56 protein-coding genes (2 of these 56 cut by a window edge) are annotated in these 57,671 nt (G+C 33.6%); 23 read left to right on the top strand and 33 right to left on the bottom strand.

The window, feature by feature from the left end; genetic code table 11:
- The 20 genes from AAFU52_RS04205 to AAFU52_RS04110 form a co-directional block, all read right to left on the bottom strand.
- On the bottom strand, nt 1-576 hold the 5' portion of the coding sequence (locus AAFU52_RS04205) for a 3-oxoacyl-ACP synthase (protein WP_024771986.1). The gene continues 45 nt to the left of window position 1, outside the view; the window shows 576 of its 621 coding nt (coding positions 1-576); the start codon lies at nt 574-576; its stop codon lies off the left edge, out of view.
- A gap of 7 nt (nt 577-583) precedes the next feature.
- Nucleotides 584-1,648, bottom strand: a complete 1,065-nt coding sequence (locus AAFU52_RS04200) for a methyltransferase (RefSeq protein WP_024771987.1) — start codon at nt 1,646-1,648, stop codon at nt 584-586.
- 16 nt (nt 1,649-1,664) lie between these two features.
- The gene (locus AAFU52_RS04195; RefSeq protein ID WP_438425631.1) at nt 1,665-2,810 is read right to left on the bottom strand and encodes a beta-ketoacyl synthase N-terminal-like domain-containing protein; all 1,146 of its coding nucleotides are present in this window, start codon (nt 2,808-2,810) and stop codon (nt 1,665-1,667) included.
- Nucleotides 2,803-3,264 (bottom strand): acyl-CoA thioesterase, encoded by a 462-nt coding sequence (locus tag AAFU52_RS04190; RefSeq protein ID WP_438425630.1) that lies wholly within the window; start codon nt 3,262-3,264, stop codon nt 2,803-2,805. The genes AAFU52_RS04195 and AAFU52_RS04190 overlap by 8 nt, the downstream gene beginning before the upstream one ends.
- Nucleotides 3,242-4,513 carry an ABC transporter permease gene (locus tag AAFU52_RS04185; protein WP_438425629.1) on the bottom strand — a complete coding sequence of 424 codons (1,272 nt, stop codon included), beginning with the start codon at nt 4,511-4,513 and terminating at the stop codon, nt 3,242-3,244. Before AAFU52_RS04185 ends, AAFU52_RS04190 begins: the two co-directional genes overlap by 23 nt.
- Nucleotides 4,506-5,246 (bottom strand): ABC transporter ATP-binding protein, encoded by a 741-nt coding sequence (locus tag AAFU52_RS04180; RefSeq protein WP_438425628.1) that lies wholly within the window; start codon nt 5,244-5,246, stop codon nt 4,506-4,508. Before AAFU52_RS04180 ends, AAFU52_RS04185 begins: the two co-directional genes overlap by 8 nt.
- Nucleotides 5,247-5,260: 14 nt before the next feature.
- Nucleotides 5,261-6,256 (bottom strand): BtrH N-terminal domain-containing protein, encoded by a 996-nt coding sequence (locus AAFU52_RS04175; protein WP_438425627.1) that lies wholly within the window; start codon nt 6,254-6,256, stop codon nt 5,261-5,263.
- On the bottom strand, nt 6,246-6,653 hold the full coding sequence (locus AAFU52_RS04170) for a hypothetical protein (protein WP_024771993.1): 408 nt from the start codon (nt 6,651-6,653) through the stop codon (nt 6,246-6,248). The genes AAFU52_RS04175 and AAFU52_RS04170 overlap by 11 nt, the downstream gene beginning before the upstream one ends.
- A gap of 7 nt (nt 6,654-6,660) precedes the next feature.
- Nucleotides 6,661-7,116: an ABC transporter permease gene (locus tag AAFU52_RS04165; RefSeq protein ID WP_024771994.1), complete on the bottom strand. Its 456-nt coding sequence runs from the start codon at nt 7,114-7,116 to the stop codon at nt 6,661-6,663.
- On the bottom strand, nt 7,116-7,547 hold the full coding sequence (locus tag AAFU52_RS04160; protein WP_024771995.1) for a hypothetical protein: 432 nt from the start codon (nt 7,545-7,547) through the stop codon (nt 7,116-7,118). Before AAFU52_RS04160 ends, AAFU52_RS04165 begins: the two co-directional genes overlap by 1 nt.
- Nucleotide 7,548: 1 nt before the next feature.
- A complete protein-coding gene (locus tag AAFU52_RS04155) occupies nt 7,549-8,682 on the bottom strand; it encodes a beta-ketoacyl-ACP synthase III (protein WP_024771996.1) in 1,134 nt (377 codons plus the stop codon).
- Nucleotides 8,682-9,611: a hypothetical protein gene (locus AAFU52_RS04150; protein ID WP_024771997.1), complete on the bottom strand. Its 930-nt coding sequence runs from the start codon at nt 9,609-9,611 to the stop codon at nt 8,682-8,684. Before AAFU52_RS04150 ends, AAFU52_RS04155 begins: the two co-directional genes overlap by 1 nt.
- A gap of 1 nt (nt 9,612) precedes the next feature.
- Nucleotides 9,613-10,497 carry an LpxL/LpxP family acyltransferase gene (locus tag AAFU52_RS04145; RefSeq protein ID WP_024771998.1) on the bottom strand — a complete coding sequence of 295 codons (885 nt, stop codon included), beginning with the start codon at nt 10,495-10,497 and terminating at the stop codon, nt 9,613-9,615.
- Between the two features lie 6 nt (nt 10,498-10,503).
- Entirely contained in the window at nt 10,504-10,752 is a 249-nt protein-coding gene (locus AAFU52_RS04140) for a phosphopantetheine-binding protein (RefSeq protein WP_024771999.1), read from the bottom strand.
- Between the two features lie 3 nt (nt 10,753-10,755).
- Nucleotides 10,756-11,979: a beta-ketoacyl-[acyl-carrier-protein] synthase family protein gene (locus AAFU52_RS04135; protein ID WP_024772000.1), complete on the bottom strand. Its 1,224-nt coding sequence runs from the start codon at nt 11,977-11,979 to the stop codon at nt 10,756-10,758.
- A 15-nt stretch (nt 11,980-11,994) separates the two neighbouring features.
- Complete coding sequence (gene fabG, locus AAFU52_RS04130) at nt 11,995-12,726, bottom strand: 3-oxoacyl-ACP reductase FabG (protein WP_024772001.1); 732 nt, start codon at nt 12,724-12,726, stop codon at nt 11,995-11,997.
- Nucleotides 12,727-12,801: 75 nt separating this feature from the next.
- Nucleotides 12,802-13,929 carry a WG repeat-containing protein gene (locus tag AAFU52_RS04125; RefSeq protein ID WP_024772002.1) on the bottom strand — a complete coding sequence of 376 codons (1,128 nt, stop codon included), beginning with the start codon at nt 13,927-13,929 and terminating at the stop codon, nt 12,802-12,804.
- Nucleotides 13,929-14,057, bottom strand: coding sequence for a hypothetical protein (locus tag AAFU52_RS04120; protein ID WP_262482458.1), 129 nt, complete (start codon nt 14,055-14,057; stop codon nt 13,929-13,931). Before AAFU52_RS04120 ends, AAFU52_RS04125 begins: the two co-directional genes overlap by 1 nt.
- 38 nt (nt 14,058-14,095) lie before the next feature.
- A complete protein-coding gene (locus tag AAFU52_RS04115; RefSeq protein ID WP_241461438.1) occupies nt 14,096-15,226 on the bottom strand; it encodes a WG repeat-containing protein in 1,131 nt (376 codons plus the stop codon).
- Between the two features lie 5 nt (nt 15,227-15,231).
- Nucleotides 15,232-16,767, bottom strand: a complete 1,536-nt coding sequence (locus AAFU52_RS04110; protein ID WP_024772004.1) for an HAL/PAL/TAL family ammonia-lyase — start codon at nt 16,765-16,767, stop codon at nt 15,232-15,234.
- A gap of 111 nt (nt 16,768-16,878) precedes the next feature.
- Between AAFU52_RS04110 and AAFU52_RS04105 the strand changes: the two genes are divergently transcribed.
- A complete protein-coding gene (locus AAFU52_RS04105; RefSeq protein ID WP_438425626.1) occupies nt 16,879-18,114 on the top strand; it encodes an NAD(P)/FAD-dependent oxidoreductase in 1,236 nt (411 codons plus the stop codon).
- A 28-nt stretch (nt 18,115-18,142) separates the two neighbouring features.
- Here AAFU52_RS04105 and AAFU52_RS04100 read toward each other — a convergent pair whose 3' ends face one another.
- The 3 genes from AAFU52_RS04100 to AAFU52_RS04090 form a co-directional block, all read right to left on the bottom strand.
- Entirely contained in the window at nt 18,143-18,892 is a 750-nt protein-coding gene (locus AAFU52_RS04100; protein ID WP_035092955.1) for a LytR/AlgR family response regulator transcription factor, read from the bottom strand.
- A gap of 7 nt (nt 18,893-18,899) precedes the next feature.
- The gene (locus tag AAFU52_RS04095) at nt 18,900-21,959 is read right to left on the bottom strand and encodes a sensor histidine kinase (RefSeq protein ID WP_438425625.1); all 3,060 of its coding nucleotides are present in this window, start codon (nt 21,957-21,959) and stop codon (nt 18,900-18,902) included.
- Nucleotides 21,960-22,116: 157 nt separating this feature from the next.
- Nucleotides 22,117-22,692, bottom strand: a complete 576-nt coding sequence (locus tag AAFU52_RS04090; protein WP_024772008.1) for a hypothetical protein — start codon at nt 22,690-22,692, stop codon at nt 22,117-22,119.
- Nucleotides 22,693-23,295: 603 nt separating this feature from the next.
- Between AAFU52_RS04090 and AAFU52_RS04085 the strand changes: the two genes are divergently transcribed.
- The 3 genes from AAFU52_RS04085 to AAFU52_RS04075 all read left to right on the top strand — a co-directional run bounded on the left by AAFU52_RS04085 (nt 23,296) and on the right by AAFU52_RS04075 (nt 26,097).
- Nucleotides 23,296-24,138 (top strand): N-acetylmuramidase domain-containing protein, encoded by an 843-nt coding sequence (locus tag AAFU52_RS04085; RefSeq protein WP_438425624.1) that lies wholly within the window; start codon nt 23,296-23,298, stop codon nt 24,136-24,138.
- A gap of 72 nt (nt 24,139-24,210) precedes the next feature.
- Nucleotides 24,211-24,678, top strand: a complete 468-nt coding sequence (locus tag AAFU52_RS04080) for an RNA methyltransferase (protein ID WP_024772733.1) — start codon at nt 24,211-24,213, stop codon at nt 24,676-24,678.
- 75 nt (nt 24,679-24,753) lie between these two features.
- Entirely contained in the window at nt 24,754-26,097 is a 1,344-nt protein-coding gene (locus AAFU52_RS04075; RefSeq protein ID WP_024772732.1) for an alanine/glycine:cation symporter family protein, read from the top strand.
- Between the two features lie 38 nt (nt 26,098-26,135).
- Here the strand turns inward: AAFU52_RS04075 and AAFU52_RS04070 are convergent, their stop codons facing one another.
- The gene (locus AAFU52_RS04070) at nt 26,136-28,214 is read right to left on the bottom strand and encodes an OmpA family protein (RefSeq protein ID WP_438425623.1); all 2,079 of its coding nucleotides are present in this window, start codon (nt 28,212-28,214) and stop codon (nt 26,136-26,138) included.
- A 169-nt stretch (nt 28,215-28,383) separates the two neighbouring features.
- On the opposite strand from AAFU52_RS04070, the gene era reads away from it, so the two are divergent.
- From era to der, 3 genes are all read left to right on the top strand, one after another.
- Nucleotides 28,384-29,265, top strand: a complete 882-nt coding sequence (gene era, locus AAFU52_RS04065; protein ID WP_024772730.1) for a GTPase Era — start codon at nt 28,384-28,386, stop codon at nt 29,263-29,265.
- A gap of 167 nt (nt 29,266-29,432) precedes the next feature.
- Complete coding sequence (locus AAFU52_RS04060) at nt 29,433-30,965, top strand: choice-of-anchor I family protein (protein ID WP_438425622.1); 1,533 nt, start codon at nt 29,433-29,435, stop codon at nt 30,963-30,965.
- 305 nt (nt 30,966-31,270) lie between these two features.
- A complete protein-coding gene (der, locus tag AAFU52_RS04055; protein ID WP_024772728.1) occupies nt 31,271-32,578 on the top strand; it encodes a ribosome biogenesis GTPase Der in 1,308 nt (435 codons plus the stop codon).
- A gap of 153 nt (nt 32,579-32,731) precedes the next feature.
- Here the strand turns inward: der and AAFU52_RS04050 are convergent, their stop codons facing one another.
- The 6 genes from AAFU52_RS04050 to AAFU52_RS04025 are packed head-to-tail and all read right to left on the bottom strand — an operon-like array spanning nt 32,732 to nt 37,018.
- Nucleotides 32,732-33,529, bottom strand: coding sequence for a TPM domain-containing protein (locus AAFU52_RS04050; RefSeq protein WP_438425621.1), 798 nt, complete (start codon nt 33,527-33,529; stop codon nt 32,732-32,734).
- A complete protein-coding gene (locus tag AAFU52_RS04045) occupies nt 33,530-33,967 on the bottom strand; it encodes a TPM domain-containing protein (RefSeq protein ID WP_438425620.1) in 438 nt (145 codons plus the stop codon). It abuts the gene before it with no gap.
- Nucleotides 33,967-34,569 carry a LemA family protein gene (locus AAFU52_RS04040; RefSeq protein ID WP_438425619.1) on the bottom strand — a complete coding sequence of 201 codons (603 nt, stop codon included), beginning with the start codon at nt 34,567-34,569 and terminating at the stop codon, nt 33,967-33,969. Before AAFU52_RS04040 ends, AAFU52_RS04045 begins: the two co-directional genes overlap by 1 nt.
- A gap of 26 nt (nt 34,570-34,595) precedes the next feature.
- Nucleotides 34,596-34,925 (bottom strand): MerR family transcriptional regulator, encoded by a 330-nt coding sequence (locus tag AAFU52_RS04035; protein WP_024772724.1) that lies wholly within the window; start codon nt 34,923-34,925, stop codon nt 34,596-34,598.
- Nucleotides 34,926-34,927: 2 nt separating this feature from the next.
- Nucleotides 34,928-36,034 carry a CapA family protein gene (locus AAFU52_RS04030; protein ID WP_438425618.1) on the bottom strand — a complete coding sequence of 369 codons (1,107 nt, stop codon included), beginning with the start codon at nt 36,032-36,034 and terminating at the stop codon, nt 34,928-34,930.
- 6 nt (nt 36,035-36,040) lie between these two features.
- Nucleotides 36,041-37,018 carry a M23 family metallopeptidase gene (locus AAFU52_RS04025; RefSeq protein WP_024772722.1) on the bottom strand — a complete coding sequence of 326 codons (978 nt, stop codon included), beginning with the start codon at nt 37,016-37,018 and terminating at the stop codon, nt 36,041-36,043.
- Between the two features lie 206 nt (nt 37,019-37,224).
- Between AAFU52_RS04025 and alaS the strand changes: the two genes are divergently transcribed.
- Nucleotides 37,225-39,858, top strand: coding sequence for an alanine--tRNA ligase (gene alaS, locus AAFU52_RS04020; RefSeq protein WP_438425617.1), 2,634 nt, complete (start codon nt 37,225-37,227; stop codon nt 39,856-39,858).
- Between the two features lie 54 nt (nt 39,859-39,912).
- Nucleotides 39,913-40,863 carry a GSCFA domain-containing protein gene (locus AAFU52_RS04015; RefSeq protein ID WP_438425616.1) on the top strand — a complete coding sequence of 317 codons (951 nt, stop codon included), beginning with the start codon at nt 39,913-39,915 and terminating at the stop codon, nt 40,861-40,863.
- Between the two features lie 67 nt (nt 40,864-40,930).
- Here AAFU52_RS04015 and AAFU52_RS04010 read toward each other — a convergent pair whose 3' ends face one another.
- Nucleotides 40,931-42,103, bottom strand: coding sequence for a DUF3103 family protein (locus AAFU52_RS04010; RefSeq protein ID WP_438425615.1), 1,173 nt, complete (start codon nt 42,101-42,103; stop codon nt 40,931-40,933).
- 319 nt (nt 42,104-42,422) lie between these two features.
- On the bottom strand, nt 42,423-44,183 hold the full coding sequence (locus tag AAFU52_RS04005) for an aromatic amino acid hydroxylase (protein ID WP_438425614.1): 1,761 nt from the start codon (nt 44,181-44,183) through the stop codon (nt 42,423-42,425).
- Between the two features lie 117 nt (nt 44,184-44,300).
- Between AAFU52_RS04005 and AAFU52_RS04000 the strand changes: the two genes are divergently transcribed.
- Nucleotides 44,301-45,983, top strand: coding sequence for a T9SS type A sorting domain-containing protein (locus AAFU52_RS04000; protein ID WP_438425613.1), 1,683 nt, complete (start codon nt 44,301-44,303; stop codon nt 45,981-45,983).
- A 25-nt stretch (nt 45,984-46,008) separates the two neighbouring features.
- Here the strand turns inward: AAFU52_RS04000 and AAFU52_RS03995 are convergent, their stop codons facing one another.
- Nucleotides 46,009-46,446: an META domain-containing protein gene (locus AAFU52_RS03995; protein WP_084050582.1), complete on the bottom strand. Its 438-nt coding sequence runs from the start codon at nt 46,444-46,446 to the stop codon at nt 46,009-46,011.
- A 247-nt stretch (nt 46,447-46,693) separates the two neighbouring features.
- Between AAFU52_RS03995 and AAFU52_RS03990 the strand changes: the two genes are divergently transcribed.
- The 13 genes from AAFU52_RS03990 to paaZ form a co-directional block, all read left to right on the top strand.
- On the top strand, nt 46,694-47,263 hold the full coding sequence (locus AAFU52_RS03990) for a TetR/AcrR family transcriptional regulator (RefSeq protein ID WP_024772715.1): 570 nt from the start codon (nt 46,694-46,696) through the stop codon (nt 47,261-47,263).
- A gap of 102 nt (nt 47,264-47,365) precedes the next feature.
- Nucleotides 47,366-48,439 carry a 1,2-phenylacetyl-CoA epoxidase subunit PaaE gene (gene paaE / locus AAFU52_RS03985; RefSeq protein WP_438425612.1) on the top strand — a complete coding sequence of 358 codons (1,074 nt, stop codon included), beginning with the start codon at nt 47,366-47,368 and terminating at the stop codon, nt 48,437-48,439.
- Between the two features lie 12 nt (nt 48,440-48,451).
- Nucleotides 48,452-49,432 (top strand): 1,2-phenylacetyl-CoA epoxidase subunit PaaA, encoded by a 981-nt coding sequence (paaA, locus tag AAFU52_RS03980; RefSeq protein WP_024772713.1) that lies wholly within the window; start codon nt 48,452-48,454, stop codon nt 49,430-49,432.
- 33 nt (nt 49,433-49,465) lie between these two features.
- The gene (gene paaB / locus AAFU52_RS03975) at nt 49,466-49,750 is read left to right on the top strand and encodes a 1,2-phenylacetyl-CoA epoxidase subunit PaaB (protein ID WP_438425610.1); all 285 of its coding nucleotides are present in this window, start codon (nt 49,466-49,468) and stop codon (nt 49,748-49,750) included.
- A 99-nt stretch (nt 49,751-49,849) separates the two neighbouring features.
- On the top strand, nt 49,850-50,605 hold the full coding sequence (paaC, locus tag AAFU52_RS03970) for a 1,2-phenylacetyl-CoA epoxidase subunit PaaC (protein WP_438425608.1): 756 nt from the start codon (nt 49,850-49,852) through the stop codon (nt 50,603-50,605).
- 93 nt (nt 50,606-50,698) lie between these two features.
- The gene (gene paaD / locus AAFU52_RS03965) at nt 50,699-51,202 is read left to right on the top strand and encodes a 1,2-phenylacetyl-CoA epoxidase subunit PaaD (RefSeq protein ID WP_024772710.1); all 504 of its coding nucleotides are present in this window, start codon (nt 50,699-50,701) and stop codon (nt 51,200-51,202) included.
- A complete protein-coding gene (locus AAFU52_RS03960) occupies nt 51,202-51,570 on the top strand; it encodes a VOC family protein (RefSeq protein WP_035093485.1) in 369 nt (122 codons plus the stop codon). Before paaD ends, AAFU52_RS03960 begins: the two co-directional genes overlap by 1 nt.
- 2 nt (nt 51,571-51,572) lie before the next feature.
- Nucleotides 51,573-52,352 (top strand): enoyl-CoA hydratase-related protein, encoded by a 780-nt coding sequence (locus AAFU52_RS03955; RefSeq protein WP_438425604.1) that lies wholly within the window; start codon nt 51,573-51,575, stop codon nt 52,350-52,352.
- Nucleotides 52,353-52,404: 52 nt separating this feature from the next.
- Nucleotides 52,405-52,770, top strand: coding sequence for a four helix bundle protein (locus tag AAFU52_RS03950; RefSeq protein ID WP_106792019.1), 366 nt, complete (start codon nt 52,405-52,407; stop codon nt 52,768-52,770).
- A gap of 73 nt (nt 52,771-52,843) precedes the next feature.
- Nucleotides 52,844-54,022 carry a 3-hydroxyacyl-CoA dehydrogenase NAD-binding domain-containing protein gene (locus AAFU52_RS03945; RefSeq protein WP_438425601.1) on the top strand — a complete coding sequence of 393 codons (1,179 nt, stop codon included), beginning with the start codon at nt 52,844-52,846 and terminating at the stop codon, nt 54,020-54,022.
- Between the two features lie 9 nt (nt 54,023-54,031).
- The gene (locus tag AAFU52_RS03940; protein ID WP_174412250.1) at nt 54,032-54,442 is read left to right on the top strand and encodes a PaaI family thioesterase; all 411 of its coding nucleotides are present in this window, start codon (nt 54,032-54,034) and stop codon (nt 54,440-54,442) included.
- A gap of 210 nt (nt 54,443-54,652) precedes the next feature.
- Complete coding sequence (gene pcaF / locus AAFU52_RS03935; protein ID WP_024772704.1) at nt 54,653-55,864, top strand: 3-oxoadipyl-CoA thiolase; 1,212 nt, start codon at nt 54,653-54,655, stop codon at nt 55,862-55,864.
- A 3-nt stretch (nt 55,865-55,867) separates the two neighbouring features.
- Nucleotides 55,868-57,671: the 5' portion of a phenylacetic acid degradation bifunctional protein PaaZ gene (paaZ, locus tag AAFU52_RS03930; RefSeq protein WP_438425599.1), read on the top strand. Its footprint extends 698 nt past the window's final position; 1,804 of the gene's 2,502 nt are visible here — the first part of the coding sequence; it begins with the start codon at nt 55,868-55,870; its stop codon lies beyond the right edge, outside the window.

Here is a 57,671-nt window from a genome sequence, read left to right as displayed (position 1 = left end):
GGTTCCTTCTTTAGAAACCAAGTATAAAAATGCGTCATATGCCACCCCATCAAATTCTACCCAGCCACAAAGGGCTTCATCAGCTTTATTTGCTAATAAAAGACTATTTGTATAGTCTGATAAATATTCAGCATTAAAGCTGTCAAAGATAAAAAAACTATTTTCAGAATGAAGTTTATATTTTATACTAATCTCACCAATACAAATATTGGGTAATGTATAAACAAAAACGGCAGGACTTGGATAGTAATTGTCTTTATTTTGGATAGATTCCTGATGTTTTTCATCGGTATCTAAACTGGATGATTTATTTGAAAATACAATAGCAATGTTATTTTCGTCTTCTATATTTAATTTTTCTTTTTGTAGGATAAGATCTGATGCCAAAAATGCAAGTTTACTTAACCCATCCATTTTAAAGAATTTAGGATATTTAATATCAAAACTTCTATAAGCTGCTTTAATAAATTCTAAAAAATCTAAAGCACCTTTATCGTCATATATAACAGATCCGTTTAAAGAGACTTTATTATCTTTTATGTGACAGAATGATTTTATATAAAATCCAGACTCCATAAATCGATTACTTTTTTTTGCAGACAAACATGGTATGGTATTCTCCCACAACCAAATCTTCTTTTATTATTAATCCTGCCTGATCAATTAATTTTGTAAAAACAGTAGCAGGATACATTTTACTATTTCCATTTGCCAATACTGTAAAGTATAATGATGTAGCTTCTAGGATAAACTTGGCATTATCAAATTTTTGTCTGTCTGTAAAAGTTTCCATGATTAATAACTCAGTCGTATCATCCATAGAATTAACACAGGTTTTTAAAACTTTAAGGATTTCTTTTTCAGAAAAACAATCTAGAAATTGACTCATCCAAATCGTATCTACTCCATCATTAGGAATTTGTGGGTTTTCTGATAACCAATCTATTTCATGACCAGAAACTCGTTTTTCAAACCCTTTGTTTTTTACATTAGCTAGTGCTTTGTTTAATTGACCGGGTAAGTCGATCATTTTTATAGAAACTGTTTCACTAAATTCGCAACTACTTATAGCAAATTTACCCGTGTTGGCTCCAATATCAAATATAGTTTTTGGGTTAGTTCTAAAAACAATTTTTAAAGCATCTTGAAATACGTCATCAGAATAATGGTGATCAAATTCAAACCAGGATTTTTGTATTTCGGGATCTAATTGTGATAAGCCTTCATATATGGTATCCCAATTTCCTAATTCTTTTAAGCCTTCGGGTTTTCCTTCTTTAATAGAATCGTTTAAATGATATAACCCTTTATAGCAGACGTCATTTGTGAAATTAATATTAACATCAACCGTTTTATTATACGTCAAAAAATAACCAATTGTAGTAATCTCATATTTGTCATCACTATTTTTACTAACAATATTTGAGCTTTCGGCGATTTCTAATAAAACACCAATGCCATATATGCTAATAGATAATTCTTTAGAAATATCTTCTATAGAAATTCCTCCGTTTTTTCTTCTATCAAAAATAAGATTTAGAACTCCCAGTTTTCTTAGTGAAACTGTGGCTTGAAAAACAAAAGGTGCAAAAGCTATTTTTTGAGCTTCCTGAATTGCGTCTATAGCTTTTATTGTTTGGATTGGCATGTCTTTATAGAATAAATTATTTTACTTTTTGAAATATAACTGCGGTATTACAACCTCCGAATCCGGAGGCGGTTTTTAGAAAAATATGTAATTGTTTTGGGGTGGTTTTTGTGATAATATTTAAAGGTTTTGATGTCCCCGGTTCTTTAAAACCTAATGAGGTGTATAGAGTATTCTTTTCTAATGAATACATCCCAACAATAGTCTCAACTAATCCTGAAGCTCCTAATGTATGTCCAAAATAGCCTTTTAAACTATTTAATGGTACTTTGTTTAAATTAAGTCTGTCAAATGCAATCGATTCTGTTTCATCATTAAACAGTGTTGCTGTTCCATGGGCCGAAATGTAATCAATATCGTTATGGGTGACATTCCCTTCTTTGAAAGCAGATTGTACACTTCGAAATAAACCTTCACCAGTTCGGGAAGGTCCCGAAATATGATTAGCATCGTTACAAGAACCTTCACCCAAAATAGCAACCGCTTCTTTTGGTAGCCCTTTTTTATTATTAGTAACTAAAATACTGGCAGCTACTTCTCCTATATTAACCCCTGTTCTATTTTTATCATAAGGTTTACAGGGTTCGTTACTTAACGCTTGAAATGAATTAAAACCAGTTATTATAAATTCACTTACCATATCTCCGCTAACAATAAAAACATCATCATAGGTACCATGGTTAATGTAGCGTTTTGCAATTGCAATAGATAAAATTCCAGAAACACATGCATTAGAAACAACAATAGCATCATTTTTAAATCCTAATGTTTCTTGGACCACTTTTCCTAAGGAGCTTAAATAAGCTCGTTCTTTTAGGAATTCATTGTTTTTATTTAAGGCATCAATATTACCTTTGGTAGTAGATATAATAAGTCCAACACGATTTGTTAAGGGTATTTTAGATGCTTTAATAACTTTGCTTAACGAAGAAATCATCATCTGTTCTAAACGTGTGAACTGCCCTTCATTATTTAATTGTTTAAAATCGGTATATAAATCTTCTGTATTTATTATTGAAGAATAAAATGGATCAGGCAACAGATCTTTATTATCGATAAGTCGTAAGCCCGAATTCTCGTTATGAATATTCTGTACAACAGTTTGGCTGTCAAAGCCAAGCGATGATATTATATTATTATATGAAGCGTAAATCTTACTCATCCAATTTTATAAGGCCTTCTTTTTGTTTCCATTTGATGAAGAAAGATGGAATTGTTAGTGATAAATCACCACTTCCTGTATCTCCAACAAATACCTGTACGGTTTCTCCTGTGCAGACTAATTTATGATTTTGGTTATAAATTTCATATCTAAAAATCATTTTAGCAGCTGGACTATCTACATAAATTGTTTTTATGGTAGCAATATCTCCATATCGTAAAGGTAGCTTGTGTTCTGTACTAGATTTTACGATTGGCGTAGCATAACCAAATTTTTTTTGATCTAAATAAGAAATACCATGATGTCTTCCAAAAGCTTCCCTACCATCTTCAAAATATTGAATATAATTACCATGCCAGACAATTCCTAAGGGGTCAGTTTCTACAAAACGTACTCTAACCTGGCTGGTGAAACTTATCTCTTTGTTATTTTTAGACTGCATTTTTCTTTTCATTATAAACAATAGAAATTAAAGCTGTTATTATAAAAAATAATAAAAGTAATATTATTTCTGGAACAAGTTCTATAAAGCTGGCATTTCGCAAAAATACATCATAGAAGGCATTTAAGCCCCAATTCATTGGTGAAATATTTGATAACAGTTGCATGAATTTTGGCATTACAAAAACAGGTACCCAAACACCTCCCAAAGCAGCTAGAATAACCACAAAGGTTGCCCCAAATGGAGCAGATTGTTCTTGCGTTTTTGCAACCGTTCCTAACAATAATCCTAATCCTATCGCGGCTAAACCTGCAAAAAAAGCAACAATAAACAGATTAAATATTCTTCCCGACACGTCTAATGTTGGTAAACCTAATTTAGGAAATAAAAACACTCCTATTGCTAGCATTAAAGTAAATTGTATGAGACAAACAGCCAAATAGACGACTGTTTTCCCCCCTAATACTATTGCATAGGATACAGGGTTTGTTCTTAATCGTACAAAAGTTCCTTGATTTTTTTCTTTTACAATATTTATAGATAAAGGTACTATAATAAAAAAGATGGCAAATAAAGTCCAGGCTGGTACATTGTGCTGCGCCGAATTGGGTATGATCTCTTTGTCTCCTTGTTTTGGGACTATTTCTTTAAAACTGATGAAATTATCAGTTTCAAAAATAACCTCGGTATCATCTTCTGATACTTGTTCATGAAATGCCTTGTATATAGATTGTGTTTCTATTTTAGAAATCATCTTATCGATACCATTTTTTACAGAACTTTTAAAGGTAAGTTGAGTTGCAGGATCAAAATATAATCTAACCTCTTTGCTTAAAATAGTTTCTTCTGGTTGAACTTCTTTTTCTTCTTCTTCCAAACCAAATTTTGATAAAATCCCTTCTACATTCTGATTGACTTTTTTGTCTAAATCCGATGATAATTTTTCTGGAATGATGATCGCTAATTGATAATTTCCTTTAAATACCAGGTCTCTGGCTTCTTGTTCTTTATCTTTTTGAATGACCTCAAAAGTATTGGACGCTGTTAAGCTACTAATTATAGTCTCAGAAACACGACCATTATCATTATTTACAAGAAGTATAGGAATCTTGGTATCGCTAATCGTTTTAAAGCTACTGTCTTGAATTATTGTTATCGTGATGATTAGTACGATAGGCATTATGAATAAAATTGCAATGCCTCCAATATCCCTAGTGAGTAATAAAAATTCTTTATATGTAGAAGCCCATAATTTATGCATGATCTCTTAAGGCTTTCCCGGTTAAGGCTAAAAATACATCTTCAAGGTTATTTGCATTTTTTTGATTAGAAATTAATTCTTGTGGTTGTCCTTGAGATATTATTTTTCCATGATCTATGATAGCTACTCTGGTACAAAAATCTTCAGCTTCATTTAAATGATGTGATGTATAAATAATAGTAGTTCCTTTTTTATTTAAGAGTTGCAAGTATTTAATAATTACATTTTTAGATTGTACATCCACCCCAACAGTTGGTTCGTCTAAGAATAATACTTTGGGCTCGTGCAATATACTAGCGATTAAATTAATACGACGTTTCATCCCTCCAGAAAACGTACTCACTTTTTTATTAGCAAACTTAGACAGACCTAATGTTTCAATTGCCTGGCTTATTTTGGATTTTAATAACTGTCCTTTTAAACCATACATACTACCAAAATAGGTAAGGTTTTCATTCGCAGTTAATGCCGGATATAAAGCATATTCTTGTGGTACAATACCAATGAGTTGTTTTAATTGATTGGGATTTTTATAGGTTAAACCATCTATAGTAAATGATCCTGATGTAGGTTTTATTAAAGAACATAACAACGAAATTAATGTAGTCTTTCCTGCGCCATTTGGACCAAGTAGTCCAAAAATTTCTTTTTCATCGATAAACAAATCTAAATCTGATACAGAATATGCTTCTGCACCTTTATATTTTTTAGATAATTGTTCAATTTTAATCATGCTTTATTTTACTATTAAATAGCTTTCTTTAGTTTTTTAAAGAAAACTTCTTCTCGATTTGCTATATCATCTAATTGCGAAGCAACATCGTTATATGCATCATTTTTTGCACTTCGGTTTTTGTATATACGAGAAGCATCTAAAGCAAAATCTCTCCACGAATCACCAATTGCAGTCATTTCTGTAGATAACTCGATTAATGTATCATTCTTTAATACTTTACCTGCCTCCTGTAAGAATGCAGCATAGATATATCTAAATCCACCACCTCCGGTTCCTATTTCTTCTTGCATCCTAACTACTTGTCCTAAATAATGATTGGCCACTTTTGTGCCTTTCTTCTTCGGCCATTTACGAATTAATTTAGCAACTGTTCGAATTCCTTTAACTCCAACGATAGGTACAGGTGCAAGCATTTCTCTACAGGTTTGTTTAATTCCTCGAACTATGGCTTTTTCTAAATTCAACTCTTTAGGAAAATCGATAGGATAATACATATGCCCTTTAGGAGCGAAAGCACCTTTGGCAAAACGTACTTTTTCCAGTTCTTTTGCTGTTAAAGTTGTGACGGTCTCCATTACGGGGTCGCTAATTAAGTACGAATCTTCTTTTTTTCCGTAAACAACTAAGTTATGAGCATTAAAATGAAAACGGTATTCGTCGGGAAAATATACTAGATTATATACCCCAACTTGAAGCCCTACAGGGTTGTTTTTGTTAAGGTTTTCGTCTAAACGTGCCTTAGCATTTTGAGGGTTTTTAAATTTTTCTCGTTTTATTTTTATTCCAACTCTTTTTGCAAATCGTTTAAAAATAAAGCCAGGCATTGCTCTATATGTAAGAGCAGGAGCATGGTTTACCATTAAAAACGGTATGTAGCAAAACAATAGGCCTGATCCGATACCAAAGACCATAGGTTCACTAACATTGAAGCCATTATGCTTCATTAAATTAGACACAACACCATTTTCGCAGTGTGCAGATTGATGGTGTGTAAAATTAATTTCCATGTTCAATGTGTTTTAATTGATCTACGGTGATTTCGAAAATGTCAGCGTATTTTTGTAATATTTTTTGTGATAGTTTATGAAACACTTTTGGTTTAAAGTGCCTTTTAACCCGCCATTTCCATAGACCAACATAACTAGCTAAAATAGTAATGTCCATTTTATGTAGTTCCATATAATATTCTATGGGGCTTGTCTGATTATTTAAAACTTTAATTTTTGCTTTTTCTACACGCTCGTTTATTTCCTGTAGCGCATTGTTTAATGCAATGGTCTTAGGAGTCCATCCACTGCTGCCTGCAGTTGTATACTCTCCATTTTCATTAACGGCATAGCATAATTCTTTAAATTTTGCAGACTTTAAGCTGCCTTTATCTTGTGGAATGTCACTTTTTTTCATAGTACACCTATTTCATTTCCTGAATAAATAAATTCATTTCACAAGATAATAATTCTTTATCTGCTTCATGGATAGTGCACTCTAATGTACACATGCTGTATTGTTCGGTGTCAAATCGGGATTTTAAAACAGCCTTAGAAACTATTGTCTCCCCTATACTGGGGCAGCTATGCACTACGACTTTTTTTATTGCACTAATAAAACCAATAAGTTTTGTGCCTTCACCTTCGAGGTCATCTTCTTCAAAATAACTTTTGCCAACGATTGAAGAGCAGGTTTGAGCAGCATTTTCTACCATACCAATTTCACTGAAAATAGTATCGTTAACAAAAATACAATCTGGTTTTATATCAAAAGAGGTTGCTACATGTTCATCATCAATAGATAGCACTTTGTCTACCATTAAAAATGGTGCTCGATGTGGCAGGAATTTAGCGATATCTAATGTTTTGACTTTATCCATTAACTAGCAATAACTGTTTTCATTTGTCCAGAAGCGATCACTTCTTTTTTGGCGTTAAATACTTCAATTTTAACCATAGTAACTCCCATAAATTCATGTAAGATTTCGGCTTCGGTAGTTATAGTCTCATTTAATTTGGGAAGATAAAAAACTTCTACTTTTTTTATTGATCCTATATAGCCTGTGGGAGCGGGTTCGTCTCTAAGAAAATAATCATAACCTGTGTGTAATGCTACAGTTTGTGCCATATTTTCTATAATTCCTGGTTCTAAAAATAGATTGTCTTTTAGAAAAAGGTTGTTTTCTGTGATTTTGAAAGAGGACGCAACACTTGTCTCAGAAAAACCTAACAAAGTATCTACCATTTCGAAAGGCTCTTTTTGAGGTATTAAGTGTTTAATATTTGTAATAGGAAAATTTGTATTTTTCATTTTAGCAAACAGTTAAAAGTGCCACCGAATATGAAAAACGGGAGCTTTCTGGTACAGAAAGTAAAATTTTATTTCCTTTTTTTAATTTTCCAGTATTCACTAATTCTTCTAGCATAATATAAATAGAACCAGCACCAACATTTCCTACCTTACTTAAATTGATAAACCAATTTTCCCAAGGTATTTCTACACCGTTATCTTTCATAGCTTCATATAAGGCGTCTTTAAAATAGTATGAAGAAATGTGTGGTAAATAATACGTGATGTCTTCTGGGTTAATATCATGTTTGTCAAATACTTTAACTAAGGTTTCTACAGCCTTTGTTAGAATGTTTTCTGATAGTAATTTAACATCTTGCTTTATCGCGAATAATGATTTTTGTGCCCATTCTTCTGATGGGTATTCGCTCCATGGTTTGAGTTCTCCATTGTCTAGTTTATCTCCTCCTGCATACATGCATGCTTCTATTTCATGAGCATAAGAATACGCATCCATCCATTCAATTTTTAAAGGAAGATGACCATTAGGTTTATCTTCTAAAAGAAAAGCTCCGGCACCATCAGATAACATCCAGCGTAAGAAATCCTTATTAAAAGCTAGGATTGGTGTTTCTTCTAACTTTTTTAAATGCTCTATTTCATTTTTAAAAACATCTGATTTCATCCACGAAGATGCACGCTCAGATCCTGTGCAAACTGCATTAGTATTTTGCCCTGATTTGATTGCAAGGTAACCAAATTTTAAAGCACTCATACCAGAACAACAGGCTCCCGAAGGGGAATTAATTTCTACATTTCCATTTTTTAAAAACCCGTGAACCATAGCGGCATGTGATGGTAATATTTGATCAGGACTACCTGTACCACAAGATAATAATTCAATGTTTTCTGTAGTAAAACTTTCATCACACAAAAGCTCTACAGCTTCTTTAGTAAGCTGAGCATTATTATGTGTTATATTTCCATCATTATCAATCGCATAATATCTGGTTTTTATTTGATTATTTCGTAAAACAATTCTTCGGCCTTTTGATACTTTTCCATCTAGAATGCCCAATCTCTCTTCCATCTGATCATTATCGATCGGGTCGTTAGGTAAAAACTTTGATATTCTGGTAATGTATACGTCTTTCATTAATTATTTTTTGTATCAACAGATGAATAATATTTTTTTTCTCTGCTAATTTTTTTATACATAAAAATATAAGCAGTCAAAAATACAATAAAAACTAGTGGTGCTATAATCCAAATAGCAAATAACAAGTAATAATTAAAAAAAATAAGGAGATTTTCACGTCCAGTCTTACTTGTTTTTCCTTTTTTGTAAGCTAAGTTGGCTAGTTTTGAAAATATAATATTGCCTCGCTTATCTACAATAACTAGAAACGGTTTGATTTTTACCGCACCTAATTGTACCAATTTTTTTTGTAATCCTGAAAAATTACTAGCAAGTAATGCATCCTTTATGGAAGGAGTGAATTTTGCTACATTCTTTATGTCTTTATCAGAAACCCCTGGTTTAGGGAAAAAACCTAAAAATCGACTTTTTTTTCCTTTAAACATCCAGTGCTTTATGGTTAATACACTTATGTGATTAATGTGTCTATCTACTAAGGCAATATTCCCTACTAGTTTTGCATTACAAGATGCTAAAAGAATTTTCATTTTTTCTTGCGCTTGAATCCACAAATTTCTACATCCGATTACTGTAATCACAGGTGTGTTATCCAATATTTTTTTAGCACTTTCTGACTTTAAAAAAGAATTGGTAGGGATAGAAGGTGTTAGATACCAGATTTGATAGCCAAGTATCACTAAATCGTATTTTTGATTTGTTATTTCTGAAGGAATTGGTTTGATTTTTTCTGGTATCTGAAGAAATGCTTCTGGGAAAACACCAAAAAAAGCTTTTTTATTCCATGGAAAAGGATAAGGTTTTTCCATTTCAATTCTATGATGTGTTACCTTTATTTCTTCAGAAGAAGCCATAGGAGAAACTATGTTTTTAACAATTTCTGACAATTGTCCGGACTGCGAATAATGGATTACTAAAACATGTTTCATTTTATTTGTTGTTTCCATTCCAAAAGTCGAAATAGTTAAACCATTGTAATGGATATTTATCTAACATCCATTTTACACTTTCTGTATATTCTTTTAGTAGTTCTTTGGCATCTCTATGTTTTGCTTTGGCCTTTCTTGCATAAAGGTGGTAATGAGTATTTGTTTCTTTCATTACATATACAAAAAGTACAGGTACTTTTAATCTAGAGGCTAACATAAAAGGCCCAGAAGGAAACTTGGCTTCTTGTCCTAATAAATCTTGTGTTAAATATTTAGAACCTTCTAGATAACGATCTCCTGTAATACATACGATTTCATTTCTAGCCAAAGCGGCGTTAATTTGAAAAATATGAGAAAGATCTTCTTTGATGAAAATAAATTTAATATTAGATTTTGAAGTAACGCTATCAAGGTAATTCTTAATTGCAGTATGCTCTATGTCTGTGGTTAAAAGACTAATTGCGGCATTTTCCTCAAGCTCACCAAAAAAATGCTCAGCAATCTCAAAATTACCAAGATGAGCACTAATAAGAATACCTCCTTTTTTTTCCTTTAAGGTTTCATTTATTAGTTCTACACCATCAAACTCGTACGTAAATTTATTTCTAAGACCCGATGATATGGCAACTTTGTCTATAATAGTCTGGCCAAAAACATAATAGCTTTGGAATATCTTTAAAAAACTTTTAAATCTAGGGTATTTAAGTCTCTTGTTTAAATAGTAATATATAGATCTACTACTAGATAAGGCAAAAAAACAAAAATATATAGCAACAAAGTATAAAATAAAATAGGCAGAGCCTAAGCCAACTTTTTTAATAAAGAAAACAAATATTTTATACCCAAGTACTGTACCTCTGGACTTTCCTTTCCATTCAGTAGTCATATATGTTTATAGCGATTTTATTTTATTTTCTATAAGGTCATAAAAATTTTGAAGTGTTACAACATTGATAAAATCTTCGCCTATTAATTTTACACCAAAATTGGATTCTACAGCTACTACAAGATCGACAAAATCTAAGCTATCTAGCTCAAGAGTTTCTTTTAAGTTTGCTTCTGGTGAAATATTTTCCCCTTCTACTTCAAACTCATCAATAAGAAAGTCGTTTATCTTTTCAATAATAACTTCTTTATCCATATTCTATTTATTAAATTTTTTTATTATTAACGCGGAATTTGTTCCCCCAAATCCAAAAGAATTAGACAAAAATACATCAATTTTTTTATCTAGGGTTTTATTAACCAAATTTAGTTTAGCAGCATCTTCATCTGGATGCTCCAAATTTATATTTGGTGCAATAAAAGAATGTTGCATCATGAGCATAGAATAGATCACTTCACTAGCTCCTGCCATCCAGCATTCATGGCCTGTCATAGATTTTGTAGAACTCACATGAGGTCCGTTTTCTCCAAAAACATTAAAGATAGCTTTTGCTTCATTAGCATCTCCAACAGGAGTTGAGGTTGCATGAGCATTTACATAATCTATGGCCGATGTTTGGATATTTGCTTGTTGGAGCGCTTTTTTCATAGCTCTGGATGGACCATCAACATTAGGAGTAGAAATATGTTCACCGTTTGAAGAAAATCCATATCCTATAATTTCTCCCAGAATTGTTGCTCCTCTTTTGATTGCAGATTCATAACTCTCTACAATAAGAGTAGCAGATCCACCACTGGGTACCAATCCATCTCGATTAGTATCAAATGGGCGAGAAGCTTTTTCTGGATGTTCTGTATTTGTAGAGAATACTCCTAAGCCATCAAAACTTCCCATGGCAAGCTGGTTTATTTCTTGAGCTCCTCCACAAACAATACAATCTTGTAATCCTGTTTTTATAAACTGATATGCCATTCCGATAGCATGGGACCCACTGGCACAAGCTGCGCTAATCGTAAAGTTGATCCCTCTAAGTTTAAAAATTGTAGAAAGATTCATAGTTACAGAAGAGTTCATCCCTCTAAAAATAGCTCCAGAACCTACTAATGTGGTGTCTTTTTTTTCTCTGATCTTTTCTACAGATTCAATAACCGACTGTGCGGTACTATCATTGCCATAAAGTATGCCCACCTCGTTTTGATCAAGGAAAGATTGATCTATATTTGCATTTTTTAAAGCTTCGAGTGTTGCTATATATGCATATGTTCCTTCTTGCCCTAAACTAATACGTTGTCTTCGGGAAAGTAATTTATTTAATTCTGGTTCTGCTACCATTCCTGTTAAACAAGAACGATATCCAAACTCTTTTCTTTTTTCATCAAAAACAATTCCAGATGTTCCGTTGTATAATGATGTTTTTACTTCTTCTAGGTTTTTACCAATACAAGAATATATACCCATTCCTGTGATTACAACTCTTCTCATATATTCTAAATTAATTTACGAGTAAATTCCACCATTTATATTAATCACTTCACCAGTAATGTATGAAGCTTTCTTGGAGGCTAAAAACGACACGATATGCGCTACTTCTTCAGCTTCTCCAAATCTATTGGCTGGAATTAATTTTTTAAGTTCTTTTTCGTCCAACTCATTGGTCATGTCAGTTTTAATAAACCCCGGAGCAACAGCATTTACTGTGATATTTCTTTTTGCTATTTCTTGTGCCAGAGCTTTAGTAGCACCAATTATAGCACCTTTGGCAGCAGAATAGTTAGTTTGCCCAGCTGTTCCTTTAACTCCAGATACAGAAGCAATATTTATGACTCTACCGTATCTGTTTCGTAGTAATTTTTGAATTAAATGATTTGTTACATTATAAAAACCATCAAGAGAAGTATTAATAACATTTTGCCAATCATTCTGGGTCATCCACATAAATAAGTTGTCCTTCGTGATTCCTGCATTATTTACGATGACTTCAATAATAGCATCTTTATTATTCTCTTGCCAGGTGTCTAACTTAGTTTTTACCTGATCAGCATCAACTACATTAAATTGAATAATTTCTGCAGTTCCGCCATTAGTTTCTATTTCTGTAAGAGTTTGCTTTGCAGCAGTTTCGTTACTATTGTAATTAATTAATATATGATAGTCGGTATCTTTAGCGAGTTGTATGCAAATTGCTTTTCCAATTCCTCTTGAGCCACCTGTTATTAAAGCACACTTCATTTATTTTAGATATCGTTTTTTGGGTAAGATGTAATAGTTATTTCAATCGATTAAGGATTAAGATTAATAGTTTTATTAATTAAATAACTCTAAGTTTTCAAACCACATGTTTTTAAGTATTTCTCCTTTAGTGTTTAGAAAACACCAAGATTTTTTTTGTTTAACTCTTGCTAAGCCATTTACAAACCCTTTTTGCGCATTTTTTTTGAAAATAGAAAAACCACCAGCTGTAATTTCATATTTCTCTTCTATGACAAGTTCTCCTTTTGTATTTATAAATCCCCAAAGTTTTTTAGATTTAACAGGTGCTAACCCATCTTTACTAAATATTTCTGCGTCTCTAAATTTAAAAGGAATTACAGTTTCGCCACTAGTATTAATATATCCCCATTTACCATCTTTAAGCACAGGTGCTAACCCGTTATTAAAAGCTCTTACCTTATCGTAGGTGGGTTCAACTATCCATTCTCCATTTTTATTGATAAAACCAATTTTATCATTTTTTTTAGCGTAAGTGTATTCTCCATTTACAGAGAAATCCCAGATTTTTTGAGCTCCTGATATTTCTTTAAACTCTCCGTTAATAATCAATCCATGTCTAAGACCTTGGGTAGCTACAATTGTGTTATGATATACATTACTAACGCCATCATATGTTGTTTTTACAAAATAACTACCAGAAGGATCTATTAATCCCCATTTTTCATCTTCTCTTACTTTGGCATATCCATTTTCAAAATTGAACGCTTTCGAAAATTTTGGAGTTACTGTAGTCTCTCCTTTTGTGTTGATAAAGCCTATTTTATCCCCTTTTCTTAGGATAGCAAAACCGTCTTTAAAATCATAAATTTTATCAGAATCAATATTGGTAAGAGTTTTCTCCCCTTTGGTGTTGATATAAAACCATTCTTTGTTTTTCAAAACAACTGCTATACCAGAATTGAAAGCTTTAACTTTATCGAAACCAGGCTCTATAGCCCATTCTCCCTTTCTATTTATAAATCCCCAAAGTTTACCTTTTCTTGCGGCAGCTAGATCTTCAGAAAAGTTTTTTGCAACGTCAAATGTTGCAGGTATTTTCCAATCACCTGATTTTGTAAGATAACCAAATTTACCTTCGAATTTTGCTAATGCTAGTTCTTGGGCAGATCCTGCCAGCAAACAAAAAGAAAATACAAAAATTAAAAAATGTTTAGTTTTCATCACGCTTCTATGGTTTCATTATTTATAATAAAATCTTTTACTTGATTCACATAGGGGTACATAACAACATCTTCTGTAAATATAGGAACTATATTTCGTATGGCATCATACATTTTTATTGGTGTCATTATGTTTATCTCTATTAGCAATAATTTCTTATCTATATTTATTTACTGAACAGTTCTGCATTAACATACCATCGATCTCCCAAAACGTCTCCTTTTTTATTAAGGAATCCCCATTTTTTTTTGTATTTAACTCTTACAGCACCATTAACAAATCCTTTAGCCAAAAAATCCTTTAATCTTTTAGCATTAATGAGTATGGTTGGGGCAAGATCATATTTAGCAGGTATTACAAGGTTTCCTTTAGTATCTATAAACCCCCATTTCCCTACTTGAACCTTAGCTAATCCGTTATTTCCAAAGAAACCCGCATTAAGATAAGTGAATGGTATTGGCTCTTCTCCTTTCTCATTCACATATCCCCATTTAAAACCATTATTTACTGGAGCAAATCCTTTATAAAATGGTTTGACAGTTCTATATTTTGGTTCTATAATCCATTCTCCTTTTGTGTTGATAAATCCGTATTTCCCTCCTTTTTTTGCAAAAGCTAAATCGGAATGATCATAAAAACTTCCAATTTCTTTGACTTTTGGTACAGGTATAAAAGAGTTATCAATTATAATTCCCCAACCGTTTTTCATTTTTGCAGAAACTCCTTTGGCACTATAATGTCCTAATACTTTATATTGTAAGGGGATAATTATTTCCCCTTTTTTATCAATCATTCCCCAATGCTTCCCATTATTCACTCTGGCATACCCATTTACAAAAGTACGTATTATGTTATATTCGGGCTCTATAATCAATTTGCCGGCACTATCTAATAATCCTATTTTTTTGCCTTTTTGAAAAAACGCTACTCCGTCATCATTAAAGTCATAATATTTATCTGGAACGGGACAATCCAAAACTTCATTAGAGCTGTTAATATAACTCCATTCATTTTTTTGAAGAACCAATGCCCATCCAGAGTAAAAATCTTTTACTCTATCGTACTTTGGTTCTATAATCCATTCTCCTTTGGTATTTATAAATCCCCATTTCCCGTTTTTAAGAACTCCTGCATAACCATTATGAAAACTTCTAGCTTCTTTAAATTGAGGTTGAATCGTATATTCGCCCATGAGGTTAATATAACCCCATAATCTATTTTCTCTAACTAAAGCGAGCTCTTGACCGTATAGAAATATGGTTTGAATAAAAGCAAGAATGATTAAAAGTATTCTCATTTTCATTATGCTTCTTTGGCTTCATTATTTATAATAAAATCTTTTACTTGATTCACATAGGGGTACATAACAACATCTTCTGTAAAGATAGGAACTATATTTCGTATGGCATCATACATCTTTTTTGTATTCGTGGAAACCTGATCTTTCACCTCTAAATACTCTATTGCCTGAACAACGGTTATTAGTTCTATAGCAACAACTTCAAAAGCATTTTCTATAACTTTTTTTGTGATCAAGGCAGCATTTGTTCCCATGCTTACAATATCTTGATTGTCATTGTTGTTAGGGATACTATGCACATACATAGGATTTGATAGCATTTGGTTTTCTGCAGTAGTAGATGTCGCTGTAAATTGAACTCCTTGCATTCCAAAGTTTAAACCTAGTTTGGCAAGGTTTACAAAAGGAGGAAGTATGTCGTTTAATTTAGAGTTTAATAAGTAATTTAATTGACGTTCTGCTAGCATTGATAATTTGGTAACTACAATTTTTAATTTATCCATTTCTAAAGAAACATAATCCCCATGAAAATTACCTCCATGGTATACGTGTTTTTTCTTAACATCTATAATAGGATTGTCATTAGCAGAGTTAACTTCTTCTATTAGAATTTTTTCAATATTGTTTAAGGTATCTAAGACCGGACCCAATATTTGAGGAACACAACGCAATGAATAATATTCTTGAACCTTCTCTTTAAATACAGTTACTTCAGTTTGATCGGTATATAAATACTCTTCTCTTTTTCTGATTAAAGAACTACTTTCTAAATGCTCCCGCATCTGTTTAGCAATTTGTTGTTGTCCAACATGTTTTTTTGCATGGTTTAATTCTTGTGATAAATGATCATCATATGCTTCTACAATTTCATTTATTGCACATGAAGCAGTAATCATCCAGTTTAATAACCTTCTTGTGTAAATAGTATTCACTAGTCCCACTCCAGTCATTACAGATGTTCCGTTCATTAAGCCAAGTCCTTCTCGTAAAGCAATCGTAATGGGACTGATATTTTCTTGTTCAAAAACTTCTTTAGTGTTTTTTTGTTCTCCTTCATGAAATACTTCTCCTTCGCCAATAAGAGTTAAGGCTAAATGTGCTAATTGAACCAAATCTCCACTAGCACCAACACCACCATGTTCATAAATAAGAGGAGTAATATCTTTATTGATCAAAGAAGTCATAACATCTATAACAGACTTATGAACACCAGAATATCCTAGGCACAGGGTGTTTAAACGCGCTAACATAGCTGCTTTTACATACATGGGAGGAATTGGATTTCCTGTTCCCGAAGCATGACTTCTTATTAAATTGTATTGTAGTTGATTTCTCTCTTTATCGTTTATTTTGTATTGCGCCATTGGCCCAAAACCAGTATTTACACCATAAATGATTTTATTTTCAGAAAATTCTTTTAAAAAATTAAAACTTTCTTCTACAGTTGCTAGAACACTTTCGTCTATTGCAATCGATTCTTCTTTAAATATAATGTCAAAAAAGTCCTGTATTTCTATTTTCCCTTTTAGTGTTAGCATCTATATTTTGCTCAAAATTTTAATGAATAATATTTTAATAACCAAAAATAAAACAGTTATTTTGGTTTGCAAATTTATAATAATTAAGGAATTAATAAGTACAATAGTGCTATGAATGATGAAAATATTGATGTTTTAGTAGTGGGAGCAGGACCTTCGGGATGTGTTGCAGCTTCTTATTTGCATAATAATGGTTATAATGTGAAAGTAGTTGAGAAGAGTCTTTTTCCAAGATTTGTGATCGGAGAAAGTCTTTTGCCAAGATGTATGGATCATTTTGAAGAAGTAGGACTGTTGGATTGTTTAAAAGCATGTGAGTTCGAAGTAAAATCAGGAGCACGATTTATTAAAGGATCACAAGTGTGTAATTTTGATTTTAGTAAGAAGCACACAGAAGGTTGGGATTGGACATGGCAGGTACCTCGTGCAGATTTTGATTCAGCCCTTACAAAAGAACTTATTAATAGAGGGGTAGATATCAGTTTTGAAGAAGAAGTTGTTGCGGTAGATTTTGAGGGAGAAATTTCAAAAACTACTGTAAAAGATAAAGACGGGAAACATCGTGTTATTACTGCAAAATATGTTATAGATTCTAGCGGTTATGGAAGAGTGTTACCCAGGCTTTTAGATTTAGAACAACCTTCAGAATTGCCAAAACACTCTTCGATTTTTACTCATGTTAAGGATATTAATAGACCCGAAGGGAATGAAGGAACACTGATCACATTTGATGTAATAGATACAGAAACCTGGTTATGGGTAATTCCTTTTTCTAATGGAGTTACTAGTATAGGATATGTAGGACCAACTGAATTTCTGGATTCATTTGAAGGTAATGCTACAGAAAGATTGACACAAATGTTACAACGTTCAGACTATTTTTATAAGCGTTTTGAAAACGTTGATTTTATGTTTGATCCTATATCAATTAAGAATTTTTCAAAATCTGTAAAACAATTATACGGGAAAGGATACGTGCTAACAGGAAATAGTGCAGAATTCTTAGATCCTGTGTTTTCTTCTGGAGTTACATTTGCTACCGAATCTGCATTATTAGCAGCAAAACTTGTTGCCAAAGAATTACAAAACAAACCGGTAGATTGGGAGCAAGAATACACGAAATATATCAAGAGCGGAGTTAATGTTTTTGCATCTTATGTAAAAGAATGGTATACGGGAAATCTTCAAAAATTATTTTTCCATCGACCAGAAAACCCACAAATCAAGAGGCAAATATGTGCAGTTTTAGCTGGTTATGTATGGGATGAAACAAATCCTTTTGTTACCAAACATAACAGATTGATTAAAACGGTTGCGCACATGATAGATATAGAAAACGAAGTTTAATGAGATAATTTTTAGATTCTATAGGTCTTTACCTATGTAAACGATCTAGGATTTCCATTACTTCTATTTTTTTTCGTACCGAAACGGGGATGTTTTCTCCGTTTTTTAGCATAAGATATCCTCCATCGGTTTTGATAAAAGCACTAATACATTGTAGATTAACCAGGTGACTTTGATGTACTCGTAGAAATTGATAATTCTTGAGCATGTCAGAAAAATATTTCAATGTTTTAGTTACAAAAATTTTCTGTCCGTCCTGAAGATAGAAAATAGTGTTATTACTATCAGATTCACAACGTATAATATCGTCCAGATTTACGATGATAATTTTATCAAGAGTATGAAGTGAGATTTTATCAGGTTTTTGTTCTGGTGCAGATAACGTGTCTTTTAGAATGTTAAGACGTTCTTTGTTAGGTTGGATCTGTTCTTTGGCACGGGCAATAGCTTGAGCTAGCTCTTCATTTGAATATGGTTTTAAGACATAATCAATAGCTGCAAATTTAAAAGCTCTGATGGCAAACTCATCACTGGCGGTAACAAAAATGATCTTTGATTTTAGCTCGGGAAATATTTCTAGTATATCAAATCCGGTACCATCACCTAACATAATATCTAAAAAGAGAATATCGGGTTGCGTGTTGCGTAATGATTTTGCTGCCTCAACTACACTTTGGGCAGTATCAACTACTTTTATTTCTGGATGATTCACTTTTAGATCACTTTTTAAAAGCTGAAGTGCATCTGGCATGTCTTCTACGATAATTGCTGTAAGCATAATTGTTTTAATAGTCGGTTTCTAATGGTATTTTAAATGTAATCTCGGTTCCTGCTACAGAATTACCGTTTAAGAGAATTTCTTTTATATGTAAAGAATCCTTTCCCGAAATTGATTCAAGCCGTTCTCGGGTCACTGTAAGTGCCATAGATTGATGATCTGTCTTAGTTTTGTTTTTTTGTGATTGAAAAATACCTTGCCCATTATCTAATATAGTGCAATGTAAAAAATCTTCAGTAGTATGAAATAGTACTTTTAATTCACCATCACGACTACCTTTTAAGATGCCATGTCTAACAGCATTTTCTACAAAGGGTTGAATTAGCATTGGTGGAATTAGGATTTCTTCGGGATCAAAATCAGAATCTATAGAAATATCATAGATAAATGGTTTGCTACCCATTAATTGTTCTATCTCTATATAATGCTTTAAAGTTTGTATTTCCTGACCCAGAGTTATATGATCTTTTCTAGAATTATATAATGTTTCTCTTAACAAAGTAGCAAATGTATTTATCGTAGTATTCATACGATTAGGATTATTAGTTCCCATTGCTTTTATGCCATTAAGTGCATTAAATATAAAATGAGGATTCATTTGTAAACGTAGTGCTTTTTGTTCTAATGATAGTAAATGATTTTGCATTTGTAAGCGATTACGTTCTTCCTTATTTTTTCGTTTTACTCTTCTAATGTAAGATAAAGCATATCCTCCTAAAATTAGTACAATTATTGCTAAGACTGCTAATTGAAACCAGGCTTTTTCATAAATAGGACTATCAATAAAAAATTGAAACATAATAGGATCACTTTCTTCCCATCTGTAGTTTCTGGATTGCGCAGAGAAGTAATGAGGTCCATAAGCTAGTCCTGCAAGATTTTGTTTGTTATCTGATGACCAGGGGCTCCATTCAGAATTGTTTAGTCTCCAGCGATACTCTACATCATTAGGGTGATCAAGATCAATAGTTTTGTAACTAAACGATAATTCTGTTTGATTTGGTGTTAGTTTTAAAACATTGTTGCTATTTGCCCAGGCGCCTAATTGAATAGAATCTACACTACGATAGGCAACTTCTACATCTTCAAAATATAAACTGGGTTTAATTGTAGCTTTGGTAGTCCCTGTAGGTTGATATTTGGTTAGCCCGTATATTGCACCAAACCAGAGATTTCCCTCATTGTCTTTGGTGACAGCATTAAGGCAGGTTTCAATTCCTAAAAAACCATCATTTCTTCCAAAATGAAAAATATCTACAATATCATTTGATTGGTTTAATTCAATTCTGTCAACTCCTCGTTCACTTCCTGCCCATAGATTGTTTTTGTCATCAAATATCATTTGATAAATATTGTCTGAATAAGGTTTTTTTCTACCTTTTAATTTTTTGAAGGCGATATTTCCATCAAGATTAGACCACCAGATTCCTCTTCCTGCTGTCCCAAGGTATAGTATGTTTTTGTGAAAAAGTAACGAGCTAATTGCTGTCTTTTGGTTTAGAACATTGCCTAAGTGTGTAACTTTATTTCTCTCGATATATCCTAGATGCCCATTTTGAGTAGCATACCAGATTTTGCCGAGAGAATCTTTTTTCATGTCTCTAATTTGCACATCTTGAATACCATTCTTTCTGGTAAATTTCTTCAGAGATGTTATACGTTTCTTTTTTGGATCGTATATAAATTTTGAAATACCTGCCGAATAAGATGCGACCCAAATAGTTTTGTCTACAACTTCTACAGTTCTTATCCAGTCTGATAGCAAACCTTTATCGGTATCAATGATATGATTTTCGCTAACCGTTATTGCAATAGTGTCGGTTGTAATAATTGGGTCCGAATTTAATTCTTTACCATCGATAGTATCTACAGCGATGCTATCAATTTGTTTAATCTCTTTAAACAGAATTCCTTTACCTTCGGTACCTGCCCAAATATTTCCAGAATTATCACTGGTTATGGTTTTAATCTTAACTTCAGATAAGCGTTCTTCCTGTGGGATATGATGAATTCCCAGAGAATCGATCTGTACCAGCCCTACTTCAGAATTAGATGCCCAGATACTATTTTTTGTGTTATGAACAGCATATACGCGATTACCTTTTAATCCTGTATTTTGATCATAGTGCGTGAAATTATTCTGAAAATATTTATAAAACCCTCCTCCTGATGTGGCGATCCAAATATTAGATTGACGATCTAAGATACTTTTTCTGGTGTGAGAGACAGACAACCCATTTTTTCGATTGATTTTCTTTTTTTCGGTATACTTTTCGAAATCGAGGATTGTGACGCCATCATTATCAGTAGCAAACCATAATTCGTTATTGTTATGTACAGAAATATCTGTTACTCGTACGGGCTTTTGAATCCAGCGATTACCATAAGTTTTTGCATTAGTATTTAAAACCAGAATCCCTTGGTTGAAAGCAGCAGCAAATATCTTATTATTATGAAATATGGCAGCGGTAAAATCATATGCGCTATGCCTTTCTATAATGTTTGTTTCCTGTTTTATATTATTTAATTTCCAGAGTCCTTTATTGGTGGCTACCCAATATAGTTTGCCGTCAAAAACGATGTCATTAATTATGCTAGTGTTAATCTTGGAATTAAGATTAATCTTAATTAAACCTAGGTTCTTACGATATTGATAAATACCAATATTAGTGGCCAGATATGTTTTGTTGGCTATCTGGCATATTTTGTTAATCCGAGGACCTTCTAGGTTAGTGAATTTATTCTTAACCTTAATACTTAATCCGTTTTTAGTACCAATAAAAAGGCTGTCATTTACAAAAGCAAGTGAATGAATGTAATTAGACTGTAATCCATCATTTTCGTTCCAGACCTTAAACTCTTCTCCATTAAACCTGGAGAGCCCACCTCCTTGAGTACCTAGCCATAAGTAGCCTATTTTATCTTGTGCGATATCATAAACTTGTGATTGAGGCAATCCATCCTCTAATGTATATGCTCTAAGTTGATTATTTTGTGCTGATAATGAACCGATAATACTTAATATCAGGAATGAAACAAGATAGATGGTTTTATAGTTTAAGTTCACAAGAGGTTTGTCTGGTTGGTAACAAATATAATCAAACTGAATTTCGGTCCGGGTTATAATCAAAAAAAAACCGACACCACCTGTTAGGGTGGGTCGGTATAATAAACAAAAGTTTCCCCCTTTTTGTTTATTAGATTGAGATTACTGTTAGGATTAATTAGTACCCAGTGATAGCAGTTGTCTTTGAATCCTCAAAAACGCCATCGTTCCAGGTAAAACTTTGTTTTAAGTTTACATATTTAGTATTAGTTGTTGCTCCTTGATAAAATGTTTGTGTTTGTAATATATTACCTTCTATACCGTATTCCTGATTTGGAAATATGTACTGAAAATCGGAGTCAGAATTTTCGCAATACACATTGTTAAGTTCAGGCAAGGCTACAATAGTGTTATCTTCTTTTAGCATGTAATAATAGGACTCTACATGAGCACAACATGCTAAGTATTCAACTTCCATCTTAATCACCTTAGAGACCCCTTCTAGTCCAGGGTTCTCTAAGGCGGTTATAAAGATATCCTCAAAAAGCTCTGTGTCTTCAATAGTAAGAGTCGATATTTTATCTGAATTTTCTTCTCCCGAACGAACCAGGTTTATAACATATGAGGGGTGTTTTTCTCCTCGGTCCATAATTTCGGTAGTAACCAAAAACTCTTGTGTATCGGCAAAAACTTTTTGTGCATGGATACCTTGAAAACTTTGAAACAGAATAATGATTATGGCAACATTTTTCATAACAGCTTATTTTGAGGTTGGCTATTTGATATAAAAGTAGTTCCTTATCTTATTCTTTAGGATATGCTTTTAGTATTCGTAATGATTCAACTAGAATTCGTTTTTAGCAAAAAAAACATCTTTTTGTGGTTTTATATTCTAGTGCTTTAAAAGATAGGGGGTAAGGGCTTATTGATAATCTGTATAGCAAATCATGTAATGAATTTATTTTTTTAGGTTATATAGTTTTTTACTGCTTTTGATTTATGCCTGTTTACCGAAAAATCAATTATAAGTATCTGATAATATGTGGTGTAGTGAGATTGAAGTTGATTTTAAGATTACGCCTTTGGGATACTATTTTTTGTATCTTCACAAGAATTACCCTTACGAAATTTAGATTTTAGGCATCTATTAAAATGTAGATCATCTCTCATGATCTTACAAAGATGTGCATGTTTATCTATATAATATGTATAGAAAACAAAAATTGATATATCAGATATTTAGTTTTTACTAAACATGTTTAGAGAATTTTGCGTTTAGTTATAAACTATTTGATACTTAACCTTCTGTTTTAAAATAGAAGTTGACCCAATACAAAAATCTATAAAATATAAACAAATGAAAACAATACGTTACCGTTCGAACGGACAGGATGTTCATTTTTTGGAAGAAATTTTAACCATACTGGGATATCAAGTATATGTGTCTAATTTTTTTGGAAAAGATACGGATGCAGCCGTCAGAGATTTTCAGACTAGACATAATCTTGTAATAGATGGTATAGTAGGACTTAAAACCTGGTCCAAACTTATCGAAATCAAAAATGACTTTATTGCATTTAATGATAAACTCTTGTCCGAACAAGATGTGAAGGATTTTGCAGATCAGTTTGAATTAGAATTAGCAATGGTAAAAGCGGTTAATGAAATAGAAAGTAATGGAAAAGGGTTTTTGGTATCTGGCAGGCCAAGAATTTTGTTTGAAGGCCATATTTTTTGGAAAGAACTGGATAAACGGGGAGTAAATCCATCTCAGTATGTTTCAGAATATACTAAAAACGTATTATATGAAAAATGGACCAAAACATACTATAAAGGGGGAGCTGGTGAGTATGATCGTTTAGAAAAGGCTGCAGGAATGTCTGATGAACCAGCTTTTCATGAAGCAGCATATAGCTCGGCATCATGGGGAGCTTTCCAAATCATGGGGTTTCATTATGCGAACTTAGGTTTTTCTTCTGTAGATCATTTTGTTTCAGAAATGTATGATCATGAAAGAGAGCATCTTAAAGCTTTTGGTAAATTTATAGAAACTACATCTTTTAAAGGTAAAAAACTACTGGATTGGATAAAAGAAAAGAACTGGGCAAGATTTGCCGAAGGATATAATGGATCGGGGTATAAGAAAAATAAATATGATACTAGACTAAAAAATGCTTACATAAAATATAGCAATAGTTAGTTGTGATTGTATATTAGAATTAAATTTATTTTAGGTTTTTCAACTATATCTCAGTTTTTCTATTTTTGCTCTATGATTGATAATTTCGAGAATGAATTTTTTGGGATCGGTATTCAAAATGGTAAAACACCAGAGAATCTAGGTGTATTATGGCGTTCTGCACAAAATATGGGAGCAAGTTTTATTTTTACGATAGGCAATCGATATGCAAAACAAGCCAGTGATACTCATAATGCGGTAAAAGCCATGCCGTATTTTCATTATGATACTTTTGAAGATTTTTATCGACACTTACCTAAAGGAGCAATGTTGATAGGAGTAGAATTAACAGATAATGCGCAATCTCTCGAAACTTTTAACCATCCGAAACGTTGTGTGTATTTACTAGGAGCCGAAGACCATGGGTTGTCCAAAAATGCTATCGAGAAATCACAGTTTTTAATCAAATTTAAATCAGAACTAAGTATTAATGTTGCTGTAGCAGGAAGCATTATTATGTATGATCGTGGAGTTGATAAGCCAAGGTTTATAAGAACATAGTTCCTGTAATTTTTAAAATGAAGGTTTCATATATAATTTTTGTCACTACATTTATAACCACTATCCGTATTGTTTATGTTTAAAATAGTAGAAGATTTTATTGCTGGTTTTAGCTCCTGGGTATGGGATTGGCCTTTATTGGTATTGCTTATTGGAGGAGGAGTATTTTTTCTTATTTATTCTAGGTTTACACCTTTTTTCTATTTTAAACACGCGATCAATGTATTGCGAGGTAAATATGATAATGAGGATGCTCCTGGACAGCTTAGTCATTTTCAGGCCTTGTCTTCTGCTATTGCTGCAACGGTGGGCATGGGTAATATTAGCGGCGTGGCGGTGGCAATTGTCATGGGTGGACCTGGAGCTGTTTTCTGGATGTGGATCAGTGCTTTAATCGGTATGGCAACCAAGTTTTATACCTGTTCATTAGCGGTAATGTATCGATCTGAAGATGAGGAAGGGTCTTTGCTTAGTGGTCCGATGTATGTGATCACCAAAGGTCTGGGTGCTCAATGGAAGCCTCTGGCTGTACTTTTTGCCTTGGCAGGATTGGTAGGCACACTCCCTGCGTTTACGGCAAACCAACTCACTCAAACATTAGTAGATGTTTTAGATTGGAATGATGACTATAAATGGTATATCGGGATTGTATTAGCAGGTTTCGCTTCGCTGGTTATTATGGGAGGAATAAAAAGAATTGGTGTTGTAGCTAGTAGACTGGTTCCTTTTATGGTGGTTTTATATTTTATCACAGTGATCACTATTCTGGTTTTACAAATAGAAAAAATACCAGATATGTTTATGTTAATTTTCTCGGATGCATTTTCTGGAAAAGCAGCGGCAGGAGGAGCTTTAGGGTATTTGATTAAAACAGGAGTAAAAAGAGCCGCTTTTTCTAACGAAGCAGGTATAGGAACTGCGCCAATGATGCATGGTACGGCAAAAACTAATGAACCTATTAGAGAAGGGCTAGTGGCAATGATTGGTCCCGCAATAGATACATTACTGGTATGTACATTAACCGCTTTGGCAATACTTTCTACTGGGGTATGGCAAAGCTCTAATGGTAATGGAATATCTCTTACTTTAGAAGCTTTTAATTCTGTTCTTCCATATGGATTAGGAGATATTGTAGTGGTTGTTATGGTTTTGGTATTTGGGCTTTCGACACTGTTTTCATATTCGCATTATGGGACTACATGTTTAGGGTTTTTAACCAAACCGAAGTATGGTAAATATTATAACTATTTATATATAATGTCGATTATAGTTGCTGCAGTAGTAAAAATAGAATTTGCAATTAATCTTATTGACAGTGCTTTTGCTATAATGGCAATCCCTACAGTGATTTCTGGATTATTATTAGCCCCTAGAGTAAATGCCAGAGCTAAAATGTATTTTGAAAAGTATAAGATCTAATATCATTTTTTTGTATTACATTAGACCAGGTCTTTGCTTTACTTTATTTTCATAATGATAAACTCACTTCTCCTGTTTTCCTGATGCTCTTCCTCTGTACAATCTATTCCATCAGCACATTTGTTGATCAACCTTCTCTCTCCATAGGCTTTTCCGGGTATACGTCGCCAATCAATATTTCCTTTTCGTACGATATATCTTATTGTGGCTCTCATTCTTTTTACACTTAACTTTTTGTTGTACCAATGACTGGATCTACTATCGGTATGTGAGCGAACTTCAATCTTTAATTCTGGATATTTATTCATCGCCGAAATTATTTTTTGGAGTTCTACTTCGGCATTTGGACTAATCTCATAATCATCCAGACTAAAATAAATAGGTTCTAGTTGTAAAATTTCCCCAAGATCATCACCAACAGTAATCTTTACTGTAGAGGATAATAATTTTTCTGCATCAATATTTGTTAATGAAATTGGCAGATTATGAATAAATTCAAAAATATCTGTAGTTTCTAATGTAACTTCTTTTGGGATAAAATTTTCCAGCTCTGCCCGTATTACATATGGTTCATTGCAAGGAACTTTGATTTTGTATTTGCCTTTTAAATCAGAAACAGCCTGATGTGCTATGTTTCCATTTTTATCGAATACGATAACATCTGCTCTTATAAGCGGCTCCCCGGTTGCAATATCTGTGATCGTGCCTTCTGCATATTGCATACAAGAAGTGATCAGTTCCCCGACTTGCTTAAAACTGTAGATATCATCATTGCCTTTACCTCCTTTTCTGTTACTGGCAAAATATCCTATTTTGGTTTCTTCATTTAATACGAAGGTAAAGTCGTCTTTAGAACTATTTACAGGTTTGCCAATATTAAAAGCATTAGAAAAACCAGATTCATTAGGTACAGAAATAAAAATATCTAACCCTCCCAAGCCTACATGACCATCACTAGAAAAGTATAGTCTTCCACTGTCGCTGATGTAAGGAAAAGTTTCTCTACCCTCTGTATTAATCTTACTTCCTAAGTTTTTTGGTTCACCATATTTTCCATTTTCTAATACATCTACCACAAACAGATCAGACTGTCCCATAGTGCCTGGCATGTCACTGGCAAAATAGAGTTTAGTTCCATCAGCACTTAATGAAGGATGGGATACAGAATATTCGTCACTAGAAAAAGGTAATTCTACGATGTCAGTCCATATTCCACCTTTGAGGGTGGCCATGTACAATTTTAGTAAAACAACCCCCTTTTTACTTGTCCCTAATTTGTTGTTGGTATAGTTATTTCTCGAAAAGTATACTGTTTCTCCATCTTTACTAAAACTGGTGGATGACTCATGAAATTTTGTATTTATTTTTCCTTTTAACTTAACAGGGTCTTCCAGAGTAATCTGATCTTCTTTAATGTTTGAAGAGAAGATATCTAAAAAAGGCATTTTGTTCCATTTATGAAGTTTTGAATCATTAGTGTTTTTACTTCTTGACGAAGCAAATACGATTTGATTTTTGTTGTTGAAACTAGGAGCGTATTCTGAATTTTTTGAATTAATACTAAGGGGGAATATGTCATATTTACCCGATTGCATTTCGATGAAATCTAGATAGTTCCTCTTTTCTATGAAAGATTTAGCACGTTTGTCATTTCCTGTAATAGCATAGAATTGATCCATAATATTATCGGCTTCCTTGTAACGTTCAACACTTTTTAAGCTTTGTGCATATCTAAATAAATATTCGGGATTTAAATCCTCTGGATAATTCTGGATTAATTTTTCATACCATACTACAGAATCTTCAAGATCTCCTGTGAAATAAAATGAATCTCCTAGTTTAGAATATAGGTTTTGAGAAGAATATCCACGTTGAGCCACATCTGTATATATTGCTCTGGCATCGATATACGCAAATGCTGTAAAACTTTGATCTGCTTTAGTTATACGTTTATCCTGATCTTGAGAAAAAAGCTGCGACGATGATAAGAGAATAAGTACCCAGAAAGAAATAAAGTTTCTTTTTATAAAGATTGAGGCAAAAAATAACATGTGATTTTTCAAACGATCCCAGAATTTAATGTTAAAAACTTGTTTCCACGGGGTATTTGAAAACATACTGGAACTAAATTTAAGAAAAATTCAATTAAAAAGTCAATTCAATACCTTTATTTTAATAACTACTTTTTGTAGGAAAATGTTAATAAGACAGGGATGTATGTAATAATTCTATGATCTGTTGTTTTCTTGTTTAATATTCGTCTACCTTTGTATTAAAATCAATCATATGGCTCATAAAGCTGGCTTTGTAAATATTATAGGTAACCCTAATGTAGGTAAGTCTACATTGATGAATGCTTTTATTGGTGAGAAGCTATCTATTATTACTTCTAAAGCGCAAACCACAAGACATCGTATTTTAGGAATTGTAAACGGGGATGATTTTCAAGTGATTTTATCAGATACTCCCGGGATTATAAAACCTGCTTATGAACTTCAGGAATCAATGATGGATTTTGTTAAGTCTGCTTTTGAAGATGCAGATGTATTGATATATATGGTAGAGATTGGTGAAAAGGATCTAAAAGATGAAGCTTTTTTTAATAAAATAACAAATGCAAAAATTCCAATTCTTCTACTCATAAATAAAATAGACCAGTCTAATCAGGAAAAATTAGAGGAACAGGTTCAGTTTTGGAGTCAAAAAGTACCCAATGCAGAAATATATCCTATATCTGCTTTAGAGAATTTTAATGTGAAAGAAGTTTTTGGTAGAATAGTAGAGTTATTACCAGATTCTCCACCTTTTTATCCAAAAGATCAGTTAACAGATAAACCAGAACGATTTTTTGTAAATGAAGCCATTCGAGAAAAAATATTAGTACACTATAAAAAAGAGATTCCTTATTCTGTAGAGGTAGAGACAGAGGAATTTGTAGAGGATGATGATATTATTAGAATTCGTTCGGTAATTATGGTGGAGCGGGATTCTCAAAAAGGAATAATTATTGGTCATAAAGGATCTGCTTTAAAAAGGGTAGGTACTGAGGCACGTAAAGAACTGGAAAAGTTTTTCGGAAAAAAGATACATATAGAACTTTATGTAAAAATCAATAAAAATTGGCGTAGTAATGAACGTCAGTTAAGGCGATTTGGATATAATAATTGATTGCTACTGCCCTAATTAATATTACTTTAGTTACTATTTTTTATACCTTCTTCATTACCTGTAAGAAGATTATTTATTGATCGATGTTTATAATTTATCCTTAGCATAACGTTAAGGATATATATGTTGTTAACATTTGAAGCCTTAATCACAAAACAAGATCAATAATGAAAACTTTTAACAAGACTATTCTTATTTCCGCAGTTGCATTAAGCCTTTTTAGCGCATGTGATCCTGATGATTATCATGGTGGAGGGAATACTAATAAACTAACGTTCAAGAAAATTGGAGGGTTTACCAATGGAACGGGAGGTGAGGGATTTGCAGAGATTTCTGCTTTTGATCCACAAACAGATAAACTTTTTGTTGTAAATCCAAAAGAATCAGAACTTTCGGTTTGGGATATTTCTGATCCAGGCGCACCTGTACAGGGAGTAGATATATCTTTGATTGGTAACCCCAATAGCGTAGCTGTGAACAACGGAATGGTAGCTGTGGCTTTAGAAAATTCTTCAAACAAACAAGCCAACGGAACGATTGCAATTTATAATTCGGATTCACAAGAATTGCTATATACTTATCCAGCAGGAGCATTACCAGATATGGTGACTTTTAGCCCTAATGGAAAATATATTGTAGCAGCAAATGAAGGAGAACCTAATGATTTGTATACAGATGATCCAGAAGGATCAATAACTGTTATAGAGGTTGCTACCGGGCAGGTTTCGAACATCAGTTTTACAGCTTTTAATGATCAGACTATTGGTAATGATTTTCGGGTTTTTGGACCAGGAGCATCTCTGGCAAAAGATGTAGAACCGGAGTATGTAGCTATTTCTCATGATTCGAAAACAGCATATGTTACATTACAAGAGAATAATGGATTGGCAATCGTTAATCTAGAAACTAAAACGATTACTGATATTATCGGGCTAGGAGTAAAAAATTATGGATTAACAAATAATCAAATAGACGCTAGTGATAAAGATGATATTGTAGGAAATTTTCAAAATTGGCCGGTTTTAGGGTTTTATCATCCAGATGCTATAACGTATACTAAGATCAGAGGAGGACGATACTTAATAACAGCAAATGAAGGAGATTCTAGAGATTACGATGGGTTTTCTGAAGAAAAGAGAGTAAAAGACCTTACACTTGATCCTGTTGCTTTTTCTGATGCAGCTACCTTACAATTAGATGAGAATTTGGGAAGACTAAAAGTTACTACTGCAAATGGAGATGTTGATGGTGATGGAGATTATGACATGATTTATGCTTATGGTGGAAGATCATTTACTATATGGTCTACATCTGGAGCAGTTATTTATGACAGTGGAGATCAAATAGGAAAAACGATTTTTGACTTGGATCCGAGTGCTTTTAATAATAACGAAGGAAGTGCAGCCGATAAAAGATCTGATGATAAAGGAGCAGAGCCAGAAGCTGTAGAGACCCTTAAAGTGGGAAGAAAAACACTACTTTTTGTTGGGCTAGAGAGAACAGGAGGAGTTTTGGTGTATGATATATCCAATCCCTCTAATCCGAAATTTTTAGAATGGTTAAAGAATGAAACAGATATTTCTCCAGAAGGATTGATTGTGGTAGAAGCAGAAGATAGTCCAACAGAAAATGATTTGATAATAGTAACTAATGAAGTGTCTAATACGGTCGCTATTTATGAAATAAGTAAAAAAGATTAAATCAATATCGATAGAAGAATCCCTGTCATAATGCTGGTGAGAGGCTAAAAAACCTCATTTTTTCACTAATAACAATAAAAACTTTGTTGTTTTACAGTAACCAACTTGACTGCAATACGTGGTATATTTGACTAAGTAATTATTTCACTGACTGACTATCAATTATGAAAAGTTCCATCGGCCTGAAACATTGGCCTTTGGGCTTTTTATTTTTACTTTCTTTCCTATTGTTAATCAAATCAAAACATTTATAGTATTGCTAAAATAAAAAGTCTAATTTTGCACAAAATTTAGAATAGATATCAATGAGTGGTATAGTGGCAATTGTAGGAAGACCTAATGTTGGGAAATCAACGTTCTTTAATCGGTTAATTCAAAGAAGAGAAGCTATTGTAGATGCTGTTAGCGGGGTAACCCGTGATCGACATTATGGAAAGAGTGATTGGAATGGAGTAGAGTTTTCATTAATAGATACCGGTGGTTATGTTGTGGGTAGTGATGATGTTTTTGAAGCCGAAATCGATAAACAGGTAGAATTGGCTATCGATGAAGCAGACGCTATTATCTTTATGGTTGATGTAGAATCAGGAATAACAGGAATGGATCAGGATGTTGCTAATCTGCTTCGTAAAGTAGATAAGCCTGTTTTTTTGGTTGTAAATAAAGTGGATAATGGGCAGAGAGCTACAAATGCAGTAGAATTTTATAATTTAGGCCTTGGCGAATATTATACTATTGCCAGTATTAATGGGAGTGGTACAGGAGAACTTCTGGATGAGTTAGTAAAAGTACTGCCCGAGAAAGAAGACGATGAATCTAGTGAATTACCGCGATTTGCAGTAGTAGGAAGGCCTAATGCTGGTAAATCTTCTTTTATTAATGCTTTGATAGGAGAAGATAGATATATTGTTACCGATATTGCAGGAACTACCCGGGATGCAATTGATACCAAATATAATCGTTTTGGGTTCGAGTTTAACCTGGTAGATACTGCAGGAATACGACGTAAATCTAAAGTGAAAGAAGATCTGGAGTTCTATTCTGTAATGCGATCAGTTCGAGCGATTGAGCATAGTGATGTTTGTTTAATAGTTTTGGATGCTACCAGAGGTTTTGACGGACAAGTACAAAATATTTTTTGGCTAGCAGAGCGTAATCGTAAGGGAGTAGTGATCTTAGTTAATAAATGGGATCTTGTAGAAGATAAAGAGAGTAATACCTTAAAAGATTTTGAGAAATATATACGTAAAGAAACAGAGCCATTTACCGATGTTCCTATTGTATTTATTTCGGCTTTAACAAAGCAACGTATATTTAAAGCTATCGAAACTGCTGTAGAAGTATATAAAAACAGATCTAAGAAGATCAAAACCAGTGAGCTTAATGATGTTTTATTGCCGATAATTGAACGTAACCCGCCGCCAGCCTATAAAGGTAAGTATGTGAAGATAAAGTATATTACGCAATTGCCAACACCACAACCTCAATTTGCGTTTTTCTGCAATTTACCTCAGTATATAAGAGATCCATATAAACGATTTCTCGAAAACCAACTTCGTAAAGAGTTTGATTTTCATGGTGTGCCAGTTTCGGTGTATTTAAGAAAGAAGTAGAGGCTTAGTTTTCTGATTCTGCTTTATAAAGTCTTTTGGGAATTATTTGTTGCATAATTACTTTTTCGTTCTGAATTTAGTTATTCAAACGATTTACTACATTTTTTTTTGCTTTTGATTATGCAATTTGGAACTAAACAGAAATAAAAATGATTACCAACTTCCTCCAGCACCACCGCCACCGAATCCACCACCACCGAATCCGCCGCCAAAACCACCACTAGAACCACCGCCAAAACTTCCTCCGCCATAACCTCCACGACCCATGTTGCTTAGGATAATTATATCCAGAAGACTACTTCCGGACTGGTTTCCTCGATTTCCTTTTCCACCATTGCCATTATTTTTTTTTGAAAAAGCTCTAATGATGATTATGAAAAAGAATACCATCAAAATTATTTCTAGTATAGGAAAGTCATTCTTGCTATTCTTTCTAGAGCCTTTAAAAGTGCCATCAAGAACCTGAAAGATAGCTGTTGTTCCTTTATCTAAGCCATTATAAAAATTCCCTTTTTTAAACTCTGGGGTAATGATTTGATCAATAATGGTTTTGGATGTAAAATCTGTGAGTTTTTCTTCTACTCCATATCCCGTAGCAATCCATATTTTTCGATCATTTTTGGCAACTAGAATAAAAACTCCATTGTCTTCTTTTTTTTGCCCAATCCCCCATTCATGAGCCCATTCTGCAGCATATAGACCAATATTCTCACCCTGTAATGAAGAAATAGTGGCTACTACAATCTGCGTTGAGGTTGTGTCGGTGTATCGGATTAATTTTTCTTCGAGAAGCTTTGCTTGAGACGAAGAAAGCATTGTAGCTTCATCATATACTGATGTTTGCTTTTTTGGTTTAGCGGGGATTTCTCTTTGCGCATGTATTGTATGAAAGGGGATAGAAAATATTCCCAAAAACAATAAAGGCAATATGAATTGTTTTATTGTATTCATCTATCCTTTTGAGATTTCATCAGAGAGTTCATTGATATCGGTATGATCCCAAGGAAAATATTTCTGTAATTGCTCTCCGGCAAGAAGAACTCCGTCAATTAATCCTTGAGTGAAACCTCCTTTTTTAAACTGCTCAAGTATAGCATTTTTTGTGCTTTCCCAGAAATCGTCTTCAACAACATCATTAATGCCTTTATCTCCAAAAATAGCAAAACTGCGATCTTCTACAGCAACATAGATGAGCACTCCATTACGTTGGATAGTATTGTCCATTTTTAACCAATGAAAAACTTCGGTAGCTCTTTCTAAAATTTCTATTTCAGTATGTTTTTCAAGATGCACACGAATCTCTCCGGATGTCGTTTTTTCTGCACTCCTAATTGCAGCAACGACTTGTTGCTCTTGGTCATAAGTGAGAAAATCTTCTACCTTAGACATTATTTAAAATTAAAATCAACATCTGGTGCTTTTTCTGCACCTCTATCAGCTTCAAACCGTGCCATTTCCTCAAGGCTTCCAAAAACACTTAAAATGATATTATTAGGAAATTTTCTCATAAATTTTGTATAATCACCTACAGCTTCGTTGTATCTGTTGCGCTCTACATTAATCCTATTTTCTGTTCCTTCTAGTTGTGTTTGCAGATTAAGAAAATTTTGATTTGCTTTTAGATCAGGATAACGCTCTACGGTTACTAATAATCTTGATAAGGCAGAGGTTAGTCCTCCTTGTGCCTGTTGAAACTGTGCTATTTGATCTGGTGTAATATTACTAGGGTCAATATTTACTGCAGTTGCTTTGGCTCTGGCTTCGATTACTTCTTTTAAAGTATTACGTTCAAAATCTGCAGCTCCCTGAACAGTTTTAACTAAGTTGCCAATAAGGTCACTACGTCTTTGGTAAGCACTTTCTACATTAGACCACGCTGTTTTTGCATCTTCTTGAAATGTAACGGCAGTGTTATAACGACTTCCAAAAAAGAAATACAGAATTACAATGATTCCTACGATTACTAATACTGGTATTAAAAGTTTTTTCATAACTCAAATTATAATAAGATGACTTTTTACAATTGTTCTTTAATCTTTAGCAATTGTCCTTTGATAGATTCTAGTTTTCTAATGATATCAAAACTGTCTAAGGCTTCTTGTTTTTGTTCTTTAAGATGGATTTTAGCACCTTCCAGAGTAAATCCACGCTCTTTTACCAGGTGATAAATTAACTCGAGATTCTTGATGTCCTCTGGAGTAAATTTTCGATTGCCTTTAGCATTTTTTTTAGGCTTTATAATATCAAATTCCTTTTCCCAAAAGCGAATTAAAGAGGCATTTACATCAAAAGCATCGGCTACCTCACCAATACTGTAATACATTTTTTTTGGTAAGTCTACATACATACTTATTCTTTTTGTTGTGTAAAACTTCCATCATCTTCAAAAATGAGCTTACTTTCAGGGAAATCCTCTTCTGTTAATAATTTAATTTCCTTTAATGCTCTTTTTTTCTCATCAATAAATGGATATACTTCATCGATCTGCTTTGCAGAATGTAACTTACCTTTAATAAAATTGCCATCGGTATCAATCTCAACTTCTGCAATAGGAGCATATCCTTTAATGCCACTTAAATTAAACCGGGAGTAGGTACAGAAATTACCTAAACTGTATGCTATAAATTTATTTTTGTATACTTCAAAAGCTCTTGAAACATGTGGTCCATGTCCAATAATAATATCAGCACCAGCATCAATCATAGTATGTGCAAAACGATAAACATCACCACGATCTTCACCATAAAAACGTTCTGTTTTTCTGGGAACATGAGTGTATTTAAGGCCTTCTGCACCTCCATGAAAAGAAACAATCACGATATCTACTTTTTGTTTGAGTTCGGTTACGATTTTTTTAGCATTGGTTAAGTTATGAATTTTTATGCAATCCTTGTTAGGGGCAAAAGCACAAAATCCATACGTGATACCATCTTTTTCAAAAATTGTAGAAGGCTGAGCAAATACTCCTGCATAAGCAATATTGTGCTTTTCGAGAGTTTTAGAAGTGTTCTTAATTCCTATTTCACCAAAATCACCAATATGATTATTAGCGATACTCATTACATCAAACCCTGTTTCTTCAAGATATTTTCCAAAATATTCTGGTGATCTAAACGAATAACATTTTGATGGATCAGAACAGCGTTTCGCATTTTCTCCTTCATCGGTAAGCGTACCTTCTAAATTGCCAAAAAGCAAATCTGCCTGGCTAAGTACAGTATTAACATCATCAAAAGGGCCTTTACCTTCTGGAGGTAAATAACTGTCATTAGGGAAATCGGTTCCCATCATGATATCGCCAACGGCCATGATTTTAATATATTTAGGCTTTGCTAATTTTTGTTGGGTATTTTGGACTATTACGTACATCGAGTCCAATACTTCTTTTGAATATTTTTGAGCTTGTATAGAAGAACAAAAACCAAAAACGAAGACAATAAGAAATAGTTTGCGCATCAATATTTAATCTAGAGTTTCATTAATAAGATTAGAAGCTTTAAGCATTTGATCAAATTCTTCAGAAGTTAAACTTCCATAATAAAAATTTCTAGGATTAATCTTTTCTCCATCTTTAAAAATCTCATAATGTAAGTGAGGAGCAACAGATCTTCCTGTACTTCCTACATAGCCAATAACATCTCCTCGTTTTACTTTCTGGCCTTTCTCTACATTATATTTACTTAGATGTGCATATAAACTAACATAATTAAAGCCGTGATCAACACGTATATGTTTTCCATAACCAGAAGAATTAGCATCTGCACGGGTTACTACACCATTACCAGAGGCATAAACAGGAGTTCCTGTACTAGCCGAAAAATCCATTCCATAATGAAATTTTCTTGCTTTGGTAAAAGGATCACTTCTCCATCCATAACCAGATGCCATACGTTTTAAATCCGAGTTTTGTATGGGCTGTATAGCAGGAATTGTAGCTAACAGTTCTTCTTTTTTCTCTGCCAAAGATGCAATTTCATCAAGGGATTTTGATTGAACTACAATCTGTTTGGTTAATTTGTCAATACGTTCACTGCTTTCAACAATAATATCAGAATTTTCAAAACCTTCTAGATTCTTATACCTGTTCACACCACCAAATCCGGCATTACGTAATTCACCAGGAATAGGGTTAGCTCCAAAATAAAGGCGATATATATTATCGTCACGTTCTGCGATTTCTTTTAAAATATTTTCATCACGCTTCAATCTTTGATTCATTAAATCATATTGAAGCTGCATATTCTCAAGCTCTCTTTTATAGGCTTTTTCTTTAGGAGTCTCTAATTGAGGGATGTTAAGATAAATAAGAAGAAGGACAAAACCAGCTAAAAAAGAGCTAATAACTCCTAATGCAGCTATACCAAATTTACGCCCTTTCTTTTGCTCTATTCTTCGATAAGAAAGCGTCTCACTATCATAGTAATATTTAACCTTTGACATAATCTAAAATATGCTATTTTTGCAGGATATTAACCAATACATGGTTTATAATAAACCAAGACATCGCAACAAATATAACAAATTGTTGCAAAGTCCGGAAAAAACTGACAAATATCGAATTAGAATCTTTTTTTAAAACAACGCAAAATAGTGATCGCGATTGTATTAAGTGTTTTATTTCGAAAAAATAGTAATAAATAGAATTCATGAAATCCCAAGAAATAAGAAATCAATTTTTAGAGTTTTTTAAATCCAAAAAACATGGCATCGTGCCTTCGGCACCTATGGTGATCAAGGATGACCCTACTTTAATGTTTACTAATGCCGGGATGAACCAGTTTAAAGAATTCTTTTTAGGTAATGGTATTCCAAAAAGTAATAGAATAACAGATACTCAAAAATGTTTGCGCGTAAGTGGTAAACATAATGATTTGGAAGAAGTAGGTATGGATACCTATCATCATACCATGTTTGAAATGCTTGGGAATTGGAGTTTTGGAGATTATTTTAAAAAGGAAGCAATCCAATGGGCCTGGGAATTGTTGACCGAAGTTTACGGTATAGATAAAAATATTCTTTATGTTTCTGTTTTTGAAGGCGCCAAAGATGAAAATCTGGATATGGATAAGGAAGCCTATGATCTCTGGACAGCTATTGTTCCAGAAGAACGTATCATCATGGGGAATAAGAAAGACAATTTCTGGGAAATGGGAGATCAGGGACCTTGTGGTCCTTGTTCTGAGATTCATGTAGATATCCGTTCAGATGAGGAAAAAGCTAAAATTCCTGGTCGGGATTTGGTGAATATGGATCATCCACAAGTGGTAGAAATCTGGAATCTGGTTTTTATGCAATATAATCGAAAAGCGGATGGGTCATTAGAGAAGTTACCAGCACAGCATGTAGATACCGGAATGGGATTCGAACGTTTATGTATGGTATTACAAGGAGTGAAGTCAAATTATGATACTGATGTTTTTACGCCCATAATTCGAGAAATTGAAACGATTACCAATTCTACATATGATAAAAATAGCTTGCCAACCGATGAGGATGGAAAAGTAAGTGTTGCAATTCGTGTTATTGCCGATCATGTAAGAGCTGTGTCATTTTCTATTGCAGATGGCCAACTGCCTAGTAATACAGGAGCAGGATATGTGATCCGAAGAATTTTGCGTAGAGCTATTCGATATGGCTTTACTTTTCTGGATACTAAAGAACCTTTTATCTATAAGCTGGTAGAAACACTTAGCAAACAAATGAGTAAAGCTTTTCCCGAATTGAAAGCTCAGAAAAACTTAATCACTAATGTGATTAAAGAAGAAGAACAATCTTTTTTAAGAACATTGGATCAGGGACTAGTATTGTTAGAAAATGTAATCAAGAATACTAAAGGAAATATAATCTCTGGAGAGAAAGCTTTTGAGTTGTATGATACTTTTGGTTTTCCGATTGATTTGACAGCTTTAATTTTGAGTGAGCAGGGATATGAATTAGATGAAAAAGCATTTGAAGTAGAACTCCAAAAACAAAAAGATAGATCCAGAGCGGCATCACAAGTAACTGCCGGAGATTGGAAAATATTACTAGATGATACTACTACAGAAAATTTTATTGGATATGATCATCTTACAACAAATGTAAAAGTAACCCGTTATCGCAAAGTAAATAGTAAGAAAGATGGAGAGCTGTATCAATTGGTATTTGATAAAACACCATTTTATCCTGAAGGAGGAGGACAGGTTGGAGACAAAGGATACTTAGAAGTACCTAATGGTGATGTTGTATATATAATAGATACCAAGAAAGAAAATAATCTTATTATTCATTTTACTAAAAACTTGCCTAAGCATATAGATGAGACTTTGACAGCTGTAGTAGATGAAAAACAACGTTCAAGATCTGCTTCGAATCATACAGCAACACATTTGATGCATCAGGCATTGCGTACAATTCTGGGTACGCATGTAGAACAAAAGGGATCGATGGTTCATAGTGGTAATTTGCGTTTTGATTTCTCTCATTTTGCTAAAATGACTACTGAAGAATTGAAAGAAGTTGAGCATTTTGTAAATGCTAGAATCCGTGAGCAGCTTCCGTTAGAAGAACAGCGTAATATTTCTTATGATCAGGCAATAGCAGAAGGAGCTATTGCATTATTTGGAGAAAAATATGGAGACACCGTAAGAGCCATACGATTTGGAGAATCTATGGAACTTTGCGGAGGTACTCATGTAAAAAATACCAGTAGTATATGGCATTTTAAAATTGTATCAGAAAGTGCAATTGCGGCAGGAATTCGTAGAATTGAAGCAATTACGGGAGATGCAGCAAAAGAATACTTTACAACTCAATCAGAAGCGTATGGAGAAGTAAAAGCAGTTCTTAAAACAAAAGACCCTTTAAAAACCATTGTGTCATTACAAGAAGAAAACACAAGTCTGAAAAAACAAATTGAAGCCCTTCTTAAGGATAAGGCCAAAAACCTGAAAGGAGATCTTAAATCAGAATTTGAAGACGTAAATGGAGTTAAATTCCTGGCTAAAAAAGTAGATTTAGATGCTGCAGGGATTAAAGACTTGTCTTTCGAATTAGGAGGTGAACTTGAAAATATTGTAGTGCTGTTTGGATCGGATCAGAAAGGTAAAGCATTATTATCATGCTATATTTCTAAGAATTTGGTAGATGAGAAAAAATTGAATGCAGGACAAATGGTTCGTGAACTTGGTAAGTATATTCAAGGCGGTGGCGGCGGACAGCCATTTTTTGCTACAGCAGGAGGAAAGAACCCTGCAGGTATAGAAGAAGCATTAGATAATGCAAAACAATATTTGAAATAATCTTATAACTATAAAACTCTTCCTCTTCGGAGGAGGGAGAGAGTAAGGAGACTTATGAACCTACAGACCAAAATAAGACTACAGTCTCAAGAACCAAAAATTGATTATAATTCAGAGTTTTTACTGTTAGGATCATGCTTTGCAGAAAATATAGGAGAGAAGTTCGAATACTTTAAGTTTAAGAATAAGATCAATCCATTTGGGATATTATTTCATCCTAAGGCTATAGAAACATTTTTGTGGATGGCTACTCAGGGAGAAAAATATACCGATACCGATTTGTTTTATATCAATGAACAATGGCATTGTTTTGACGCACATTCCTCTTTAAGCAATGCTGATCAAAATGTAGTATTGTCTAATTTGAATGATGCATTAACAGCTACAAGAGAGAATATTAAATCTGCGACACATATTTTTATCACTCTAGGTACTGCATGGGTATATCGATTAAAGTCTCTGGATATGGTGGTAGCGAATTGTCATAAAATTCCGCAGCGAGAGTTTGAAAAAGAATTACTGTCTGTAGAAGAGATCAATCAATGCCTTCAAAATTGTATACATCTAATTAGAGGTGTTAATCCATCAGCAGAAATTGTATTTACCGTTTCTCCTGTGCGGCATAGTAAAGATGGGTTTGTAGAAAACAATAGAAGTAAATCTCATTTAATCACATCGATACATCAAATTATTCATGAGAATAAAAATCTAAGCTACTTTCCTTCTTATGAAATCATGATGGATGAACTTAGAGATTATCGATTTTATGATTTAGATATGATTCATCCTAGTAGTTTGGCTATCCACTATATCTGGGAACGTTTTTCCGAAATTTGGATTTCTGAAAAAACTATTCAAACCATGAATAGAGTTGAGGAAATCAAAAAAGGAATGATGCATAGGCCGTTTAATCCAAAAAGTGAACAACATGTGTTATTCTTACAGAAGCTAGAAGCAAAAAAATACCAGTTATATAAAGAATATCCTCATATGATTTGGGGGTAAATAATTATTTATATTTAAAATAGAAGAGGTTGCTATAATACATATAGCAACCTCTTTTATAATGTGTTTAATTACTAGGAATAAACAGTGGTGATAAAGTCACTGTTGCATTACCTCGAGCACCAACGTGATTAGTATAAGTTGTGTTTTTTTGAATAGTATATAAAGAGTCTACATAATCATCATTGTTAGTATACCATTCATCTGGCATTGCTTGTATAATAGCTCCTGCTACTTGTCCAAGTACATTTACCCATGGTTGTCCAGAAACAGTACCAATGATTTGAAAAATACCATCAACAATAATGGTAACCAATTGCTTAAAGTTGTAATTATCATCTTTTTCGAATAATTGGATATTTGCTGCCTGGTATTTATAATCGTCCCAGAAAAGCATGATTTGGTTAGGATAATATGTTGTGCCTTCATAGTCCAGATAATACATAGGTATGATCTTTACTTCGGCTTCATTACTGGTATTTTTTATTCCAGAAGTGATAGCATAAACCTCTGCAGCACCACTGATCCAGGGTTCCTCATCTTGATTTAAACGTATTTGATCTAATTTGGTTGTTTCAAGTCCCGAATTGGCTTTTGAAGAAGGGCTTAAGTCCATTTTAGCAGACCTAAAACGATCATTTTGTAATCCGGCAGTTTGTAACTGCTTATTCATATAATCAACCTCTGCTTTTAAGGTTTCATAGCCTTTGGTTTCTATAACAAGTACCGGTACATTAGGTGCATCTTTAACGTCAAGAAAAACGGTTTCTCCATCAAGAGTATATGCTTCAATTTTCGACCATGATTTTTCATCACCTTTGGGAGCAAATGATACTAATAGATCAGCATAATTTACCGATTTATTACTCGGTCTTTGTAGCCATAATTCTGGAATTTCTATATTGTCTGGGACTTCATTAGATTTAAGCTGATTATCTGCTTCATCTATTACTTTTTTTAAAGATTGATACGATTTCTGATCCGATATGAAAGCGTTTTCTTTTAATAATTTAGATAGTTTAATGCCTGGTGTGTGATCTTTGGCTAATGTCTCTACAATATTAGTCTTAAATTCTGTATTGGCGAGTAAATCAATGAGATCAAATGCGATCCTTTTTTTGTCTATACTATTCGTGTCCTGAACCACGTTAGTTTCGTTAACGACTGTTTCTTCGGTTTCACAATTAAAAAATAACAAGGAAACGAGAACTACATTTAAAAGTAAAAATGATTTTTTCATAATTAATATACTTAAGTTAGTTTTGTCTTTTAAAATTAGGGAAATGATGTCGTATTGTATTGATTTATAGTATATTAAATACTCAAAAGAAGTATGGTTAAGCCATAAAAAATGATAAGTGTTTTTTTGTTTTTTACATATTTATTATGCATGCATACAAAATTACATTTTTTTCTTAATGCTTTGATTTTTAGGTACTTGGTGTTTTGTTGTTGTTTTTGTTTAGGAATTTTAGAAAAAAACACATCCATATGATAGCAAACTAAAAATTCTAGAAGCTATGATTTTTGATGAAGTAATTAAAAAAAGAAATGGTATTTTATACTGTAAACTCCGAGTCGATTACGGTATCAATACCACTACTGATTAAATGTTGAATTTTAGGTCTTTTGGATTGTATGTTTTTAAGGTGTTCTAAAACCTGTGAAGCAAATGTTGAATCTCTATCATAAACTAATTCATAAATCTCTAAACAAAGTAACCAATCATCAGTATGCTCTTTTTCTAAAATTTCGAATGCAGCTTCTAGCGAAAACATAGCATTTTTTCCTTCCCTAATGTTTTTAACAGACGAGTATAAAGAATGTAAGTCTTTTTCCTTTTCAGAATATGTTCTTTGCGCAGTAACCGATGAAGGATTATGGGTTACTAAATCAAATGAGTTATCATCTGCAGGACCAGAGAAAGCTGAAACTATTTCTTTTCCAACAGCCAGATCAAAAGTACCCCATTCTGGTTTAAAAAGATATTCGTCTTTATATTTAATGGTACATTCGCTAAACTGAATTAAAATTAATTCACCTTTAATGTTTCTTATCCCAGTAATATTGGTTCCTGCAATAGTGATTCCGCTTTCGAATTCGAATTCTATGTATTCCCCATCATAAAAGTTATAAGCTTTCAGATCCCTTGGAGACATGTTTTCTATAGCAAGATTGATACCCTTTAATTTTCCAAGAGGAGATCTGAGTCCGTTAGAATGAGTTTCTATGCCATGACCTATAAGCTCTTTTTCTCTAAATGAAAGTGCTGTCGGGCCATTAGTTTCAAAATAAATAACCTCATTATCCTCATTTTTTATCATTCGGGTAAATACTCCTGAGACTTGTAAACCAGTACTTAGCTCTATGGTTCCTAAATTTTGTGATTCGATTAATTTTGCAAGCCCTCGGTGTCCGCCTTTTCTTAAAGCCATAGTATCTGCAAACTCTTCTAACACCTGACATAAATAGGCGAAATCTGGCGTTACAAAGAGCTGAGGTTGTGGTTTGGTGATGTCAAAATCCTGAAAAGCAGCATCAGGAGAGTAAGGCAGTTTTTTTACATTGTTAGTCATACACCACTCACTTTCTCCAATCGAGGAAAGTAATCCAGCACCGTAAATTCTGGGCTCATCTACTGTGCCAATTAGACCATATTCAACCGTCCACCAATGTAGGTTACGTATCAAAGCCATTTCCGAAGGATTTTCTTTCTGGTTTTGTAGTTCCTCTATTTTTCTTTCTGCTTCCTCTATCTCTTTTGGATCCGTACCATATGCTTCTTTTAGAATAGAAAGTGTACGCACGGCTTCATACATATCATAATCTTTTTTAGAAGAGATAGCTTTACAACCAATTTTTCCGAAACGACGCAAGTATTCTGCATAATCAGGATTAGCAATGATAGGAGCGTGTCCTGCTGCTTCATGAATTATATCAGGAGCAGGAGTATATTCAATATTTTCTAATTGCCTGATATCTGATGCAATAACAAGAATATTATATGCCTGAAATTCCATAAATGCATTAGGAGGAATAAATCCATCAACAGCTACAGCCGCCCATCCAATTTCTTTTAGGATTCGATTCATTCCATACATACTTGGTATTTCATTGATCGAAATTCCGGTCTTTTTAAGGCCATTTAGATATGAATTATGGGCAACTTTGGTAAGTGAAGTAGTATTTTTACGCATGACATACCTCCAAACTGCTTGATCTATGGGTGTGTATTCTTCATAATTTTGTGGTTTTATGAACTGTTTTAAGTGTGCAGGAAGCCTGTCGATTAAGGGATTAGATGCAATATTTAGAGACATATAAAGAAATTAATTTTTGATCAAGACAATTTAATTGGAAAATTAATAGTTTTATTTTGATATTGAAGTATTCTTAAATAGTTAAATTTGTTTTATAATTTTAAAAAATAGATGGTTGTGAGAATTAAGCTGATAGTATTAGGATTATTATTAGGTACATTAGGAATTAATGCCCAGATTTCTAATGAAGGAGGACCTACAAGTTGGAGTATGCAAAACAGAAAAAGCATAGTTCCGATGCTTATGAAAAGTTTTGATTTAAATAGAATCAATGCAGAAGATGCTAAGAATGATTCAGATAAATCAAGACCATGGAGATTTGGTTATGAACTTAAAGTAAACCTAGGTCTTAAAAATTCGGGAGTATGGGACGAATTACCTAATGGAGATAGGATATGGCGTATTAATATTATATCTAAAGGTGCCAAGACATTAAATTTCATTTTTGATACCTATAAAATACCTCGAGGAGCTACGGTGTATCTTTATAATAATGATAGGTCTGATCTTTTAGGTGCATATACAAATATTTTTAACAGACCTGATCAGATGCTAGGTACATGGATGGTAGAAGGAGATAATGTTTGGGTAGAATATTTTGAGCCTGCTTCTGTTGCTGGTAAAGGTCAGTTAAACATTGCTAAAGTAATTCATGGATATCGCTCGATTACAAATACTCAAATTCAGCAAAAAATAGATGAATCAGGAGATTGTAATCAGGATGTAGATTGCTCTGTTGGAGAGGATTTTGACGAGTTAAAAGATAGATTGAAGCATGCTGTCGCTTTTGTACTGATGGACGGTTTTGTTTGTACAGGAACATTGATTAATAATACGAAGAATGATAAAGCGCCATATTTTTTGACAGCTAATCATTGTAATGCTGGTAATGAATCTACGTGGGCATTCCGTTTTAATTGGATTAGTCCTAACCCTTCCTGTGCTACTGTTACAGGTAGTACAGATGCTGCAGTAAACCAAACAACAAGTGGAGCTACACGATTAGCTTCGAATGCAGAATCTGATTTTAAACTGTTGAATTTAGATGGAGGTTTAGATGAGTCCTGGGATTTAGAATGGGCTGGATGGGACAAAAGAGATATTGCAGCAAATTTTGCAGTTGGGATTCATCACCCTAGTGGAGATATAATGAAAGTATGTAGAGAAAATGTAGCTCTAGTACAAGTAAAGACTAATATTGGAGGCTTAACTGCTCCCGTTGATTCCTGGCAGGTAACGGATTGGGACCTTGGAGTTACAGAAGGAGGATCTTCTGGTTCTGCTCTTTTTAACCCAAGTGGTAGAATAGTAGGGCAACTTGCAGGAGGAGGAGCCGCTTGTTCGGGAACAAATGATAATGATCTTTCAGATTTTTATGGTAGGTTTAATGTTTCGTGGAGTTTTGGTAACTCAGATTCTAACAGACTTTCTAATTGGTTAGATTCTGATAATACTGGAAGAGAAACATTAGATATGCTTTCTCAAGAAAATGATGGTACCCCACCACCTCCGCCACCTCCGCCAATTGATCCAGAGCCTGAACCTGAAGAAGAAAAGGTGTTAGCCGTTTCTTTTAATGCTTCTGATGCTATAATTAGTATTACTAATACAGTAGAGGGTAAATTAGAATATTATCTTTATAATATTTCTGGAATGGTTGTCGGTTCTGGAAAGTTATCTGAGGAAAAAGGACAAATTGATATGTCAGATAAATCAACGGGAATGTATTTTATTTATGTTAAAAATACATCTGATGGTACTTCTTTTACTAAAAAAGTAATTGTAAGTAAGCAATTCTAGATATAGAATAATAATATTTAAAGAGTTATTCTTTGGATCTTACACCAGAGAATAACTCTTTATTGTTACTGTCTTTTAGGACTAGAGAATCTTCTGTCAGGATTCTGGTTTTAACTTCAACAAGAGTTTTAAAAAATTCTTTTTCTATTGCTGCATTTTTTTCGCAATACATTTTTGTTGCAATAGGGAAGCTAAAAGAAATAGTTCCGTTTTCTTCGGTATACTTAGATGAAAACGTGTTACAGCCAGCGTGGCCATAAGCAGAGCTTTGTTCTTCGTCAAAAGTGATGTGTAACTTTCTCTCAGAAACATCTTTCCCGTTAAGAAGAGTGATGAAAAAAGTTGCCTTTTTAGTAACCTGACTTTCTTTTTCCTGATTTTTGACTGCTGCATTATTTTTGTTGGCACAACTATTTGTGTTTGAAAATACCACGAAAAACAAAATGATCATTAAAAATTTCATGAGTCTAGATTCTTTTTATGGTTAATATAGTATTATTTATAAGATAAATTGGTCGTATTCTCTGTTTTTGGTAACAAAAATGTATGTTATATGAGATTAAAATTTATTTTTGAGTGGAAAACAAAATACCTACCATAAAATGAATATAGTTAAGGTTTTCATACCAGCTTCACTTTATTAGGTGAGCCTGTCGAAAATAATTACTATGTGAATTTTTCTGACCAATAAAAATGATAAATCGAAACAGATGAGACCCGAAAGCAGAAAACAAGAAATTATAAATGCAGCGGCTATTCTTTTTAAAGAAAAAGGATATAGTGCGGTAACTATGAGAGATTTGGCAAAAGCTATGGGGATTAAAGCTGCAAGCCTGTATAATCATATTCAGTCGAAACAAGAAATATTGTCTACTATCATAATTGGACTTGCAGAAGAATTTACTGTGGGGATGAATAAAATTGTAACTTCTGATGAAAATACAATCCAAAAACTGGAAAATATTATTGACTTGCATATAGATGTGACTTTACGAAATGCAGATGGTCTGGCTTCACTTAATAATGATTGGATGCATCTTGAAGAGAGTAATCTGCAATACTTTGAGAAAATGCGAGAAGAATATGAAGATAATTTTAGGGATATAGTAAAGAAAGGATTAGAAAAAGGAGAGATTAAACCCTATAATGTTGAAATTATGGTTTTTTCTACACTCTCTACCTTAAGAACATTGTATTTGTGGTATCCCGAACAAAAAGAGATTGATTCTGATATCTTGAAACGCGATATGATATCGGTGCTGCTTAAAGGGGTAGCATGATCAATATTTTAGTATAGTAATAAAATTAACAAATAATTATTTGTGTATCAAACTAACAATTGTTAGTTTTGTTTAGCTATAACTATATAGTTAAATTAAGATATGACTGATTTTTATTCTATTCGTGTTTCTGAGTTAACTAAAGAAACTAAGGATTGTACATCTATTACTTTTGATATACCAGAAGAGCTTAGGAGTGCATTTTTGTTTAAGCAAGGTCAGCATCTTACTCTAAAAACATCTATAAATGATGAAGAGGTAAGACGCTCTTATTCCTTGTGTTCAAGCCCTGTCGAAAATAAATGGCAAGTGGCGGTTAAACGAATTGATCAGGGATTGTTTTCTAACTTTGCAAATGATGTACTTAAAGAAGGAGATGTTATAGAAGTAATGCCTCCTATGGGAAACTTTTTTGTTGAAGTAGCCCCGTCAAAAGCTAAAAACTATATTGTTTTTGCTGCAGGAAGTGGTATTACACCTATATTATCCATACTAAAAACTCACCTTGCTTCTGAGCCAGAAAGTACTTTCAAGCTCTTTTACTTGAATCGGAACGCTAAATCGATTATCTTTAAAGAAGAGATAGAAGCACTTAGAAATAAGTATTTTGGCAGAGTAGAGATATTCTATTTTTTAACAAAAGAACAACGGGATATACCATTGCTTAATGGGCGATTTACAGAAGAAAAGATACAAGAACTTACTGATAAAGTAATTGATATATCCAGTGTAGATGAATGCTTTGTCTGCGGTCCTGAAGAAATGATCTTCTTGATTAGAGACGGATTGGTGAATGCAGGATTGTCAAAAGAGAAAATTCATTATGAACTTTTCTTTTCAGGTGTTTCTGAAGAAGATAAGAAAAAAGCAGCAGAAGTAGTTGATCATAAATTTGATGGAACTGAAGTTACTATTATAGACGGAGGAAAAGAGTTTCACTTTGCAATGGATGATGATCACGATAATATATTAGATGGAGCATTGGCCTCTGGAGCAGATTTGCCTTTTGCTTGTAAAGGTGGAGTGTGCAGTACTTGTAAATGTAAAGTTATTGAAGGAGCAGTAGAAATGAAGGTGAACTATGCACTAGAAGAAGATGAGGTTGCTAAAGGTTTAGTATTATCTTGCCAGGCTGTTCCTACCACAGAAAAAGTAGTGGTTGATTTTGATGTATAAAACTCAAGTGTTATGAGCGAAAAAGAAATAAAAAACCAAGGGACGGAGCAGAGTCGAAGTCTAGAAGAAATCTTTGAGCAAAAAATTGCCAGAGATGAAAAGATCGAGCCTAAAGATTGGATGCCAGAAAAATACCGGAAAACTCATATTCGGCAAATTTCTCAGCATGCACATTCCGAAATTATTGGAATGCTGCCAGAAGGAAACTGGATTACTCGTGCACCTTCCTTAAGGCGTAAAGTAGCTTTAATAGCTAAAGTTCAAGATGAGGCCGGGCATGGATTATACCTATATAGTGCATGTGAGACTTTAGGGATTTCTAGAGAAGAACTATATGAACAATTGCATACAGGTAAAGCAAAATACTCTAGTATATTTAATTACCCTACAATCACTTGGGCAGATATGGGAGCAATTGGCTGGCTGGTAGATGGTGCAGCAATTATTAATCAAGTACCACTATGTAGTACTTCTTATGGGCCATATGCAAGAGCTATGGTACGTGTATGTAAAGAAGAGAGTTTTCATCAACGCCAGGGGTATGAAATAATGATTACGTTGGCGAATGGTACTCCAGAACAGAAAGAAATGGCACAAGATGCATTAAATCGATGGTGGTGGCCATCGTTGATGATGCTAGGACCTATAGATGCAGAATCTGTGCATACTGCTCAATCAATGAAGTGGAAATTAAAAAGAAAAACTAATGATGAGTTACGTCAGCAGTTTATTGACCAAACCGTTCCGCAAGCAGAATTAATAGGACTTACTATTCCAGATCCAGATTTAAAATGGAATGAAGAAAAGGGGAGTTACGATTTTGGAGAAATAGATTGGGACGAATTCTGGCAAGTAGTAAAAGGTCATGGTCCATGTAACAAAGAACGTATGACAGCTAGAGTTAATGCCTGGGAAAAAGGAGAATGGGTAAGAGACGCAGCTATGGCGTATGCCAAAAAACAAGAAGATAAAAAGCTTAAAAAAGCAATATAATAATTCTGAATTCAGAATTCAAAATTCATAATTATGAAAAATAACTGGCCACTTTGGGAAGTATTTGTAAGAAGTAAAAATGGTTTAGAACATCGTCATTTTGGTAGTATTCATGCAGCCGATGCAGAAATGGCTTTAGAAAATGCCAGAGATGTGTATACTCGAAGAAATGAAGGAGTAAGTATATGGGTAGTAGAATCTAAACATATTAGAGCATCAAACCCTGATAATAACGGAGAATTATTTGAACCCGCTCAGGATAAAGTGTATAGACACCCTACGTTTTATACATTACCCGATGAAGTAAAGCATATGTAATTTTTGCAACTGTAAGAATTACAATTCCTGTGAATACAGGAGACTTACTATTTGAAATTAAAGCTATTTAAATAAGATACTCATTTTATGGGCTGTATTATGAAAAACGAAAATAAAATACAATATATCTACGGTGTAGCGGATAATGCTTTGATCCTTGGTCAACGATTGTCAGAATTGTGTGGTCATGGACCAAACCTGGAAACAGATATTGCAATGACTAATATGGCATTGGATTTATTAGGTCAAACACGAAGCTATTATCAATACGCGGCTCAGCTTTCGGGAGAAGGGAAGACTGAAGATGATATTGCTTTTTTGAGAATAGAAAGACAATACAAAAACGTACTTCTTGTTGAGCAACCAAACAAACACTTTGGATATGTGATTACAAGACAGTTCTTCTATGATGCTTTTCATTTATTATTATTAGAAGAATTGCAAAATAGTGATGATGAAACATTAGCAGCAATTGCAAAGAAAGGAATTAAAGAAGTGAGTTATCATCAAAGATTTTCTTCTGATTGGATGAAAAGATTAGGAGATGGTACAGAAGAAAGCCATCAAAAAGTTCAGGAAGCTGTTGATGACTTGTGGAAGTTTACAGATGAACTATTCCATATGACAGATGATGATAAGATTGCTGTAGAGAATGGAGTTGGAGTTAATACTGAAGCTTTGCGAGAAAAATACGATCAAAGAATTAGAGAAGTATTTGAAGAAGCTACTATTACCATACCAGAAACAAAATGGTTTCAGAAAGGTGGTAAACAAGGTATTCATAGTGAACACATGGGGTATTTACTTTCAGATTTACAATATATGCAACGTACCTATCCTAATATGAAGTGGTAAAATAATATAGAATACTGAGTTTAGAATATTGAATGATGAAGAGAAATAAAACTTCAATCTTTGGTGTTAAATATTCGATATTCAATATTTATTATGACAATAGAATTAGAGAAACATATCGATCCAACGCTGATTCCAATTTTGGAAAAAGTTCATGATCCCGAAATTCCGGTATTGTCTATTATGGATATGGGAGTCGTTCGCTCTGCTCAAATGATAGAAACTATTGCTCAGGTTACAATTACTCCAACGTATAGCGGTTGCCCCGCGATGGATGTGATAGGAGACGATATTATTAATGCTTTTGCAAAAGAAAATATAGAAGCCAAAGTTACTTTGGTTTTATCACCAGCATGGACGACCGATTGGATTACTCCAAATGGTAGAGAAGCACTAGAAAAATATGGGATTGCTGCACCTTTAAACGAGAAAGCTGATAAAGAAGCACTACTTGGAGGTAAAAAAATAGTAAAGTGCACCCAATGTGGCTCAACAAATACAAAAATGATAAGTCAATTTGGTTCAACAGCGTGTAAAGCACTGTTTCAATGTAATGATTGCTTAGAACCTTTTGATTATTTCAAATGTCTTAAATAATGATGCTCGGATTAAGAACAACAATATATAAAGTTAGTGATCTGGATAAAGCCAAGAAGTGGTATTCAGAAGCGTTTAATACAAAGCCCTATTTCGATGAACCTTTTTACGTAGGATTCAATATAGGAGGATATGAGCTTGGATTACTTCCAGAAGAAACTTCTTCAGAAGCAAAATCAGATGGTGTGCTTTCATATTGGGGTGTAGAAAAGATTGATGCAACATATCAAAGATTACTTGATTTAGGAGCTACAGAACATGAGAAACCAACAAATGTAGGAGGAGAAATAGTAGTGGCGTCGGTAAAATGCCCATGGAATAATAGTATCGGAATAATTTATAATCCACATTTCAAAATAGAGAACTAAATATGCCTTCAATCCAATTGCACATTGATAATGGAATAGCGAAAATAACGTTAAACCGTCCAGAAACTTTTAATAGTTTCAATAGAGAAATGGCCTTGTTGTTACAGAAAACATTAGATGAGTGTAATACTAATGATAAAGTAAGAGCCATTATGCTTACTGGTAACGGAAAAGCATTTTGTGCTGGCCAGGATCTTAAAGAAGTAACTTCTCCCGAGTTGAATCCAGGTTTTAGAAAAATATTAGAAGAACATTACAATCCAATAATTCAAAGGATAAGAACTATCGAAAAACCGATTGTGGCAGCTGTAAATGGAGTTGCTGCAGGAGCAGGAGCTAATATTGCATTGGCATGTGACATCGTTATAGTTTCAGAAGCTGCAAGTTTTATCCAGGCATTTAGTAAAATCGGACTAATTCCGGATAGTGCAGGAACTTTTTTTCTACCTAGATTGATTGGCTTCCAAAAAGCTTCTGCCTTAATGATGTTAGGTGATAAAGTGAGCGCAAAAGAAGCAGAGCAATTAGGAATGGTTTATAAAATGGTTGAAGTAGAAACTTTTGAAGAAGAGGCTATTAAATTAACTTCAAAACTAGCACTAATGCCTACCAAAGCGTTGGGATTGACCAAAAGATTACTAAATCAATCCTTGGTAAATACGCTTGAAGAGCAATTAACAATGGAGTCAGATTTACAGATAGAATCTGCAGAAAGCGAAGATTATGCAGAAGGGGTAAATGCGTTTATTGAAAAAAGAAAACCAATATTTAAAGGTAAATAAATAGAAATATCCAATAACGAATAAAAGAATATCGAATACTAAAGTTTTAAGTGTGAAAAACTATAAATACGATTTAGAAGAAAGATTGATTAAATTTTCAATTGATGTTATTCTAGTTTTTGGAAAATCAGAAGATAATTTTGCTTCTCAACATTTATCTAAACAATTAATACGTTCTTCAACTTCTGCTGCATTAAATTATGGAGAAGCTCAAAGTGCTGAGTCACCGAGAGATTTCCTTCATAAAATGAAAATATGTTTAAAAGAACTAAGAGAATCACTTGTGAATTTGAAAATTCAAAAAGGAACGAATCAAGTTATAGATATTGATAAGTTAGAATTAATTATAAAAGAAAATAATGAACTCATAGCGATTTTCGTATCTAGTATTCGAACATCGCAAAATAAAAATAAGTAATGAATGCTAATAGACTTACTGAAAATAAATATTTCAGTATTCAATATTTAACATTCGATATTCGAAATTAATTATGATTGTTGGAGTAATAGGATCAGGAACAATGGGAAGTGGTATCGCTCAGGTAGCCGCTACTTCTGGTTGTGAAGTAAAATTGTTTGACACGAAACAGGAAGCGTTAGATAGAAGTAAACAAGCTTTAGAAAAAATTCTTTCCCGTTTAATTGAAAAAGGAAGGATTGATCAAGTAGAGAAAACACGTATTCAAGGTAATATTTCTTATGTTGATTCTTTAAAAGACCTTAAAGATGCAGATCTCACAATCGAAGCTATTATAGAGAACCTGGATATTAAAAAGAAAGTATTTTCAGAATTAGAAACATACGTTTCTGAAAATACAATTATCGCATCCAATACTTCTTCTTTATCTATAGCATCCATAGCATCTTCATTAAAAAAACCAGAGCGATGTATAGGTATCCATTTTTTTAATCCAGCTCCCTTAATGAAACTGGTTGAGGTAATTCCTGCAGTACAAACTTCGACTCAGGTTACAGATAAAGTAGTGAGTATCATCAAAGATTGGAAGAAAATAGTAGCCTTAGCCAAGGATACTCCTGGATTTATTGTGAATCGTGTAGCACGGCCTTTTTATGGAGAAGCTTTACGTATTTATGAAGAAGGCTTGGCAGATGTAGCTACGATAGATTGGAGTTTAAAAACTTTGGGTGGATTTAGAATGGGCCCTTTTGAGTTAATGGATTTTATAGGAAATGATATCAATTATACGGTTACAGAAACTGTTTTTAAAGCATTTTACTACGACCCCCGATACAAACCTTCTTTTACGCAAAAGAGATTGTCTGAAGCAGGATATCTGGGAAGAAAATCAGGCAAAGGGTATTATGAATATGGTGAAAATGTAATAAAGCAAAGCCCTAAAGAAGATAAAGTACTGGCGCAATACATCTTTGATAGAGTATTGGTGATGTTGATCAATGAAGCAGCAGATGCACTGTTCTGGAATATTGCCTCGGCAGAAGATATCGATATTGCAATGACCAAAGGAGTAAATTATCCAAAAGGATTGTTAACCTGGGCAGATGAAAAAGGAATGGATTGGTGTGTCAATATGCTAGACAATCTTTATAACGAATATCACGAAGATCGATATCGATGTAGCCCGATATTAAGAAAAATGGTGAGAGAGAATCGAACTTTTTTTAATAAAAAACTAGTTGCAGATAATTAATCTACCCGTATGATAAAATCAGAAAGAATTCCTCATAAGATGTTATCTCAAGATGCTTTTAGCCAATGGTTAGGTATCGAAATTATCGAAGTCGAAAAAGGAAGATGTAAAGTAGGGATGACGATTAGGAAAGAAATGTTGAATAGTATGAATAAAGCTCACGGAGGAATATCTTATAGCTTGGCAGATACAGCTTTTGGTTTTTCGGCAAATACTCATGGTAAATATGCAGTATCTATAGAAACCTCGATCAATCATATCGAAGCTTTAGAAGAGGGAGATTATTTAACAGCAGAAGCTACAGTTGATATTACTAAGACCAAAGTAGGTTTTAATATTGTAGAAGTTAAAAGAGGAAATGATATCGTTGCTCTTTTTAAAGGAGTAGTATACAGAACCAGTAAGGACTGGGAAGAATAAATATTAAAAGTGAAACCGTTTACTGTAAAAGTGAACAATTTTATTATTCCGATTCTTTGACTTAACACAGAATAAACTAAAGATCAGAATCTCTAATTGAAGCAAAATAGAATTTAAAATATAAAACCGTAAAATGATAAATGTAAAAGTGATTCGGATATATAAGATTACACTTTAGAATTTATGATTTAACATTTAAAATTTAAACTTTTGAAAGAAGCATATATAATAGACGGAATCCGTACTCCTATAGGAAGTTATAAAGGAACATTATCAGCAGTGAGAACTGATGATTTAGGAGCTTTGGTAATAGAAAAGTTAGTAGAAAATAATCCAAATATTCCAAAAGAGGCCTATGATGATGTCATTTTAGGATGTGCTAATCAAGCCGGTGAAGATAATCGTAATGTAGCCAGAATGGCTGCATTATTAGCGGGATTACCTTTTACCGTTCCGGGAGAAACGGTAAATCGTTTATGTAGCTCGGGACTGTCTGCGATAATTCATGCAAATAGAGCAATAAAAGCAGGAGATGGTGATCTGTTTATTTCGGGAGGAGTAGAAAATATGACACGTGGCCCATACGTAATTGCAAAATCATCATCAGCCTATGGTAATGATTCTAAAATGTATGATTCTAGTTTTGGATGGCGATTTGTAAACCAAAAAATGCATGACCTATACGGTACAGACGGTATGGGAAATACTGCAGAGAATCTGGTAGAGAAATATAATATCTCAAGAGAAGATCAGGATACTTTTGCATATTGGAGTCAGATGAAAGCGACCAATGCCCAGAAATCCGGGAGACTAGCTAAAGAGATTACTACAGTCGAAATTCCACAACGCAAAAAAGATCCAATCCTGTTTTCTGATGATGAGTTTGTAAAACCAACAACGACCAAAGAAGTGTTAGCAAAATTACGCCCGGCCTTTAAAAAAGAAGGAAGTGTAACTGCAGGAAACTCTTCAGGATTAAATGATGGAGCAGCAGCTACTATTATAGCATCAGAAGACGCAGTAAAAAAATATAACTTAAAACCACTGGCCAGAATAGTAAGTTCTGCAGTAGTGGGAGTAGAACCCAGAATTATGGGAATTGGCCCTGTTCAGGCATCTAATAAAGCGTTAGAGAAAGCAGGAATTACGATGGATGATATTGATGTTATAGAGCTTAATGAAGCTTTTGCTTCACAAGCATTGGCATGTATACGAGAATGGGGATTAGCAGATGACGATTCTAGAATAAACCCTAACGGGGGATCTATTGCAATAGGGCACCCATTAGGAGTGACTGGTGCTAGGATTGCATATTCTGCAGCTTTAGAATTACAACAACAAAATAAACGATATGCTCTAATTACAATGTGCGTGGGAGTAGGTCAAGGGTATGCTTGTGTAATTGAAAATACAAATATCTGATTTATGAAAAAACTAGAAAGCTACATAAACGGAAAATGGACTTCGGGTTCTGGAGATGGAATCGTAATGCACGATGCCGTAACAGGTGAAGTTATCGGTATGTCTTCAACAGAAGGACTAGATATCCCCGAGGTATTACAATACGGAAGAACCAAAGGAGGAGAAATTCTTCGAAAAATGACTTTTCAACAACGTGGTAATATGCTTAAAAAACTAGCATTATATCTTACCAAACGTAAAGAAGAGTTTTATGAACTAAGCTACCGTACAGGAGCAACCCGAGTGGATAGTTGGATCGATATCGAAGGAGGTTTTGGTAATCTTTTTGCCAACGCATCATTACGAAAACTATTTCCGAATCAACCTTACCATGTAGAAGGAGATCCTATAGATTTGTCTAAAGGCGGACGATTTATGGCACATCATATTTTGGTGCCTAAAAGAGGAGTTGCAGTACATATCAACGCTTTTAATTTTCCTATTTGGGGAATGTTAGAGAAATGTGCTGTTAATTGGATGGCAGGAGTTCCTGCAGTAGTATTGCCAGGACCGCAAACCGCATATTTAACTGAAGCAGTAGTACGAGTAATTATAGATTCAGGAATACTACCAGTAGGAGCATTGCAGCTTCTTAGCGGAATGACCAAAACGATTCTGGATACAGTAGAATCTCAGGATGTAGTAACTTTTACAGGTTCTGCACATACAGGAAGAATGCTGAAAGCGCATCCAAGATTAGTAGAAGAATCTGTTCCTTTTACTATGGAAGCAGATTCATTAAATGCTTCGGTGCTAGGAAAAGATGCTGTACCGGGTACACCAGAGTTTGACTTATTTATCAAAGAAGTTAGAAAAGAAATGACTGTAAAATGCGGTCAGAAATGTACCGCCATACGTAGAATTATAGTACCTTCTGATCTTATCGAAGATGTGCAGATTGCTTTAGGTCAACAGTTAGATAAAGTTACTGTTGGAGATCCAAGATTGAAAGAAGTACGAATGGGGGCTTTGGCAAGTCAACAACAAGTAGAAAGTTTTAAGAATAATATCTCCGAAATAGCCAAAACTGCTCAGATGGTATATGGTGATTTAGATAAACTTGAAACAGTTGGAGCTGATGCTCAAAAAGGAGCATTCGTGAGTCCGATTTTGATGAGAGAAGATCATCCATTCAAAAATACAAACGCTCACACTATTGAAGCATTCGGCCCGGTTGCAACCATTATGCCTTATGATACTCTTGAAGATGCTATTACATTATCTCAAATGGGTAAAGGATCATTGGTATCTTCTATTTTTACATACGATGATAAAATAGCCAAAGAATATATAGTAGAAGCAGCTTCTCATCACGGTCGTATCCTAGTTGGTAATCGAGAAAATGCAAAACAGAGCACTGGTCATGGTTCGCCGCTACCATTGCTTACGCATGGAGGCCCAGGACGTGCCGGTGGTGGCGAAGAAATGGGGGGAATACGAGGAATCAAGCATTTTATGCAACGTTGTGCCATCCAGGGAACACCAACCACACTTACAGAAGTAACAGGTATATATCAAGCTAATTCTGCATATAAAGAATCAGAGAATCATCCGTTCTCGTATCATTGGGAGGATATTGAGCCGGGGATGTCACTAAAAACTCATAAACGTACAGTAACTGATACAGATATCATTGGTTTTGCAAATCTTACCTGGGATCACTTCTATGCGCATACAGATATAACATCCTTAGACGGAAGTATTTTTGAAAAACGTACCGCCCACGGATATTTTATCCTTGCAGCAGCTGCAGGTTTGTTTGTGTATC

This window comes from Aquimarina macrocephali, assembly GCF_051627225.1.
In the GTDB taxonomy this organism is placed as follows: domain Bacteria; phylum Bacteroidota; class Bacteroidia; order Flavobacteriales; family Flavobacteriaceae; genus Aquimarina; species Aquimarina macrocephali.
This window is presented reverse-complemented; position numbering and strand designations above follow the sequence as displayed.

Excerpts from the sequence above, each read along its gene's own strand:
- AAFU52_RS04075 (WP_024772732.1), top strand. The coding sequence starts at position 24,754 with ATGTTTAAAATAGTAGAAGATTTTATTGCTGGTTTTAGCTCCTGGGTA.
- AAFU52_RS04030 (WP_438425618.1), bottom strand. The coding sequence starts at position 36,034 with ATGCGCAAACTATTTCTTATTGTCTTCGTTTTTGGTTTTTGTTCTTCT.
- AAFU52_RS04175 (WP_438425627.1), bottom strand. The coding sequence starts at position 6,256 with ATGGAAATTAATTTTACACACCATCAATCTGCACACTGCGAAAATGGT.
- paaB (WP_438425610.1), top strand. The coding sequence starts at position 49,466 with ATGAAAAATAACTGGCCACTTTGGGAAGTATTTGTAAGAAGTAAAAAT.
- paaA (WP_024772713.1), top strand. The coding sequence starts at position 48,452 with ATGAGCGAAAAAGAAATAAAAAACCAAGGGACGGAGCAGAGTCGAAGT.
- der (WP_024772728.1), top strand. The coding sequence starts at position 31,271 with ATGAGTGGTATAGTGGCAATTGTAGGAAGACCTAATGTTGGGAAATCA.
- AAFU52_RS04190 (WP_438425630.1), bottom strand. The coding sequence starts at position 3,264 with ATGAAAAGAAAAATGCAGTCTAAAAATAACAAAGAGATAAGTTTCACC.
- AAFU52_RS04105 (WP_438425626.1), top strand. The coding sequence starts at position 16,879 with ATGAATGATGAAAATATTGATGTTTTAGTAGTGGGAGCAGGACCTTCG.
- AAFU52_RS04135 (WP_024772000.1), bottom strand. The coding sequence starts at position 11,979 with ATGAGAAGAGTTGTAATCACAGGAATGGGTATATATTCTTGTATTGGT.
- AAFU52_RS04080 (WP_024772733.1), top strand. The coding sequence starts at position 24,211 with ATGATTGATAATTTCGAGAATGAATTTTTTGGGATCGGTATTCAAAAT.
- AAFU52_RS04035 (WP_024772724.1), bottom strand. The coding sequence starts at position 34,925 with ATGTATGTAGACTTACCAAAAAAAATGTATTACAGTATTGGTGAGGTA.
- AAFU52_RS04115 (WP_241461438.1), bottom strand. The coding sequence starts at position 15,226 with ATGAGAATACTTTTAATCATTCTTGCTTTTATTCAAACCATATTTCTA.
- AAFU52_RS03990 (WP_024772715.1), top strand. The coding sequence starts at position 46,694 with ATGAGACCCGAAAGCAGAAAACAAGAAATTATAAATGCAGCGGCTATT.
- AAFU52_RS04120 (WP_262482458.1), bottom strand. The coding sequence starts at position 14,057 with ATGACACCAATAAAAATGTATGATGCCATACGAAATATAGTTCCTATA.
- AAFU52_RS04045 (WP_438425620.1), bottom strand. The coding sequence starts at position 33,967 with ATGTCTAAGGTAGAAGATTTTCTCACTTATGACCAAGAGCAACAAGTC.
- AAFU52_RS04010 (WP_438425615.1), bottom strand. The coding sequence starts at position 42,103 with ATGAAAAAATCATTTTTACTTTTAAATGTAGTTCTCGTTTCCTTGTTA.
- AAFU52_RS04155 (WP_024771996.1), bottom strand. The coding sequence starts at position 8,682 with ATGAAAGACGTATACATTACCAGAATATCAAAGTTTTTACCTAACGAC.
- AAFU52_RS04150 (WP_024771997.1), bottom strand. The coding sequence starts at position 9,611 with ATGAAACATGTTTTAGTAATCCATTATTCGCAGTCCGGACAATTGTCA.
- paaC (WP_438425608.1), top strand. The coding sequence starts at position 49,850 with ATGAAAAACGAAAATAAAATACAATATATCTACGGTGTAGCGGATAAT.
- AAFU52_RS04110 (WP_024772004.1), bottom strand. The coding sequence starts at position 16,767 with ATGCTAACACTAAAAGGGAAAATAGAAATACAGGACTTTTTTGACATT.
- alaS (WP_438425617.1), top strand. The coding sequence starts at position 37,225 with ATGAAATCCCAAGAAATAAGAAATCAATTTTTAGAGTTTTTTAAATCC.
- AAFU52_RS04085 (WP_438425624.1), top strand. The coding sequence starts at position 23,296 with ATGAAAACAATACGTTACCGTTCGAACGGACAGGATGTTCATTTTTTG.
- AAFU52_RS04185 (WP_438425629.1), bottom strand. The coding sequence starts at position 4,513 with ATGCATAAATTATGGGCTTCTACATATAAAGAATTTTTATTACTCACT.
- AAFU52_RS04050 (WP_438425621.1), bottom strand. The coding sequence starts at position 33,529 with ATGAATACAATAAAACAATTCATATTGCCTTTATTGTTTTTGGGAATA.
- era (WP_024772730.1), top strand. The coding sequence starts at position 28,384 with ATGGCTCATAAAGCTGGCTTTGTAAATATTATAGGTAACCCTAATGTA.
- paaD (WP_024772710.1), top strand. The coding sequence starts at position 50,699 with ATGACAATAGAATTAGAGAAACATATCGATCCAACGCTGATTCCAATT.
- AAFU52_RS04165 (WP_024771994.1), bottom strand. The coding sequence starts at position 7,116 with ATGGATAAAGTCAAAACATTAGATATCGCTAAATTCCTGCCACATCGA.
- AAFU52_RS04140 (WP_024771999.1), bottom strand. The coding sequence starts at position 10,752 with ATGGATAAAGAAGTTATTATTGAAAAGATAAACGACTTTCTTATTGAT.
- AAFU52_RS03945 (WP_438425601.1), top strand. The coding sequence starts at position 52,844 with ATGATTGTTGGAGTAATAGGATCAGGAACAATGGGAAGTGGTATCGCT.
- AAFU52_RS04040 (WP_438425619.1), bottom strand. The coding sequence starts at position 34,569 with ATGAAAAAACTTTTAATACCAGTATTAGTAATCGTAGGAATCATTGTA.
- AAFU52_RS03955 (WP_438425604.1), top strand. The coding sequence starts at position 51,573 with ATGCCTTCAATCCAATTGCACATTGATAATGGAATAGCGAAAATAACG.
- AAFU52_RS04070 (WP_438425623.1), bottom strand. The coding sequence starts at position 28,214 with ATGTTTTCAAATACCCCGTGGAAACAAGTTTTTAACATTAAATTCTGG.
- AAFU52_RS04100 (WP_035092955.1), bottom strand. The coding sequence starts at position 18,892 with ATGCTTACAGCAATTATCGTAGAAGACATGCCAGATGCACTTCAGCTT.
- AAFU52_RS04025 (WP_024772722.1), bottom strand. The coding sequence starts at position 37,018 with ATGTCAAAGGTTAAATATTACTATGATAGTGAGACGCTTTCTTATCGA.
- AAFU52_RS04145 (WP_024771998.1), bottom strand. The coding sequence starts at position 10,497 with ATGACTACTGAATGGAAAGGAAAGTCCAGAGGTACAGTACTTGGGTAT.
- AAFU52_RS04180 (WP_438425628.1), bottom strand. The coding sequence starts at position 5,246 with ATGATTAAAATTGAACAATTATCTAAAAAATATAAAGGTGCAGAAGCA.
- AAFU52_RS04015 (WP_438425616.1), top strand. The coding sequence starts at position 39,913 with ATGAACCTACAGACCAAAATAAGACTACAGTCTCAAGAACCAAAAATT.
- fabG (WP_024772001.1), bottom strand. The coding sequence starts at position 12,726 with ATGAAGTGTGCTTTAATAACAGGTGGCTCAAGAGGAATTGGAAAAGCA.
- AAFU52_RS04005 (WP_438425614.1), bottom strand. The coding sequence starts at position 44,183 with ATGTCTCTAAATATTGCATCTAATCCCTTAATCGACAGGCTTCCTGCA.
- AAFU52_RS04060 (WP_438425622.1), top strand. The coding sequence starts at position 29,433 with ATGAAAACTTTTAACAAGACTATTCTTATTTCCGCAGTTGCATTAAGC.
- AAFU52_RS04125 (WP_024772002.1), bottom strand. The coding sequence starts at position 13,929 with ATGAAAACTAAACATTTTTTAATTTTTGTATTTTCTTTTTGTTTGCTG.
- AAFU52_RS04195 (WP_438425631.1), bottom strand. The coding sequence starts at position 2,810 with ATGAGTAAGATTTACGCTTCATATAATAATATAATATCATCGCTTGGC.
- AAFU52_RS03995 (WP_084050582.1), bottom strand. The coding sequence starts at position 46,446 with ATGAAATTTTTAATGATCATTTTGTTTTTCGTGGTATTTTCAAACACA.
- AAFU52_RS04170 (WP_024771993.1), bottom strand. The coding sequence starts at position 6,653 with ATGAAAAAAAGTGACATTCCACAAGATAAAGGCAGCTTAAAGTCTGCA.
- AAFU52_RS03940 (WP_174412250.1), top strand. The coding sequence starts at position 54,032 with ATGATAAAATCAGAAAGAATTCCTCATAAGATGTTATCTCAAGATGCT.
- AAFU52_RS04160 (WP_024771995.1), bottom strand. The coding sequence starts at position 7,547 with ATGAAAAATACAAATTTTCCTATTACAAATATTAAACACTTAATACCT.
- AAFU52_RS04090 (WP_024772008.1), bottom strand. The coding sequence starts at position 22,692 with ATGAAAAATGTTGCCATAATCATTATTCTGTTTCAAAGTTTTCAAGGT.
- AAFU52_RS04200 (WP_024771987.1), bottom strand. The coding sequence starts at position 1,648 with ATGCCAATCCAAACAATAAAAGCTATAGACGCAATTCAGGAAGCTCAA.
- paaE (WP_438425612.1), top strand. The coding sequence starts at position 47,366 with ATGACTGATTTTTATTCTATTCGTGTTTCTGAGTTAACTAAAGAAACT.
- AAFU52_RS03960 (WP_035093485.1), top strand. The coding sequence starts at position 51,202 with ATGATGCTCGGATTAAGAACAACAATATATAAAGTTAGTGATCTGGAT.